Source organism: Streptomyces sp. NPDC059895 (genome assembly GCF_042731035.1).
GTDB lineage: Bacteria > Actinomycetota > Actinomycetes > Streptomycetales > Streptomycetaceae > Streptomyces.
Genome location: NZ_JBHWKO010000011.1, coordinates 114033 through 171703, shown reverse-complemented (window position 1 = coordinate 171703; position 57671 = coordinate 114033). Strand labels below are relative to the sequence as shown.

Below are 57671 nucleotides of genomic sequence, written 5' to 3'. Positions count from 1 at the left end.
GTGACCTCGGCGAAGGCGGCCGAGATCGCGGCGGCGGGGGGCCTGCCGCCGCAGACCGTCGACGTCCTGGTCCGGCTCTGGCAGGTTCTGGTGCGCGAGGACGCCCTCCTCGTCGAGGTCAACCCGCTCGTGCGCACCCCGCAGGGGCGGCTCGTCGCCCTGGACGGCAAGGTCACCCTCGACGACAACGCGGCCTTCCGGCACGCCCGCCGGGGCGGCGACAGCACCGGGCCCACCGATCCGCTGGAGGCGGCGGCCGCCGCCAAGGGGCTCCACTACGTCAGGCTCGACGGCGAGGTCGGCGTCATCGGCAACGGCGCCGGCCTCGTGATGTCGACCCTCGACGTGGTCGCCGGCTGCGGCGCCCGCCCCGCGAACTTCCTCGACATCGGCGGCGGGGCGTCCGCCCGGACCATGGCCGACGGACTCTCGGTCATCCTGTCGGACCCGGCCGTGAAGTCGGTCCTCGTCAACGTCTTCGGCGGCATCACCGCCTGCGACGCCGTCGCCGAGGGCATCGTGCGCGCCCTGGACACCGTACGGCCGACCCGGCCGCTCGTCGTGCGGCTCGACGGCAACAACGCGGCCCGGGGGCGGGCGATCCTCGACGCCCACCGGCACCCGCTCGTCGAGCAGGCCACCACCATGGACGGCGCCGCCCGCCGTGCCGCCCACCTCGCCACCGCAGCCTGAGGAGACCGCACACCATGGCCATCTACCTCACCAAGGAGAGCAAGGTCCTCGTCCAGGGCATGACCGGCGGCGAGGGCATGAAGCACACCCGGCGCATGCTCGCGGCCGGCACCGACGTGGTCGGCGGGGTCAACCCGCGCAAGGCGGGCCGCACCGTCGGCTTCGACGAGCGGACGGTCCCCGTCTTCGGATCGGTCGCCGAGGGCATCGAGGCGACCAGCGCGGACGTGAGCGTCGTCTTCGTCCCGCCCGCCTTCGTCCGGCCGGCGGTCACCGAGGCCGCCGACGCCGGGATCGGGCTCGCCGTCGTCATCACCGAGGGCGTCCCGGTCCACGACTCCGTCGCCTTCACGGCGTACGCCACGGCACGCGGCACCCGGGTCATCGGCCCCAACTGCCCCGGCCTGATCAGCCCGGGCCAGTCCGGCGCGGGCATCATCCCGGCCGACATCGCCAAGCCCGGTCGGATCGGACTGGTTTCCAAGTCCGGCACGCTCACCTACCAGCTCATGTACGAGCTGCGGGACGTCGGCTTCTCCACGTGCGTCGGCATCGGCGGCGACCCGGTCGTCGGCACCAGCCACATCGACTGCCTGGCCGCCTTCCAGGACGACCCCGACACCGAGCTGATCGTGCTCATCGGCGAGATCGGCGGCGACGCCGAGGAACGGGCCGCCGCGTACGTCCGCGACCACGTCACCAAGCCGGTCGTCGGCTACATCGCGGGCTTCACCGCGCCCGAGGGCCGGACGATGGGCCACGCCGGCGCGATCGTCTCCGGGTCCTCGGGGACGGCGCGGGCGAAGAAGGAGGCACTGGAGGCGGCCGGCGTGCGCGTGGGCGGCACACCGACCGAGACCGCCCGGCTCGTGCTCGCCGCACTGCCGGCGGAGACGCCTTCGCCCGCGTGACACGGGGCCGCGCTCACCGCCGGCGCCTACCGGCCGGCCGAGTCCTTGCCCTCCCACCGGCCCCTCACCGGCCGGCCCGGTCCTTGTCCTCTCGACCGTGCACCGAGAGCGGAGCATCCCCATGGCCACCACCCCCACCCTCAAATCCGGCACGTCCTGGGCCGACGCCTGGCGCCGCTGCCTCGCCGCGGCGCCTGAGGCCTTCCGCGACGACCGGGTCCTCAACCTCTGGAACGGCACCTGGCAGGCGGACGGCAGGGTGCTGCCCGCCACCAGCCCGGTCGACGCGAGCCCCATAGCCGGCCCGCCCCGCCTGGACGCGGCCACCGCCCACCGGGCGGTCCGGGCCTGCCTGGACCAGCACCGCGCCTGGCGGCACCTTCCCCTCGCGGAACGCCGCGCCCGCATCGCGGCCACCCTGGACGCCCTCGCCGCCCACCGCGAACTCCTCGCGCTGCTGCTCGTCTGGGAGATCGGCAAGCCCTGGCGGCTCGCGCGGGCCGACGTCGACCGGGCCGTCGACGGGGTGCGCTGGTACCTCGACGGCATCGAGGAGATGCTCGCCGGGCGGGCCCCGCTGGACGGCCCGGTGTCCAACATCGCCAGCTGGAACTACCCGATGAGCGTGCTCGTGCACGCGGTACTGGTCCAGGCGCTCGCGGGCAACGCGGCCATCGCCAAGACCCCGACCGACGGCGGTGTCGCCTGTCTGACCCTGGCCTGTGCCCTCGCCGCCCGCGAGGGAGTCCCGGTCAGCCTGGTCAGCGGCGGCGGGGGCGAGTTGTCGGAGGCGCTGGTGCGGGCGCCCGAGATCGGCTGCGTGTCCTTCGTCGGCGGCCGCGACACCGGCGCCGCGGTGGCCACGGCCGTGGCCGACCTGGGCAAGCGCCACATCCTCGAACAGGAGGGACTCAACACCTGGGGCGTGTGGAACTTCTCGGACTTCGACGCCCTCGCCGCGGTCGTCCCCAAGCTCTTCGACTACGGCAAGCAGCGCTGCACGGCGTACCCGCGCTTCGTCGTCCAGCGGGAGCTGTTCGACGCCTTCCTCGCCGCGTACCTCCCGGCGGTGCGCACGCTGACGGTCGGACACCCGCTGGCGGTCGAGCGGCCGGACGACCCCTGCCCACGACTCGACTTCGGGCCGCTCATCAACGCGGCCAAGGCGAAGGAGCTGCGCGACCAGGTGGCCGAGGCCGTCGACCGCGGCGCCGTCCCGCTGTACCGCGGGAGACCCGACGAAGCCCGCTTCCTGCCCGGCCAGGACACCTCGGCCTACGTCCAGCCCGTCACGCTCCTCGATCCGCCGCCGTCCTCCCCGCTGCACCACGCGGAACCCTTCGGCCCGGTCGACACGATCGTCCTGGTCGACACCGAGGCGGAACTGCTGGCCGCCATGAACGCGTCCAACGGCGCCCTCGTCGCCACCCTCTCCACCGACGACCGCGCCACCTACGACCGGCTGGCCCCGCAGATCCGCGCCTTCAAGGTCGGCCACGGCACCCCCCGCTCCCGCGGCGACCGCGACGAGCTCTTCGGCGGCCTCGGCGCGTCCTGGCGCGGTGCCTTCGTCGGCGGCGAGCTGCTGGTGCGGGCGGTCACCCGGGGGCGGCGGATACGCAGGTGAAAGGCACTCCCAAAGCTTGGTATTGTTGTCCATGTCGCCGCGGGGAACACCCGAACGGCGGTAGACACCTGGTCCGGGTGGCGGAATGGCAGACGCGCTAGCTTGAGGTGCTAGTGCCCTTTATCGGGCGTGGGGGTTCAAGTCCCCCCTCGGACACTCATCACTCACCGTGTCGAGTGGATTCCGCTCGGTGAGTACGATGTCGACTGATGGACACGACCCGTATCCGGGATTACCGGATGCGGGTTCTGCCGTTTCTTTCCTCTGCATTTCCTGAGACGAGTCCGTACGTCTCGGTTGCCCCCCGGATGTCGCGGACGCGCGTTTATCGGTTGCCCCGCCGACGGTCGTCGTGACGCCTGTCGACACGGCCGCTGACAGGCCGTCAATGTTCATCTCCCACCCCTATGTTGGCGATCGGTTGCGTCATCGTGTGGTGATACGATCACCGCGCTTGTAGAGCGGGCGGATGGGTGCAGGACATCCCCGACTACGGGGACGGTCCGGGCGGTGACCCCAGTGCGGGCGGTCCGCCGGTCCACCCGCATTGACGGGAATTCAGCAACTGGCCGTCAGTCGCCTGAAGAGAGTCTTATGACTGATTACATACAGAACCCGGTACTCTGGGCTCTCCTCGTCGCCGTACTCGTCGCAGTCGCCATCATTGTTCGTCAACGCAGGGCGACGCGGACGTTAAGGCAGGAGTTCGCAGATCTCCGGAATCGGCACACCGAGCTGGAGAACGGGTACGCGAAATCCGTCGAGGCAGCGCAGGAAAGAGCCGACGAGGCAACGAAAACAGTCCTGAAATCCGCCATGCGGACGCTTCAGGGTCTTGCCGCGGAGCAGCAGTTGATTGTCTCCCGACTGCAGAACAAATACGGCGAGTCGGTCATTCTCCAGGACCTTCTGGAGATCGACCACACGAACTCCCAGTTCGGTCGCCGTGCCCAGTCCATCGCCGTGCTCTGCGACGGCTGGCTGGGCCGCCAGCGCGATGTGGCCTCCGTCTACGACGTGGTCCGCAGCGCACAGGGCAGAATCCGCCATTACCGGCGGGTGGAGATTCTTTCGCAGGTGGACTTCGGCATCACGAGCCGGGCCGTCGAACCGGTGGCCCTGGCCCTGGCCGAACTGCTCGACAACGCCACCAGCTATTCCAGCCCGGACACCGTCGTGGAGATCAACATCCGCACCGTGCCCAAGGGCATCTGCATCGTCGTCGACGACGCCGGTGTCGGAATGAACGACGAGGAGCGGGCCCGCGCCGAGAAACTCCTCTCCAGCGAACGCGTCTCCGGCGTCTCCGGACTCGGCAACCCGCCGCAGTTCGGTTTCGCGGTGATCGGCGTGCTGGCCGAACGCTTCGGCTTCGAGGTGTCCGTGGACTCCTCCTCGCCCTACGGCGGTGTGCGGTCGGTCCTCCTGCTCCCGCACGACCTGCTCACCAACGCGCCCGAGCAGAAGGAACCCGCCGCCCCGGTCGTCACCCACGCGACCCCGGTCCACGGCGGCCCCGAGCCCGCGCCGATGGCGACCACCACCACCGCCGACGGCCTGCCCAGGCGGCGCCGCAAGCGGCCGATGGCCATCGTGCCCGGCAGCGCGTCGAACGCCCCCGCCCCCGCCCGCACCGGCGCGGAGACGGCGGCGATCATGGGTGCCTTCCAGCGCGGCACCCGGTCGGGCCGGGCCACGCATGCGGACCCCGCGGAACAGTCGAGCAGCACACGTGGTGCAAGCAGCGAAGGGCATGAGATCTCGTGAACGACGATCTGTCATGGATGCTGGACAGCGCCCTGGAGATTCCCGGGGCCCTGCACGCCGTCCTGATCTCCGCGGACGGCCTGCTGATGGCCCGCACGCAGGACTTCGAGAAGGACGACGCGGACCGCGTGGCCGCCGCGATGAGCGGTGTGCAGTCACTCAGCCGCTCCCTCGCCTTCTTCTGCGAGGACGCCAGTCAGCGGTGGCGGCAGACGGTCGTCGAGTTCGACGGGGGCTGGGTCTTCCTGATCTCCGCCGGTGACGGCGCCTACCTCGGCGTCTCCGCCGCGCCCGAGGTCGACATGCAGGACATCACCTTCCGGATGCAGCAGCTCGTCGGCCAGCTCGGCAAGGCCCTGACGACCCCGCCGCGCGAGAACCTCGGCGTACGGTCATGACCGGCTACGACGAGCTGGAGCCGCAGACACCGGAGTTAGTGCGTCCGTATGTCATCACCAAGGGCCGCGGACTCCCCGACGAGCAGCAGCTCTCCCTCATCACGCTGGTCACGGCGTCCGCCGACACCCAGCAGCGGCCCACCCGGCTGTCCCCGGAGGAACAGAGCCTGCTCGACCTGTGCTCGGCCGGCTACCTGTCGGTCGCCGAGATCGCGGGGCACACCCAGCTGCCCCTCGGTGTGGTGAAGATCCTTCTCGCCGCGCTCACCGAGGGCGGCTACCTCATCACCCGCCCGCCCGTACAGCGGGCACCCCTCGCCGACCGGGAGATCCTGGAGGAGGTGCTGAATGGTCTCAGGGCCAAGTTTGGATGAGCAGGACTACGTCCGCGGCGGTGCGACGCAGACGGCCGTGAAGATCCTCGTCGTCGGTCACTTCGCCGTGGGCAAAACCACGTTCATCGGGGCGATCTCCGAGATCGAACCGCTGTCCACCGAGGAGACGATGACCCGCGCCGCGGAGTCCGTCGACGACCTCAAGGGCGTCCAGGGCAAGACCACCACCACGGTCGCCATGGACTTCGGCCGCCTCACCATCAGCGACCGCGTCGTGCTGTACCTGTTCGGCACCCCCGGCCAGCAGCGCTTCGTGCAGATGTGGGAGGACATGGCCCGCGGCGCGCTCGGCGCCCTGGTCCTCGTCGACCCCGAGCGGCTCGCGGACTCCTTCGCCGTGATCGACCTGATCGAGCAGTACGGGCTCGACTACGCCATCGCCGTCAACCACTTCGACGGCACCCCCCTGCGGGACGAGAGGGCCCTGCGCGAGGCACTCGACCTGCTCGACGACACCCCCGTCGTCACCTGCGACGCGCGGGACGAGCAGTCGTCGGCCGCAGCGCTCATCACCCTCGTCCGCCACTTGCAGGACCGTGCCCACTAGGAGCTAGACATGGAACGACCCACGGCTCCCGTGCCCCCGCCCGGGTGCCCGGCGCACCACACCGGCGGTCGCGTGCCGCTGTACGGGCCGGAGTTCGCGGCCGACCCGCAGGCCTACTACAGCTACCTGCGCCACTACGGGCCGACGGCGCCCGTCGAACTCTCCCCCGGAGTCGAGGCGACCCTCGTCACCGACTACGCCACCGCGCTGCAACTCCTCCAGGACTCCGCCTCGTTCCGCAAGGACGCCCGCCGCTGGCGGGACTTCAACGAGGGCCGGGTGCCCGCCGACAGCCCGATCGCGCCCGTCCTCGCCTACCGGCCCAACTGCATGTTCAGCGACGGCGCCGAGCACCTGCGCCTGCGTCAGGCGGTCACCGACAGCATGGCCCGCGTCGACTCGCGCAAGCTGAGCCAGAGCACCGAGCAGGTCTCCGACTACCTCATCGCCCAGTTCGGCGGGCGCGGCTCGGCCGACCTCCTCGGCGACTACGCCAAGCAGCTGCCGCTGTTCGTTTTCAACGAGCTCTTCGGCTGCCCCGCCGACATCGGCGACCGTGTCGTCTACGGCATCACCGGCATGTTCGACGGCGTCAACGCCGAGCGGGCGGTCGAGGTGCTGTTCGGGGCGGTCGGCGAACTGGTGGCGCTCAAGCGGGCCAAGCCCGGCGACGACGTCACCAGCTGGCTGATGCAGCACCAGGCGGCGCTGACCGACGAGGAGATGGTGCACCAGCTGGCCCTGCTGCTGGTGGCCGGCAACGAACCGCTGCGCAACCTCATCGGCAACACCCTGCACCGGCTCCTCACCCACGACGCGTACGCCCACCAGGGCGGTCTGATCGACGAGGCGATCGACGACACGCTGTGGGAGAACCCGCCCATGCAGAACCTCGCCCCGCACTACCCGGCGTCCGACATGGACTTCGCCGGCCAGAAGCTCCACGCGGGCGACCTGGTGCTGGTCAGCTTCGCGGCTGCCAACACCGGCCCGGCCCTCACGGCCGCGCGCCAGGCGGGCAGCAACCGCGCCCACCTCGCGTGGAGCGCCGGCCCGCACGCGTGCCCCTCCAAGGATCCGGCACGGCAGATCACGGTGACCGCCATCGAGAACCTGCTCAACAAGCTGCCCGACGTCGAACTCGCCGTGCCCGAGGACAGCCTGACCTGGCGGCCCGGCCCCTTCAACCGGGGGCTCGTCGCGCTGCCCGCCCGCTTCACGCCCGTACAGACCGTGCGCCGGCCCGCCGCCCCGGCCCCCGCCGAGGCTGCCGCGCGCCCCGACAACGCCCAGCAGGAGGGCCGCAAGCCCGAACGCGGTATGTGGAGCCAGTTCCTCAACTGGCTGACGAGGTGATCATCACAACACCTGCCAACCCCGTACACCTGTATGAGTGTTCGACCTCAGGGGTAGTGAGCCATGCGGTAACCCGTGTTGCTCACGAGCTTAAGGAGGTGCCGTGGACCTCATGTCCACCGACGCCGTCTTCATACAACACCCCACCGTGTTGAGCCTCCCGATACCCGCCCTCGCCGGCGGGTATCTTCTTGCCCGCTCCGCGCCGCGGCGGGAGGGCCGGTGACCGCCCGCCGGACCGGCTCCCCGGACGGCCTCGGTACCGACACGGTGGGCGGCCTCACGGCGCGCCAGCTGCTCAGGCTCTGCGACGTCGCGGGACTGGACGGCGCGGACGCCGACCTCTACGCGCGTACGCTGACCGACATGCTGGGCGGCGTGGCCGCGCGGCCGCTGGACCTGCCGCCCGTGACACCGACGTTCCTGTCCGACGACCACACCCCGGTGGAGTTCTCGCTCGCCTTCGTACCGGGCGCGGCGCCGACCCTGCGGGTCCTGCTGGAGCCGGGGTGCGGCGCCGGCGGCCTGGCGCGGAGCGGGCGCGCCGGACTGCGGATCGTCCGGGAGGCGGCGGGACGCTGGGGCGTCCCGACGGACCGCCTGGACGACCTGGAGGACCTCTTCTTCCCGGCCGAGCCCGAGGGCCCGCTGGCGCTGTGGTGCGCGCTGGAACTGCTCCCCGGCGGCGTCCCCCGGGTCAAGGTGTACCTGAACCCGGCGGCCTCCGGGCAGGAACGTGCCGCCGACACCGTACGGGAGGCACTGCGCCGGCTCGGGCACCGGCAGGCGTTCGACGCGCTGCCGCCCAGCGACCGCCACCTGTTCTTCGCCCTGGACCTGGGCGACTGGGAGGAACCCAGGGTGAAGGTCTACCTGGCGCACGACGACCTCACGGCGGCGCAGTCTGGGGCGCTGTCCCGGACGGACGACGACGGTCTCCGTGCCGCGCAGACCGAGGCGTTCCTCCGCGTCGCGGCCGGCCACGACGACGAGGCCGGCCCCGCGGACGGTCCGAGGCCGGTCCGCCGGCCCGTCCAGTCCTGCCACGCCTTCACCGAGACCGCGACCGGCCTGCCCAGCGGCTTCACCCTCTACGTCCCGGTCCGCGACCACGTCCGGCACGACGGCGAGGCCCTGGCCCGTGCCGTGGCCCTGCTCGACCGCCACGGACTGGACTCCACCCCCCTCGAGCGCGCCCTGGCCGCCGTGACCTCGCGGCGGCCGGAGGACGGCGTGGGACTCATCGCCTACCTGGCGCTCGCCCACCAGCGGGGGCGCCCGCCCCGTGTGACCACGTACATCTCCTCGGAGGCGTACGAGGTACGTCCTCCCGCGGGCCTGCTGCCCGCCGTGGCCGCGAACGCCGGATAGGGGCGCGGGGCCAGGACGGGCCCGGGGAGCCGTACGCCGACGTCGCCGGACTGCTCCCCCCGATCCGCACCGACGCCGGATCGGGGGTGACGCCCGCCGCGCGCCCGCCGGCGCCCCGGCCCGCTCACGCGAGGGCACGGCGGGGCGGCGACCGGCCGGCCGGGGGGCGGGACCCCGCGCGCCGGACCGCCCGCGTCCGCCGGATCGCCCGCGTCCGCCCGGTCGCCCGCGTCCGCCGGATCGCCCGCGTCCGCCCGGTCGCTCGCGTCCGCCGGATCGCCCGTGCCCGCCCGGTCGCTCGCGTCCGCCGGATCGCCCGCGTCCGCCCGGCCGCCTGAGTCGGCGCCAGCCGCGCGAGACCTCAGGCCCCGTCGAGCTCCTCCAGGTAGGGCGCCACGTTCACCTGGATCGACGCGCTCTCCGCCTGCCCGTACTGGCCCGCGATGCCGCTCAGGTACGCGGCGATCTCCTTGCGCATGACCTCGGGCTCCGGCAGGACCGCCGCACCCGTGACGATCCGGGCGATCCAGCGCGCCTGCGCCTCCACGAGACGGGTGATGGAACCGTGCGGGCGGACCAGACCGACGAAGTACAGGCCGGGATGATCCGCCGCGACGACCCGCTTGTACAGCTCGACCGAACCCCGCGGCCCGATCGGGCAGCCGGGGGGCAGGAACGGGAAGGCCATGCGGTACCCGGTGCAGTACACGATCGTGTCGGCGGGCACGGAGGTGCCGTCGGTGAAGGCCACCCGGCCGCCGTCGACGAAGTCGATCGCGGGCTTGGGCGTGACCCCGCCGTGGCGGATACGGCTGAGGATCTCGTCCGAGATGGTCACGGCCGAGGAGAAGACCCGGTGGTCCGGTTCGGGCAGGCCGTAGTCCGAGAGCCTGCCCCGGGCGACGAGCAGGGACTGCTCGATCAGACGGCGCTGCTCCTCCAGGGACATGCTCGTCCACCACGGCGCCTCGGCGACCTCGTCGAGCGGCATGCCGAAGAGCTGCTTGGGCAGGACGTGCAGCCCCCGGCGCACGGACAGGTAGGTCCGCGCGGCGTACCGGGAGACGTCCACGGCGATGTCCACGGCGGAGGCGCCGAGCCCGACGACGATGACGTTCCGCCCGGCGTGGTCGCTGCCGTCGCGGTAGTCGATGGCGTGCAGGGCCGTCCCGGTGAACGTCTCGGAACCGGCCGGCGGCGCCGGCAGGGACGGCTCCGTGTTGTGCCCCGAGGCCACGATCACGTGCGCGAAGGCTCGGGAGGCGCGCCGGCCGCCGGAGTCCACGCTGACGACCGTCCAGGAGCCGTCGGCCTCCCGCCGCACGGACTCGACGGCCGTCCGCAGCTCGACGTGGTCGAGGACCCCGGCCCACTCGGCGAACTCGCGGAGGTAGGCCGCCATCTGGCTGTGCCGGGGGTAGACCGGGTACGAGGCCGGCATCGGGTGGTCGGCGTAACCGGTCAGCTGCTTGGTGGTGTTGAGGTGGAGGGAGAGGTAGCCCGGGCCGCGCTCCCCGGCCTGCGGCCGGCGCCAGATGCCGCCGACGTCCGGTGCCTGCTCCAGGCAGACGAAGTCGATGCCCGCGGCCTTGAGGGCGTGTGCCGTGGCCAAACCCGACAGGCCCGCACCGATGAGACACACACTCACGGTTTCCCCCACAGGAAAGACATCATCTTTACCGGACACGCGCAGTGCCTGCCCAACCGGAACTTCGTCCAACCAGCGACAAAGATCACAGGCGGCGGGTGTGCGCGTGCGGGGGGCCGTGAGCGGACGCGTTCAGGGCGGTGCTCGGTTCAGTTGACCCCGCTCGGGGTGGCCTTCGGGGTCCGCCCGGCCAGTACGTCCTCCAGCCGGGGGGTGCCCTGCTCCACGGCCGCCTTGGTGCTGTCGTGGTCGGCGCCCGCGAGTCCGCCGTTGGTCACCGTGATCGCGTCCGTGCCGACGCGTACGGCGGCGACGTCCAGGGTGAGCGTCACCGGATCGCCGCCCGTGGTGCCCTTCACCGTCACCGTCAGGCCCTGCCGGGCGTCGCCCGACTCGGGCAGCGAGGCCTTCACGACCTGGACGGTCCGTTCGCCGCTCTCGCCGCCGGTCACGGTGAACTGGTCGCACGTCTCGGGCAGCGACTCCATCCAGTCCCACGACGTGTCCAGATCGGTCTTCTGGTAGGCGGCGACCTGGTAGAGCAGCCGGGACTCGCCCTCCTGGAACCCGGTGAGCGCCGACGCCCCGGACGGCTCGCCCAGCAGGGTGTCGTCGTAGAGCGCGTCGAGGAGGCGCTGGCAGTCCGCCGCCTGCGCCTTGCCCGTGAGGAAGTCGGCCGTGTCCACCTGCCCGATGAGCAGCGAGTCCCGCCAGCTCGCCGCGTCGTCCACCTGGTTCCAGTCGTCCTCCAGGTCCGCCTCGGTGATCAGCGCGGTCTTCGCGCCGGCCTCGGTCAGGCTCGGGGACGCCGCCGGGGTGGTGGTCTGCCGCGCGAGCGGCCGTTCGGCGACGGGCCGTTCGGCGACGGTCGTGGCGGCGTCCGTCGAGGCCGTCGCGGGATCGTTCCCGCCGGCGCAGGCCGCGGTGGCGAGCAGCGTCCCGGTGGCCACGGCGGCGGCCAGGACACGGGCGGGGCGTGCCGCACGGGCGGCCGTACGCGCCGTGCCGGACGTACGCGGCCCGTGCGCCGTACGGGGCGTGCGTGCCGTACGGGGCGTGCGTGCCGTACGAGTCATGCGTGCCGTACGTGTCGTGCGGGTCGTGGACGTCGCGGGGTCCTGGTGGGACGGGCGGGCGGTGGTCACGAGTGCCTCCTGAAGGCGGGGCGAATGGGGTGAATGGGACGGACGGGTCCGAGGGGTCCGACGGGACGGACGGGGCGGACGGGTCCGACGGGACGGACAAGACGGACGGGGCGAACGGGACGGATCCCCGGCGCGTGCGTGCCCCGGGCTGCTGCCCCCTGCCCCTCCACCGCACCACCGGCCCGCTCGCGCGACCAGCGCAAGGAGCCGGACGGGTGACGCGGGCGGCCGGGCCGCAGGCGGGGCCCGAGGTGCCCCGAGGGGGCCGAAAATGCGAGGTGACCGGTCCGGTGGCCGGGGCATCATGACGGTTCCGCCGCCCGCCCGCGGCGGCGGCCGACCACCACCGGGGGGCTCCTGTGACCGTCCAGAACATCCTGCTGTCCGGGATCGTCGGATCAACCGCCTACGGGCTCGCGCACGCACACTCCGACATCGACCGCCTCGGCCTGTTCGCGGCTCCCACCGAGTCGCTGCACGGTCTGCACCCGCCGAAGGAGTCCCACGTCAGCACGGCGCCGGACCGCACCCTGCACGAAGCCGCGAAGTGGTGCCGGCTCGCCCTCGGCGGCAACCCCACCGTGACGGAACTCGTCTGGCTCCCCGACGACCTGTACGAGGTGCGCACCCCGCTCGGCGACGAACTCCTCGGCATCCGCACCACGTTCCTGAGCGCCCCCCGGGTCCGCGACGCCTACCTCGGCTACGCCACCCAGCAGTTCAGGAAGCTGCGCAGCCGCGGCGACGGCGCCTTCTCCGCCGATGTACGGAAGCGCACCGCCAAACACGCCCGTCACCTCAAACGACTGTGCGACCAGGGCTACCAGCTGTACGCGACGGGGAGACTGACCGTCCGGCTCGACGACCCGGAGAGCTACCACCGGTTCGGCGAGGAGGTGGCCGCGGACTCCGAGGCCGCGCTGCCGCTGCTGCGCCGCGTGGAGGAGGCGTTCGCGCGGACCCGCAGTGTGCTGCCGGAGCGGCCCGACGAGACGGCCGCCGACGCGTGGCTGCGGCGGGTGCGGCGGCACTTCTACGGCGCGGAGGGAAAATCCCGTGCCGTTCCCCACCCGGCCTCCCTACACTCATGACACGACCTGCGCCGCCCACGACACGGGGGCAGCGCGGCACCGCGACGAACGACGAGGGGAGCCCGCCATGCGTGACCACACCGCTGCCGCCGCTCCCCGTTCCCGCTACGAGGTGATCCTCGTGTCCTCGTCCGTCCGGTGTCCGCTGCGCGGCCGGCACCGGATGATCTGACGAGCCGTCAGTGAGCAGCTCCCGGAACCACGGTCCAGCACCGCAGTCGTCCTGGACCGCATCCCGCTGACCCGGCACCGCGGCCGGCATCCCACGACCTCGACCCGTCGTCGAGCGCGGGACGCCGCCGCCGGGCCGGCTGCCGCTCGCCATCCATCGCGCCGCCCGTTCACGGAGAGACACCCCGAAAGGCCAAGGGCCGTGCGCAACGACCTCCACACCCCCGACCGTCCCCTCGCCGCCGTGCGCAACCTGGGCATCCTCGCCCACGTCGACGCCGGCAAGACCACCGTCACCGAGCGGATCCTGTACGCCACCGGGACCACGCACAAGCGCGGTGAGGTCCACGACGGCACCACCGTCACCGACTTCGACCCCCAGGAGCGCGACCGTGGCATCACCATCTTCGCCGCGGCCGTCAGCTGTGCCTGGAACGGCCATCGCGTCAACCTGATCGACACCCCCGGCCACGTCGACTTCGCCGACGAGGTCGAGCGTGCGCTGCGGGTGCTCGACGGGGCGGTCGCCGTCTTCGACGCCGTCGCGGGCGTGGAACCGCAGAGCGAGTCGGTGTGGCGGCAGGCCGACCGGCACGGCGTGCCGAGGATCGCGTTCGTCAACAAGATGGACCGGGCGGGCGCCGACCTCGACACGGCCGTGGCGTCGATCCGGGACCGGCTCCACCCGGTTCCGCTGGTCGTGCAGCTGCCGATCGGCGCGGAGGACACCTTCACCGGCGTCGTCGACCTGGTCCGTATGAGGGCGCTGACCTGGGAGGAGGGTGCCGAGACCGCCGTCGAGGGGCCGGTCGTGGGGGAGCTGCGGGAGGAGGCGCTGCGTCGGCGCCGGCTGCTGGAGGAGGCCGTGGCGGAGCGTCACCCGGCGGCGCTGGAGGAGTTCTGCGACGGGGAGGCACTGTCCGCCGACACCCTCACCACCGCCCTGCGCGACCTGACGCTCAGCGGCGACGGCGTGGTCGTGCTGTGCGGCTCCGCCTACCGCAACCGGGGCATCGAGCCGCTCCTCGACGCGGTGGTGGACTGCCTGCCGTCACCCCTGGACGTCCCGGCCGTACGCGGCACGCGCGGCGCCCACGGGACGCGGGAGGCGGCCGACGAGCGGCGTCCCGCCGACCCGGCCGCCCCCTTCGCCGCCCTCGCGTTCAAGGTCAGCGCCACCGCCACCGGCCGGCTCACCTACCTGCGGGTGTACTCCGGAACGGTCGAGAAGGGAGAGACGGTGTGGGACGCGACCGCGCGGCGCACGGAGCGGATCGGCCGCATCCTGCGGGTGCGGGCCGACCGGCACGCCCCGCTGGACCGCGCGGTCGCCGGGGACATCGTCGCCGTGGTGGGCCTGAAGGCGGCCCGCGCCGGGTCGACCCTGTGCGCGCCCGACGCCCCGATCGTGCTCGAACCGCCCGGTGTCGCCGACCCGGTCGTGTCCGTCGCGGTCGAGCCGCGCCGCGCCGCCGACGCCGAACGGCTGGTGTCCGCACTCGCCCGGCTGGCCGAGGAGGACCCGTCACTGACCGTCCGGACCGACCCCGAGACCGGCCAGACGGTGCTGTCCGGCATGGGCGAACTGCACCTGGAGGTCGCGGTGGAGAAGATCTGCCGCACCCTCGGGCTGGAGATCAACGTCGGCCGGCCGCGCGTCACCTACCGCGAGACGGTGGCGCGCGGAGTGTCCGGGCTGGTCTTCCGGCACGTCAAACAGGATGGCGGGGCCGGTCAGTTCGCCCACGTCGTCCTGGATGTGGAACCGTCGGAGGAGGACGGGTTCGCGTTCCGGTCCGCCGTGGTCGGCGGGCGGGTGCCGCAGGAGTACGTACGGGCCGTCGAGGCCGGCTGCCGGGACGCCCTCGCCGAGGGACCCCTCGGCGGGCACGCGGTCACCGGACTGCGCGTCACCCTGACCGACGGGGCGACCCATGTGAAGGACTCCTCGGAGACGGCCTTCCGCACGGCGGGCCGGCTGGGACTGCGGGAGGCCCTGCGGGCCTGCGCGATGACCCTGCTGGAACCGGTCGCCGAGGTCACGGTGACCGTGCCCGAGGACGCCGTCGGCACGGTCCTCGGCGACCTCGCGGCCCGCCGCGGACGGGTCACCGGCTCGGCGGTGCGCGGCGGCGCGGCGGTCGTGACCGCCACCGTGCCACTGGCCGAACTGTTCGGCTACGCGACCCGCCTGCGCAGCCGCACCCAGGGCCGGGGCACCTTCACGGCCCGGCCGACGGGGTACGCGCCGGCACCGGTGACGGTGGCGTCGGCACCGGCGGCGGTCGGGACGCCGTAGGCGGCTGCGGCGCCGTAGACGGCCGCGCGAGGCCGTGGACGGTCGTAACGCCGTAGACGGTCGGGACGCCGTGGACGAGGCGCAGTGACCGGTGGGGAGGCCCGACCTCCCCACCGGTCCTGCTCGCGTCCGGTCACCGGACCAGGACGAGGACGAGGATCACGAGGGCGACGACGGCCGCCGCGATCAGCGAGACCTTCCACCTGCCCTCGTCCGACAGCCGCCGCACGGTTCTCAGACGTCCGTCGGTGCCCCGGAAGACGTAGAACTCCAGGTGGGGAGAGCCGGGAGAGCCGGCCTTGACGACCGTCAGACGCCGGAGGACGACCTGCCGTTCCTTCTCGTCCTTGCGGCGCCGCAGGTACGGCTCGACGGCCGTGCGGTGGTCGGGGGAGAGATCGCCGGGAAGAGGGTCGTCCAGGCCGAGGAGATCCTCCCGCCAGCCGCCCGCGTCCAGGTCCGACCCGACCCGCCGGGGCCGTGGGACGGGCGGAGGCACGACGTCGGACCGCCGAGTCCACTCGATCCGCCCCGCCGTCCAGGACGTCAGACTCCCGTGCCCCTTGCAGGTGGTGCACTCGGTGGTGCCGGTGCGCCCGCACGGGGCGCAGGGGATGCGCCCGGTCGCTTCGCACTCCGGGCACCTGACCTTCCCCCAGCCCCGGCAGCCGGGGCACGCGCTGTCGGGCGTGTGGCACCCCTCGCAGGTCACCCGTTCGTCGGGGCGGTCGCCGCTGCCCTGCTTCGGGAGGCCGGGTCTGGGCGGGCTGCCGGGCAGGCCGCCGTGCTTGAAGGACTGCGTGCACGCGGTGACGCCCTGGCAGACGGCGCACACCTGCGCGGGCTCACAGGGGCGGTACGTCATGCTCGCGCAGTCGGCGCACTGCCGCCGGCCGTTGCCGCAGTCGCAGGACCGGAGGTGCACCGAGCCGCGTCTGACCAGGTCGAGCGGCCGGTCGAGGGGTGACTCGCGGGAGCTGAGCTGGTAGTCCCGCAGCACGTCGTAGGTCGGCCGCTCCGAGAGGGAGACGGCGCCGGGCCGGTGCCGAGTCTCCTCGGTGCGGTACTCGATGTGACGGGTGACCGTGCCTTCGAGCAGGTGCGAACGGGTGAGGAGGAGGTCCTCCAGGTCCGGGGCGGGGCGCTTCCCCCGGCCGGAGCGCGCCAGGTACGCGCCGATCGCGGCACGCACCTCCTCGTCGGACGGATCCTCTGCTGCCACGACGGAACCCACTCCCCCCAGTCGCCCCCTCCCACCCGGGTACGGGCGGGAACCGGTGCCGAGCGGCACCAGTGTGGCGGGAGCGGGCCCGTGGCAAAAGGGCGCGGGGGTGGTGCGGGGACGCGCGGGGTTACTGGGAGGCGGAGCGTCCGGGCCGACGCCTTCGGCGGGCGGGCCGCGACACCGCGTACCGGCCGGGGGCCCGTCACACCGAGCCGACGGCGTCCACCAGCTCCGCGAGCGCACCGGCGAGCGAGTCCAGCCCGGGTCCGTCGGCCGGGCCGCCCGGCTCGGTCATGTAGACGTCGCGCCGGATCTCGATCATCAGGGCGCTGACCCGGGGATCCTTGCCGTAGTACTCCAGCGGTACGTACGCACCGGCGAACGGGCTGTCGACGCCCGTGCCGCCGAAGCCGGCGAACGCCCGCTCGGCGTGGGACAGCAGCTCCGGCGGGGTGTGGAAGCCGTCGCTGCCCAGGCAGATCGGCGGGCGGGGACCGTCACCGTGGAGTTCGTACGGCAGGCGCTCGGTCGGATACGAGTGCACGTCGACGACCACCGCCCGCCCCACGGCCGCCAGCCGCTCGGCGACCGCGTCGGTCATGGCGGCGGCGTACGGCTCGAAGTACTCCCCGACGAGCGCCCGCCCGTCGAAACCGGCCGGACGCAACGGCTCCTCGTGCGTGGTCCGCGTGTACACCGCGCCCATGCCGACCGACAGCATCTCCTCCCGCTCGTCCGGGAACCGCTCGGGATCGACGACCAGCCGGGACAACTGGTTGACGAACCGCCAGGGCGCGACGGAGCAACGGGCGGCGGCGACCGCCGCGATCTCCGCGGTGTGCGAGTCGGTGATGTGGTCCAACTCCCGCTCCAGCGCCGCGTCGTCGAGCACGATGCCCTGCCGCACCTTCGCCGGTATCGCCCGCGAGGAATGCGGGACGTGGAGGATCACGGAGGAGTCGGGGGCCCCGGGGAGGATCTGGAAGGAGACTGACGTGTCGTTCATCTGCGGTGACCTCGCTGCGCGTTGCCGTGGATCGTACGTCGGGAGGCAAGCGCGCCTCCCGCCTGGTCGGTCGGACAGGGTGGCTGCGCCGCCCGACCGCGCCCCGTGAGTGTATACGACTCCTCTCCTGCGTAAAGGAATTAACCAACGCTTTCATTGCCTTCTGGGTGGTGGTTGCCTCTTGCGTCTGACCGGTGAACGCCGTCGTCCCGACATCGCCGTTGCGGCAGAGGCGCGGGAGGCGGATGTGTGAAGGGCGGGCGCGCCCCGTTCGCCCCATGACTATCGTGTGTGCGGTAGATCACTCGCACGCTGGGGGCGGCATGGGGCTGGCAAACGAAAAGATCATTTCTCAGGTCGAGGACCTGCTGCAGGGCAGGGTCGTCATTCCTTCCATCCAACGCGATTTCGTCTGGATGAGGCCCGATGTCCGTGATCTCTTCGACTCCCTCTACCGGGGTTACCCGGTCGGCGCCCTCCTGCTGTGGAAGACCGGTCTCACCGTCCCCTTCAAGACGGCTGCCGTCGTCCAAGCCGCGAAGTCGGTGCACCAACCCCTTTATCTGCTGGACGGGCAGCAGCGGTTGACCTCCCTCGCCTGGGTGTACCGTCCGGAGTCGAAGGCCGACGGCCGGCTCATCGACCTGCGCTTCGACGTGCGCACCGAGGAGTTCGTCAACCCGAGCGCCGTGCAGCGGAAGGACCTGCTGCTGATCCCGGTGTCGACGCTGCTGCAGGAGAACGTGCAGTTCTACCAGGTTCTGCGCAAGGCAGGAGTGTCGATCGACGACCCGAACTTCGACTCGTGGATTCAGCGGTTGCAGAAGGTGAACAACATCCGGCAGCACCAGATCGCCGTGATCACCTACGAGTCCGATGACTACGAGGAGGTCGCCGAGCTCTTCGCCCGGCTGAACAAGGGCGGTCGACGGCTGTCGAAGGGCGATCTCGTGTACAGCGCCATCGCGGCCCGCTGGTCCGACGGCCTGGACACCATGGACTCCTTCCACCAGGAACTGCAGGACAGCAACTTCGCTCTGAACAGGGAAGCCGTCCTGCGCCTCATGAGCCTCCTCGCGGGAACCGGCGCCCATCACATCAAGCTCATCGGGGCGGACGTGGACGAGGCCGCACTGAAGGAGGCCTGGCAGGCCACCGAGAGGGCTCTGCGCTTCGCCATCGACTTCCTGAAGGGCGAGTGCTCCATCCCCCGGTCCGAGATCCTCTCGTCGCCGAACGTCACCATCGTGCCCGCTCTGCTGCTCCACCACCGGGACGGCAAGCTGCGGCCGGGAGAGACCCAGCTACTGCGCCGCTGGGTGTACACGGCGATGGCCTTCAGCCACTACTCCTTGCAGGTCGAGGGCAAGCTCGACGCGGAGGCCAGACTGATCAAGTCCCGTGCGGGACAAGATCTGTTCGCGGAACTCATCCGCAGGGCCTCCGGTACCCGATCCCTGGACAGTGCTCTCCACCCGAGGGACCTGGAGCAGAAGTACTCCACACATCCCTTCTTCAAACTGCTCTACATCGCTGCGCTGCGGGGCACGGCGCGGGACTGGGCGACCAACATCGCCATCAGCGACCAGCCGATGAACAGCGGCGCCAAGATCGAATTCCACCACGTGTTCCCCCGCGCCCGGGTCCAGGGGACGTACGCGAAGGAGGAGTGGAACAGCCTCGCCAACCTTGCCTTCGTCACCGGCCAGACCAACAAGATGATCTCGTCGAGGCTGCCCGTCGACTACATGTCGGGCATCGCTCCGGAGCGCCTGGCCGAGCAGTGGATTCCAGATGACCCGGAGCTGCGGTCCATGGACCGCTTCCCCGACTTCCTGGCCGCACGCAGGCGCCTGCTGGCCAACGTCCTCAATGATCTGCTGGGACTCCCGGCCTACGACGGTCGGACGGGCCACCGCGACACCGAGGAGCTGCCCGCTGACGAGGAACTGCTCGCGGAGGGTCCGGCCGCGCCCACGCTGGTCGGCGACGGCGTGCGAGAACTGCGCACGGAACTGGGCGTCGAGATTCACGCGGTCTACGAAGGCCGTCGCATCACCGCCTACTACGACCCTTCGTCCCGCACCGTGACGATCCCCTCCGGTTCCGGCCGCGGTGAGTACGAGACTCCGAGCGGGGCGGCAGTGGGCGTGGTGCACGCCCTCAATCCGCACGTCAATCCGAACCGCAACGGATGGTCGTTCTGGACGGTCACCGCCACCGGCAATCTCTTGCAGAGCATCCGGTAGCGGGACAGCGTGCCAGGCACTCCGCGCACCGACACATGCGGGGGCCGACGGAAGGAAGTGAACGTGTAGCAGTTCGCCGCCGCTACGGTGCTGCGCAGCGGATACGGGCTGGATTGGATCCTCGGTAGGGGGGCCGATGGGGCAGGTCTGGCAGGGGACGGACGTCTGTCTGGAGCAACCCGTCGCGGTCGAAACGGTCGCCGCGGATCTTCTGGCCCTGCCCGACTGCCGCCGCACCGCCCTGGCGCGCTCTAACGGGGTCTGTGCCGGAGAGTCGAGGCGTCGAACGTCTGCCTCGACGGCACGGAAGTGTCGGACGTCAGCCGTAGGCTGTCGTCGGAGAACAAGGGGAGACGATGACTGACGACCGCAAGGCAATCGTTCCGGTGTGGACGCTGGCGACCGGCGACGTCCGGGTGCCCGCACTGGCCGGAGACGAGCCGATGACGGCTGAGCGCCTGGCTGAATTGCGCAGTGTGCTGGCGGCCCTGGCCGACGAGCCCATCGCCACACTTGAAGTACATCCGTTGCCCGACGAGTTCGACCGCAGCCGAGGTATCCCGCTCGACGCCGTGAGCCCCCTGGCTCAGCACCTGTCGCAGCTCATCACGCAATCGGCGCGAAGTTCCTCTGCGGCGGCCACGGCGACCGCCGCAGGCGAAGGCCTGTACCGCATGGTGGTTCCGGCGAAGGTCGCCGCCCAGTTCGCGCAGGGCGTCGTTCGCCCGATGGCGGCGAAGGGGGTGGCCGGTGGCATCCGCGGTGCATTCGTGCAACCGACGGGCCGCATCGCCGCCGGCGCGGCGTTCGTGCCGGTCGGTAGAGCGGCAACAGCGGGCGCGGTCGGTGGAGCCGGTGCGACAGCCGGCGTCGCGGCCGCCGGCAGCGCGGCGCTCACCGTGGCCGCGCCGCTCGTGCTCATGGCCGTGGCGGTGGGGGTGAGCGCGCATGCCGACCACAAGCGCCAGCAGGCCATCGAACACATCACGGAACTGCTGGAGCAACTGCACGACGAGAAGCTCGACGACGAGCGCAGTGAACTCGACGGCTGCCGCGACGCCATCGACAAAGCCACCGCCATCCTGCTCGATCAGGGCAAGATCGGTGTCTCACTGGGGCTGGACTCGGCAGTGCATGCCATCAGCAAGGCGCTGGCCGCCGCCGACCGCCGCCTCGCCCAATGGCAGAGCGCACTCGACAAGCTGCCCGACGGCAAGGCCGTCGAGATCGGCACGCTGACCAAGGCGTTCCCCGGCGTCGACGAGGACGGCGGCACGTTCCGCACCCACCTCGAACTCGCCGCCTTGGCGATCGCGCTGAAGCGGCGGGTCATCGTTCTGCAAGCGGTCGAGCACGCCCAGGCCGACCCCGGCAACCTGTTCGAGAACTTCGTCCGCGCGCTCAAGGCCGACCAGCAGCGCCTCGACAAACTGGAGTCGGACGTCGCCACTGTCCTGGGACGCCTGTCGGCGCTGGAGCTGGCACGCCCGCAAGGTTTGCGGCCCGTCTTCACGACCGGTGAGGTCGATCGCCTGATGCGCGCGGCGAACCGGATCCACAGGCTTGGCGACGGCGTCATGGCCGACAGCCGCGCGACGGACGTGGCGATCGAGATCGCCCGCGACAAGGACGGCTCGGTGGTCGTGTTCCCTGCGCTGCCCGCGTAGGCGTAGGCGCGCTCGCATTCGCTTGGTGAGTGGCGCGGGGTGTGCCCGATACCTCGACGCGTTGGTGGCTCTTTGCATCGTTCCGCACCGCGACCGAGGACAGGGCGATCCGCCGGGTGCTCACCGAGGTGCGCCCGGCGGATCACTCGACGCGGTGCCCACCACCGCCCACACGGACTTGCGGGACCGGAGCGGCGGTCAGTGACGCCCCGATCGTCGGCGAGGGCGAGTGACGAGGAGAAGGCCGCGACCGGACGCGTGTCGATCCGCATCGCAACGGATGGTCGTACAACCTTGTACTGCGCCTCCGGCTACTTGCCGCCACGCTGGTGGGGCCTGACGTAGGTGTGGCCTTCCGGGAGTCTGTGGGACCCGGCCAGGCCGGCCCTGCGGTGTGCCTCCGAGTATGCGGTCTGCGCCGTGTCACTGGCCTGCTTGCCCAAGTGGTCGATCCTCATCAGGTGCCCGGCCACTCCATGCCGCGAGGAGGCGCTGGGCAGATGCACCACCCGCTCTGGCCCGTTCTCGTGCTTGGGCAGCACGAAGGGCCTGTAGCAGACGAGTCTGATTTTCTTCTCGCCCGGCCGAGCTGGGAAGTTGAGGATGCCGCTCGACCCGTAGCTGCCTGTCTCCCAGGTGAGCCGCTTACTGCCCATGAGTCTGTTCACGGCTGCCCGGACGGCATCGCTCGTGTGCTGTCCGGAGCCGTGAAGCCCGCGGACGTTGCTGATCAGGTTGTCCAACGGCAGGAGCGCGCGGCCGTGCTCGTCGAGGTAGCCGAGCTTGCGGACCGTCTCCTGCACCAACCCGTCGAGCGAGGCGACGTCACCGGTCCGGGACCGCGCCTGACTCGCGGGGAGGTCACGGACGACGACTCGAGGGTCGTACTCGAAAAGGAACCTTCTCCTCGCGATCAGGACCGGACGTGGCAACGGGTGCAGACAGAGCCTCAGTTGTCCGTTGCACAACGTGGCCGTGACCCGTGTGCCCGGCATGATCTGCGTCCGCGGCCATCGGATACCGCGGACGTGCTCCTTGGTGGTTTTCTTGTGCAGAGAGGCCAGCAGCACCGTCGGGAACGCGCGGCCGTCGTGGAGTTGCACCACCTTCGCTCTTCGGACGCGCCCCGCGGCTCGCGAAGGCAGCGGACACAGGCCGTTGTCGAGATGGCGGGTGCGGAGCACGAACGTCCACTGCACTTCGGACTTCGTCTCGATCACGTCGTGCGGCTCACCAGGGTCCGGCTGCCGGATCACCACCGTCTGGCCGGGGTCGGTGGCAGGCTCCTCCTTGCCGGGGGTGTCCCGAGGCACGGACACGACGACTGGCGCGGTGGCGCGCGCTTCGGAGGTGCCTGTATCGCCTGCCGTGTGCCGACGGCGGCAATCCGAGCAGTACACCAGGGTGGTGCCCATGTCCACGGTCCCGACGGCAACCTCGGCGGCCACCGTCGGCCGGTGACAGTTCCCGCAGGTGAAGGAGATGGGTACGGCGAGGCGCAGCAGCGTCCAGCCGAAGCGGTCCGGGGCGCTTTCGAGTATCCTCGCCCCTTGCAGCGCTGACCCCTGAGCCTTCATGAGCTGCCCTCCTGCCGACATCACACACCGATGACCACTGCCTGTCACTCGTCACGGACGGCCACGGCCGTCTGCCCGTGGCCGTGCACGCGGTGCTCTGACCTCACACACCCGCCTCCACGAGGAACGGGCTGGGCTTGCCGGACCAGGAGACGTACAGTCCGTCGCGGGCCCTCGTGCAGGCGACGAACAGCAGGCAGCGTTCGGACATCACGTCCGTCTCGTGCTGCTGCGCGTCCACGTCGGCGGGCGTGACGGCCTTCGCGAACGGCAGTGCGTCCTCGTTGACGCCGACCACGGCGACGCAGCGGAACTCCAGCCCCTTGAAGGAGTGCATGGTTCCGACCCGGACGGCTTCAGCGTCCTTCGCGGGATCGGCTGTCCGCAGCGGTACGGCGGGGAGGCCGGCGGCCTTGAGGTGCGCCACCGTCTTCGTGCACGTCTTGTTGAAGCGGGTGCTGACCCCTATCTCCCCGGCGCCGACGCCTGCCTCCAGCCACGCCCGTATCCGAGCGACGAGCGCGTCGAGTTCGGCTTCCTCGGTCGCCGCCGTGTGCACGGCGGGCCCGTCACCGTGCAGCGCGGAGCGGTACCCGAGCAGCGTGTCGTCGCGGCCCTCGTCCTCGAGCTGGGCGATGGGGCGGCCGACGAGCAGGGCCGTGGACCAGCGCAGGATCTCCTGGGTGCTGCGGTAGTTCTTGCGCAGCTTCACCGACCGCCCGGTCACCTTGATGCCGAGCGACTTCAGCGACACCTTCGCGTCGTAGATGCGCTGGTGCGGGTCGCCCGCGATGAACAGGTCGTCCGGGCGGGCGGGTACGGCCGCGCGCAGCAGCCGCCACTGCGCCGGGTGCAGGTCCTGCGCCTCGTCCACCACGACGTGCCGGTACGGCGGGCCTTTCTCCTCCAGCAGCCGGGCCGCCTCCGCGCACGTCTGCAGCCAGGTGCGGGCCCCGTCCGCGGCCAGGCCGGACGTGAACCGCTCCACCGTCTCCCACACCAGGGGCCGTTGTGCCGCCGTCAACCGGCTTCCGCGGCCGCGCCGGTCCGCCGCCTCGTACGCGGCCAGGTTCCTGATGTCCTGCGCCAGGATGACGTGCCGGTACTCCTGGGCGAGGAACTGCGGGCTGCCGGTGAAGCCCGTGGCCTTCGCGGCCTTGCCCCAGCGGCTCGCCTCCTCGTTGTTCATCAGCGGCCGCAGGGCCACCGCCCCCGGTGTTTCGGCGACGACACGGCTGGCGAAGCCGTCCACCGTGGAGATGTCCACCCGCGCGCGCAGTTCCGGGTCCTCCACCAGGGACTCCAGACCGGAGCGGAGCGCGTTGACGAGCGCGTTCGTGTACGTCGTGAGGAGGATGCGGTCCCCGTCGCGCAGGTGCCCGAGCAGGTGCTTGACCCGGTGCAGCGCGACGACGGTCTTGCCGGTGCCCGGCCCGCCGGTGACCTGGGCGGGTCCCGAGTAGGACGCCCGGTAGGCCACCTTCCGCTGCGAGGGGTGCAGGAAGACGCGCCAGGCCGCGAAGGGCTTCTCGAGGATCTCCCGCAACTCCGCGGAGGCGGTGACCAGCGCGATGCGGGCCCGGCTGTGCCGGATCGCGGTGTCGTAGTCCTGGGCGTCCACCGGCTGCGACGACGCCTGCAGGGCCGGCGCGACGATGTCCTGCCAGACCTCCTCGACCGTGCAGCCCTCCGCGAGGTACTGCAGCACCTCCCGCTGGTCCTGCGGCAGCAGCGGCGCGAACACCTCCAACTGCTCCTTGTCGACCAGCGACCGGGCCTGCCGCAGCGTCTCGGCGTCGATGCCGAGGGCGGTCAGGTCGCCGTCCGAGAACTTCGCGAACAACCGCTCCTTCGGCGAGGTGCGCGCCACCTGCTCGTACCCCGGCGTGATCTCCTCCAGGGTCGCCGCGTCCCGGATCTCGACGGCCCGGGTCACCTCGTTGATGCTGGCCTTCTGCTTCTTCGCCCAGGCGATGGCCTTGTCGTGCGGCATGACCCGCAGCAGCAGGAAGGTGTCCCCGGAGGGCGGAGCGAGGACGACACCACGCCAGAACTGGTCGATGCGGATCGTCCGGATCTGCTTGTCCTGCGCGTTCGTCAGGCTCTCCAGCTTCAGCCCCGGGTCCTTGAAGAGCTGATCGAGGGTGAGCCGGTCGAACTTCTCCCAGGCCTCCAGGACGCCCTTCCTGACCGGAGGCTGGAGCTTGGGGAGTTCGGCGAAGAAACCGATGTCGAAGGCGAGCTGCGGCATGGAGGGATCCTAAGGGCCGGGCGGTGAGCGGCGGAGAGGGAGGGCCAGGTCAGGTGCGCGAACCGGCGGGTCCGCCGTCGAGATCCAGACGGATCACCGCCAGCGTCTCGGCCACCTCGGCCGTGAGTTCGTCGTCGGGCCCCCACACCACGCACAGGTCGGTGTGCAGCGGGTCCAGGACCGCGAACGCGTCGGCCGCCCGTCCCTGCGCGAGCAGCAGCATGCCGATGTCGCGGCGCAGTTCGACGGCCTCCTCGCTCACGTCGCCGTCGACGGAGCTGACGACCGCGAGGACGCTGTGCAGGCCGGCGAGCGCCTCGGTGACCTGGCCGAGTTCACCGCGGCAGCGGGCCGCCTGGGCGCGGCTCTCCCGGGCGTCCTCGCTGCTCGGGCCGCTGACGCGTCCGTACGCGTCGGCGAGCGCCTCGAATTCGGGCAGTGCGGCACGGTGGTCACCGGCCAGCTGACGGCTGACCGCCCGGAACATGCGCAGTCGGAGGACCGCCTTGTTCTCCGAACCCAGGGCGCGTGCGGCCGGCTCGATCACCTCGTCCACCACCTCGGCCGCCTGCGCGTACCGTTCCTCCTCCATCAACGCCCGGTAGTGCTCGTGGACCTCGCGGATCTGTTCCCGCAGCGCCTCCCGTTCGGCCTCGGGAACGGCGGGCGGCGCGGCGGCCCCGGTGGTGGGTGCGGCGGGCCGTGCGCCCGCGGCACCGGCACGCGAGCGCGGCGCGTACGGACGGCGGAACACGCCGGTCGGATCGGGTGCCCCGGCGGGCCCCTCCTCCGGTACGGCCTCCTCACCGGGCGCCGGCAGGAAGGGCCGCAGCCGCTCGTACACCTCCTGCACGTCCGCCGGACGTGCCTCGGGCGCCTTGCGGAGCAGGTGCAGGACCAGCTCCTCCAACCCCTCCGGTATGTCGGCCCGCAGCTGACGCAGGGGCGTCGGCGCCGCGTTGACGTGCTGCATCATCAGATGGAACTCGCCGTCGCCGCTGAACAGCAGCCGCCCGCACAGCAACTCGTGCAGGACGCACCCCAGCGCGTACAGGTCGGTGCGTGGCGTGACCCGCCCGCCGCGCACCTGCTCCGGCGCCATGTACTGGTGCGTCCCGATGGGGCTGCCTGTCGCGGTCAGCCGGGTGACGTCCGTCTGCAGGATGGCCGCGATGCCGAAGTCGAGCACCTTCACGGTGCCGTCCCGCGCGACGAGGATGTTGCCCGGTTTCAGGTCGCGGTGCACCACGGGCACGTCGTGCGCGTACGACAGCACGGTCGCGACCTGCGCCGCCACGGCCACCGCCCAGCTGACGGGGAGCGGCCGGTCCGGGTGCACGTACGCGCTCAGCGGCACGCCGTCGACCAGCTCCATCACCAGGTACAGCTGCTCGTACGACTCGTCGAGCACCGCGTCGTACACCTGCGGCACGCCGGGGTGCTGGATCCGCGCGGTGATCCGCGCCTCGCGCCGGAACCGCTTCGCGAACTCCTCCGCCAGGTGAGGCGACGTCACCGCCTGGGGCCGGATCAGCTTCACGGCGACCGGCCTGTCCAGGACGGCGTCGTAACCCCGCCACACGTCACCCATGCCACCGTGGCCGAACTGCTCCAGCAGTTCGTAGCGTCCCGCGATCCGCCGTACGTCCGGCACCTGGCCCCCGCCCCCGTCGAGTATCCGAAGTGGTCTTCGATGTGCTCGGGGATCAGTGTCGCTGGTGGGAGTTCGGCGCGTCCAGACAGCTCGCGGGAGGCCCGTGGCGTCAGGTCAGGCCGGGAGCGGCGTACTCCGCCCAGACGGTCTTGCCCGGACCGCCCTCGGCGCGTGCGGTGCACCCCCAGCGGTCGGCGAGCGCCTCGACGAGCAGCAGCCCGCGGCCGCTGTCTCCTGGAGTGCCGGCCTCCGGTGCGGCGGAGGGGACGCGGGGGAGGCGTTCACCGCGGGTGTCGCCGACTTCGATCCGTACGGTGCCGGTGGCCGGGTCGGCGGTGAGGAGGACGTGGAAGTCCCGACCGGCCACGTGCCCGTGCCGTACGGCGTTCGCGCACAGCTCCGCCGCGATGAGGGTGACGGCGTCGTGCGCGTCGCTGCCGTACCGGACGCCCCAGGCGTCGAGCCGGTGCCCGCACAGCCGTCGGGCCAGGCGGGCGCCGCGTGAGGTGGAGCTGAAGCGCATCGTGAACCGGTGGGTGGTGGGGGGTGGTTGTGTTGCGGTCATGCACTCACGGTGGCGTCTCGTGGCGTAGCGTGACCAGTGGTGACGCGCTGACGTTGATCCTTCGTACGGCGCGTGCGCGGGCGCTGTACCTGGCGGTACGCAGGGGAGAGGCGGCAAGACGGTGACCGTACGGGACGAAGAAGCGGGGCAGCGGCAGCAGCGGCGGCCGGAGGACGATCCGGGTTCGGGTGTCGTGACCGCGTTCGGGCGGCAGTTGAAGCTGCTGCGGACGCGGGCGGGGCTGGAGCGGGCGGAGTTCGGGAAGCGGGTGGGGTACTCGGCGGACACGGTGGCGTCCATTGAGCAGGGGAGGCGGATTCCGCAGCCTCAGTTCATCGAGCAGGCGGATGAGGTGTTGGGGGCCGGTGGGGTGCTCACGGCGCTGAAGGAGGAGGTGGCGAAGGCCCAGTACCCGGCCTTCTTCAGGGACGCGGCGCGGCTTGAGTCGGAGGCTCACGAGCTCTTTCTCTACGCGGTCCAGGCAGTCCCGGGGCTTCTGCAGACCGAGGAATACACACGGGCCCTGCTCGCCATGCGGCGACCGTTGCTGGATGAGGACACGATTGAACAGCGTGTCTCAGCACGACTGTCGCGGCAGGAGACCTTCGCTCGTTGGCCGGCACCACTGGTGAGCTTCGTCATCGAAGAGGCCGTGTTACGCAAGCCGTTCGGCGGCAGGGCCGTACTGCGCGGAGTGCTTGAGAACATCCTCTTGATCGGACACCGACGCAACGTCGAGATCCAGGTCATGGCGAACGACCAAGAGGACAACGCCGGTGTTGATGGCCCGTTCACGCTGATCACCCCGAAGAAGGGCGAACAGATCGCGTACCTGGAGGTACAAGGTCGCAGCATCCTGGTCACTGACCGGAACGAAGTACGGTCCATCTCAGCGCGTTATGGGATCATCCGAAGCCAGGCTCTCACTCCGCGAGAGTCCCTGGGATTCGTAGAGAAGGTGCTGGGAGAGCTATGAACACGGGTGAGTCGTGGCGCAAGAGCAGCTACAGCACAGGCAATGGCGGCGAGTGCGTCGAAGTCGCTTGGATCAAGAGCAGCTACAGCGGCGCGGAGGGCGGCGAGTGCGTCGAGGTCGCCGGGACCGGCGAAGCCGTCTGGGTACGTGATTCCAAGCGGCCTGTAGAAGCCAGGCTGTCCTTCAGCGTCGAAGCATGGGGCGGCTTCGTGCGGATGGCCGCCGAGCACTGAACGGGCGGACGTGAGGCGAGCGGGCCCGGTACGCACGTCGTACCGGGCCCGCTCGCCTCAGAAGTCGTCCAGCCCTTCCTCCCGGCGGATCATCCGCCAAGCGGCCCGGCGGGCGCTGCGGTCGAGGTTGGACTTGAAGTCCCGGTCGGCGCCGAAGTACCGCTTGCCGAGGGTGTCGATGGTGGATACGTGATCCATCATGTTCTCCTCGAACTTCTTGTCCCAGACGATGCCGAAGTTCTCCTCGTCGTTGACGAGGGCGGCGGCCCGGACCTTCGGGTCCTCCTTGGTGGCGTTGAAGGCCGGGAGGACGTCCTCCTCGCTGAACTCCGTGCCGAACTTGGCGTTGAACCTCTCGATCAGCTCGGACAGCAGTGACTTCTCGGCGTCCTTGGCACCGCCGACGCCGTCCCCGAAGCCCTTGAGCTCGGCCGCGCCCTCGGGGTTGAGGGAGACGTCGTGCTCGCCGGTCTTCTCCACCCGCAGGTGACTGAGATCCACCTCGCCTATGTCGACTCCGCCGTCCGCGAGCCGGGGAAGCCGGTTGAGCAGGTAGCGCCCGTAGAGGTACAGGCGTTCCAGCTCGGCGTCCTGGTACGGGACGATCTGCGCGAGGAAACCGTACTTGCGGACGTAGTCGTTGAGGTTGGCGCGGAAGTCCTCGGCGGTCTCGACGTCGTCCTCCTCCTCGCTCTCCAGGAGGGCGGTGAAGCGGATGACGGCGGGGGAGAGGAGCCGGTACAGCTCGGCGTGCAGCTTCTCCCACTTGGACTGTGAGCCGGCGGCCTTCTCCTGCGCCGCCAGGTACGCGGCGACGAACTCGTCCATGTCCTGCTCGGAGATGACCGGGGCGGACATGACGCGGCTCTGCGCCGTGTAGAGCAGGTTCGGGTCGGAGGGCAGGGTGTGCGCCTCCTCGAAGTACGGGCGGAAGGCATCCTGGATGTCCTCGGCCTCGTTGACGAAGTCCAGGACGGCCAGGTCGGCCTGGGACTTGCGTTCCGCGGTGCGGTTGAGGCGGGACAGGGTCTGCACGGCGGCGATGCCGGTCAGCGTCTTGTTGACGTACATCGTCGTCAGCAACGGCTGGTCGAAGCCGGTCTGGTACTTCTCGGCGACGACCAGGATCCGGTACTCCTGCTGCCCCTTGCCGCCGGCCTTCGCTGCCTTGTCGTCGGCGCGGGTGTAGCCGAACGCCTTCGGCAGCGCGCTCTCCGAGAGACCACCGTTCTCCTTGCTCTCGGTGGTCTCCTCGCCGTCGATGGTGAGGGACCCGGAGAAGGCGACCAGGACACCGAGGTCCGGGTACTTGGTGTCGTAGTCGCGGTCAGCGATGTAACTACGGATGGCACGGGCCATCTGCACGGCGGAATGGCGGGACGCCGTGACCACCATGGCCTTGGCCCGGCCACCGAGCCGGCCGCGGGTGTGGGCGACGAAGTGCTCGACGATCACTTGGGCGTGCTGGGACACGGTGTGCTCGTGCATGAGCGCGAACCGGGCGAGCAGGCTGTTCGCCTTGGAGGGGTCGACCTCCTTCTCGTCGTGGTTGAGGTTCGCCAGCTTCCAGTACGTGTTGTACGTGACGTAGTTGCGCAGGGGGTCGAGGATGAAGCCCTCCTCGATGGCCTGGCGCATGGAGTACGTGTGGAAGGGGCGGTAGACGGGCTTGCCGTTCTCCACGCCCTCCGTGCCGAAGAGTTCGAGCGTCTTGGACTTGGGCGTGGCGGTGAAGGCGAAGTAGGAGAGGTTGGCGGCGCGGGAGCGTTCCACCGCCTTCGCCTTCAGCTTGTCGTCCACGGTGACCGTGGTCGCGCCCTCGTCGTCCGAGTCCGCGTCCAGGCCGAGGTCGCGTAGGGCCGACTTCACGGCGGTCGCGGCGTCGCCGGACTGGGAGGAGTGCGCCTCGTCCACGATGATCGCGAAGCGGGTGCCCTTGATCTCGGTGGGGTTGCGCTTGATGTAGTCGAGCAGTGCCGGGAACGAGTGCAGGGTGACGGTGACGATCTTCCCGGTGTCCCGGGAGAGGGCCCGGGCGAGCTGCTCGCTCTTCGCCCCGTGCTTCTCGTCGACCTTCACGACCAGGCCGTCGGTCTGCGAGAAGCTGCCGACCGTCGCCGAGAGCTGTGCGTCCAGCGCGCGGCGGTCGGTGATGACGATGACCTTGTCGAAGACCGGCTCACCGGGCTTGATGCGGCCGTCGGCGAGGGCATCGGGGTTGAGAACGTGCGGATCGCGGCGGGCGTGCAGGTCGCTGAGGCGGTGGGCCAGCCAGCCGATGGTGTTCGACTTGCCGGAGCCGGCGGAGGCCATGACCAGGTAGTTCTGGCCGGCGCCGTGTACGGAGGCGTGCGCGGTGAGCTTGCGGACCACGTCCCACTGGTGGAAGCGGGGGAAGATCGTCGACTTGGTGGTGCCGCCGCCGGGCGTCTTGTGCTTCTGCTGGTGCACGAAACGCTGGAGGAGGTCGAGCCAGTTGTCCCGCTGCCAGACCTGTTCCCAGAGGTACGAGGTGGCGTACGTGCCGTGGGCGGTCGGTTCCGGGTTGCCGGCCCCGCCGGGCTGGCCGGGGCCGTTCGAGCCGGTGTTGAAGGGGAGGAACCGGGTTGCCTTACCGCGCAGTTGGGTGGCGACGAAGACCAGGTCCGGGTCGACCGCGAAGTTGGCGATCACGCGACGCGTGAAGATCAGCTCGGTCGGGTCGCGGTCCGTCCGGTACTGCTCCTTGGCCTGCTCGACGCCCTGCCCGGTGAGCGGGTTCTTCAGCTCGGCGGTGGCGACGGGGATGCCATTGAGGAACAGGGTCAGGTCGAGTTCGTGGCCCCAGTCGGCCTGCTTGGTGGCGTACCGCAGTTCCCGGACGACGGTCAGGCGGTTGGCCCGGTAGCCGTCGAGGACCGAGTCGGCGGAGACGAGGTTGGGCTTGAAGTAGGCGACGCGGAGGCGGACACCTCGGTCCTTGACGCCGTTGCGGAGGACGTGGAGGAGGCCGTCATCTGCGATGGCCCGGTCGAGACGCTGGGCAAAGCCTCGCTCGGCCTCGTCGGAGTTGCCGCCGTAGACGGTGAGGAGTTCGCTCCACTCGTCGGGCTGGGTTTCGCGGACGAACTCGTACAGCTCGTCGGTGTCGAGCCCGAGGTCGGCCTTGTAGTCCTTGGGATCGGCCTCCCGCCAGCCCCGCTCGCACAGAGCGGCGACGATGGCGGACCCGAAGGAGGACTCGTCATGCACGGGGCTCATGCGGGTACTCCTTCGGTTACGTTGCGACCGCTGGCGGTGGATACGTCGAACTGGCCGGTTACGGCGGCGGTGATGAGGGCTTGGCGGCGCTCCTGGAGGATGGCCACCTGATTGTGGAACGCATTCTCCAGATGGCTGGTTTGCCGAGTAGCGGCCTCCAACCGTGCGACTCGCTCCTTCTGCTCGTTGAGCTCTGGTACCGGCAGAACGAAGGATCCCACCTGGCCGGCGCTGATCACCTCTTGTGCGGCCCCGTACTGCGAGAAGGAGACCTGCCCCTTACCCGATGCGGAATTGAAGAAAGTTTCGAGGTATTTCGGATATACCCCTTCGCTTCTTCTGAGGATGAGAACCGAAGCGCAGTTCGACTTATTGAACTCGTCCCCGACCATAGCGGCGCGGCCCGCCGTGGCGCCTGCGCGGACAACGAGTACATCTCCAGCGAACACCTTGGAGCGCCGGTGAGCCTCGTTGTCCTCTTCCGTCATGAATTTCATCCCGTTGGATGAAATGAAGCCTTCTCTGACGTTGAATCCGTGAATGAAGGGGACTCCCGACTCGGAGAAGAAGTGTGACGGGTTGATCACGACACCGACATTGATCGCCGGAATCGCTCGCCGTAGGGGTAGAATTTTCCAAAATGGATTTATTCTGCCCAGAACGGGATGTTCTAGTCGGTCTGCTCCGTCGTACGTCACGCACCTCGCTTTCAAAGCCGCCTGACGGTCTCGCAGAAGTTCGATCTGTGCTTTGCGAGACTGGATCAGTCCGTCTATGTGGGCGGTTTCGGCGTCGAGGAAGTCGGCGATACGGCGCTGTCTCTCGAGTGGAAGCAGCGGCATGGGGAGGTTGCCGATTTCGCTCGGATTGATGGCGGGGTAACTGACTCCGGTGGACCGGGCTACAACGTCGTCGATAAAGGGTTGTGAGCGGCAGTAGTAGGCGAGGAATCGACCATCGGCCAGCGGTCCTGCTTCCAGCACGGCGAATCCGGTCGAAAACACCAGCGGGTCGCGCGTCTCCGGTACGGTGCCGATAGCGCGTAGGTACGTCCGGACGGTGGAAATCGCCACCGAACCCGCTGAGGCGAGACGCCTGGCGCGGGATGGTGCCTTGGCGAAGGTGATATCGTCCTCTGGTACCGTGACATTCCCCAGGGAATCCACTGCGGAGATGTCGACGTAGCGGAACCTGAAATCCGGATCTGTGTCTTCCGGAAGTGTCTGGCGGTTTATCCTAGCAATGTCCTTGATGCGGTAGGAAGTCATTCCGTGACCTCCCCAAGGAGCTCCTGAATGCTTGCCTCCAACGCCTTCAGCTCCGCGTCGATCTCCGTCAACGGCCTGGGCGGCTTGTACACGTAGAAGTGCCGCGTGAACGGAATCTCGTACCCGACCTTCGTCTTGCTGTGGTCGATCCAGGCGTCTGGCGCGTGCGGGTAGACCTCCCGTTTCATGTGTTCCTCGACGTCCTCGACCAACGGCACATTCTCGTAGTCCCGCAGCTCTGTGTCCGGTTCGGGCTGTGCCTTGACGAGTTGAACCTCCCCCTCCGGGGCCCGCACCCCGATCACGTCCCGCAGCGCCTTGTTGAACGGCGCTCCCGTCGGCCACGTCCCGCCGGCCTGCACCACCGCGTCCTTCAACGCGAGCCAGGCCTCCTGCTTCGTACCCCAGCCCGTGCCCACCAGGGACTTGCAAGCGTCCGCCAGCGCCGAAGCCTGCGGCAGCTTCTGGATGACCTTGGACGCTTCCAGCGCCGCCAGCGTCTCCTCCGTCACCTCGAACCGCAGCTTCAGCGGACGCTCGACCGTGATCCGCTGGTAGCCGAAGTCCTCGTTCCAGAAGACCTTCACCTTGCCGTGCAGCGGGTGTTCCGCATCGCCCGCTACGGCCAGCGCCTCGCCGTACAGCTTGACCACCGTCGCGATGTGGTCCTTGCCCAGCTCTTTGCGCTTGTCGCCCAGCGACTTCCGCATCTTCTGCCACTGGTCGCGCGCGTCCAGCAGCACGACCTTGCCCTTGTGGTCCGGGTTCTTCCGGTTGGTCAGGATCCAAAAGTACGTCGAGATGCCGGTGTTGTAGAACAGCTGGTCCGGCAGGGCGACGATGCCCTCCAGCCAGTCGTTCTCCAGGATCCAGCGGCGGATCTCCGACTCGCCCGAGCCGGCCGCGCCCGTGAAGAGCGGCGAGCCGTTGAAGACGATCGCGATGCGCGAGCCGCCCCCGCCGTTCACGTCGACCGGCTTCATCTTGTCGATCATGTGCTGGAGGAACAGCAGCGAACCGTCGTTGATGCGCGGCAGCCCCGCCCCGAAGCGGCCGGCCTCGCCCAGTGCCTTGTGCTCGTGCTCGACCTCGTCCTTGACCTTCTTCCACTCCACGCCGAACGGCGGGTTGGCCAGCATGTAGTCGAAGGTCTTGCGGGTGTGGCCGTCGTCGGAGAAGGAGTTGCCGAAGGCGATGTTCTCCGGGTTCTGGCCCTTGATCATGAGGTCGGAACGGCAGATCGCCCACGACTCGGGGTTGAGCTCCTGTCCGTACACCTCCACCGTGGCGTCCTCGTTGAACTCGGTGATGAGGTCGTCCATCGCGGAGAGCATGCCGCCCGTGCCGCAGGCCGGGTCGAGGACCGTGCGCACCGTACCGGGGAGCTGGAGCGCGTCACCGTCCGGGGCGACGAGCAGCCGCACCATCAGCTGGATGACCTCGCGCGGGGTGAAGTGCTCACCGGCCGTCTCGTTGGACTGCTCCGCGAAGCGGCGGATCAGTTCCTCGAAGATGTAGCCCATGTTGTGGTTGGGCACGACCTCGGGGCGCAGGTCCAGGTCCGTGAACTTGCCGATGACCTTGTAGAGGAGCCCCGCGCTGTCCAGCCGCTTGATCTGCTGGGCGAACTCGAAGCGTTCCAGCACGCCCCGCGCGTTGTCGGAGAACGCGCCCACGTACACCTGAAGGTTCTGCGCCGCGTTCTGCGGGTCGTCCGCGATCTTCTTAAGGGTCAGGCCGGACTTGTTGTAGAAGGAGTGGCCCGCGGCTCGCCGCAGGAAGCGGTCCGGGTCGATCCCGCTGTCCTTGTGCTGCTCCGCGATCTCCGCAACCTTCTCGCGCGTCGGCTCCAGCACGCACTCCAGGCGCCGCAGCACCGTGAACGGCAGGATGACCTTGCCGTAGTCGGACTGCTTGTAGTCCCCCCGCAGGAGGTCGGCGACGGACCACGCGTGGTTCGCCAACTCCGTGTGCTTACTGCTGTTCAACTGGATCCCCGGATTCCTTCCGAAATGTCCCAACCCCACCGCCCGAGCCGATTCAGCAGGCCGGGACGGTCCGACAAGTGTGGTCTATGTGTGAGGGCCTGCGTGCCTAATGGGGCGAGTCGTCACCCCGGCCACGCGCCTCCGCTGTCTCCCGTGAGGGCAGTAGCTGGCCCCCGGTCAGCCCGCCCGCCAGCAGCCGTGCCGTCTCCTCCGCCAGCCGCGTTGCCCGCCGCGCCTCCGCCCGCAGCTCGTGCACGTGCCGGAACGCCTCTCCGTACCGCCGCTGCTCCTCCAGCGGCAGCAGGGGTACGCGCAGCCGGCCCGGATTCACCGTCAGGACCGTGCTGCCCGTCGACGCGCCCGCGATGTTGTCCTCCGCGCCCATGAACCCGGCCAGGAACCAGGCGTCCAGGCGCTTCGGGTCCGGCCGGAAGAGGTGGACGTGGGGGCCGAGCAGCGCGCCGGCGTCCTCTTCGCCCGCGACCCGGGCCATGGGGCCGGCCCCGCTCGCGACCGCTCGGACGAGGACGTCCCCGGCGGCGATCAGAGGGGTCACGACGCTGCGCAGCTCCGCCGGGTCGCCCGTGGGACCCGAGCCGCGCGCGATGTCCGCGCCGGTGAGGACCGGGCGACCCCCGGTCTCCTCTGCCTCGCCCTCCGCGCGGGCCCGCGCACCTTCCGGCACCGTTCGCAGCAGGGTGAGCGCCCCACCGCGCGCGAGGTCGGCCACCGTCGCCGTCCGCCACTCGCGTGCCGTGGCTCCAGCGGCGTTCCAGTCCTCGTGGCCGGCCGTCCGCGCGAGGGACTCCGCGGCCTCGACGAGGTCGCGGCGGGCGGCGTCGACCTCCTCCGCCAGTTCCGCCGGATCGACCTCGGCCCGTGACGCCCGTACCAGCCGGGCCGGGGTCAGGTCCACCACGTCGTCCAGCAGGTCCACCACACCGACCGCGTGCGCGACACCGGGCTCGCCCTCGAACGTGTCCGGATTCTCCGTGAACGCCTGCCACGCGCCGAGGACCCGCGCCGTGAGCCCGGCCCAGTCCAGGGAGGCGGACCGCCCGGCGCCCCGGGTGTGCGCGGTGCCGCCGCGTCCGGCGGTCGCCGTCGGCGTCTCCGCCGTGTCCACGAACAGCACCGACTTGCGCTCCGGACCACCCGGCTCGGGCCGTTGCAACACCCAGATCTGGAGACCGACGTGCAACGGCACCGACGCGCCGACCGGCAGTGCGATCACCGCGCGCAGGGCCCCGCTGCGGACGAGCTCCGCCCGTACCCGGCGCCCCGACGCGCGGCCCGCCGTGGCCGGCGGCAGGATCAGGGCCGTGTGGCCGCCGGAGGTCAGGTGGGCGAGCGCGTGCTGCACCCACGCCAGTTCCGACTCGGCGCGGGGCGGGACCCCGTACGCCCAGCGAGGGTCGTACGCGAGCTCGTCGTGCCCCCAGTCGCGGACGCCGAACGGCGGGTTGCACAGCACCGCGTCGGCGAGCAGGTCGGGGAAGGCGTCCGCGCGGAGGCTGTCGGCGGCGCGGACGGTGACCGTGGCCCCCGGAATGGTCAGCATCAGGCTCACGGCGCTGCGCCGGGCCTGCACCGGAAGCGTGTCCTGGCCGTACAGCTCGCGGGCACCCCGGCGGGCGGCGGCCGCCAGGAGGGTGCCGCTGCCGCAGGCCGGGTCGAGGACGCGGGCGGGGGAGCCGGGGATCAGGAGCGCGAGCAGGTCCGCGAGCTGTGGGGGCGTCCGGTACGCGCCGGACGCGGCACTGTCCTCCAGCTCCCGCTCCGCCAGCACACCCAGCGCCGCCTGCCCGCCCTCGTCCCGTACACACGTGTACAGCGCGCGCAGCACCGCCGTGTCACCCGCCCCGAAACGGACGACGTCCGCGCCCGGCACGACGTCGGCCGCGGCGGACGCCTCACGCTGTGCGCGGGCGACGAGGTCCGCGTCCGGCAGCCGGGTGGCGGCCGTCAGCTCCTCCGGCGCGCAGGCCGCCGCCGCGAGGACGAGGAGCAGGAGATCCGACGTGCCGCCGCCCTGCGCGTGCAGGCGCAGGGTCGTGCGCAGTTCTTCCGACGGGCTCGACGCCGAGGTGTGGCCGCGCGAGGCGAGCCAGGCGCGGACGGACTCCAGGTCGTACAGCGGACTGCTGTCCGTGCCACCGGACGGCGAGGGGAAGTCCTCGTGCCGGCGGCGCCAGTTGCTGACCGTGGCGCGCGTGACCCCCGCGATACGGGAGATCTCTGCGGCGGTCACCTGAGCGGATGACGGTGGCATGGGCGGGATCCTGAGCCTCTCGGTAGCGGACGTCAACAACCTACAGCAGGCGTCAAATCTGTCAAGCCGTTTGACGGTGCTTTCGGTCTCGTGCTTACCTGTAGGTGCTTCCGGCGGGAAGCGGCCGTCCCGTAGGTCTGTGGCCGGGTGCGCCGTCGAGCCGTGCCGTTCCGCCGCGCCTTCCCGGCCTTCGGTCAACCGCCGCGAGCGCCGTCCGTGATCGTCCAGAACACACTCCGGGGGGAGTTCCATGCGCCTCACCATGCCGACCGGCGTCATCGAGGGGACCCGGCTCACCGTCATGCCGTTCCGCGACGACGCCGTCGTCGGAACGATGTCCGTGCCCACGCTCGTCCAGCTCGTGCCGTCGCCGCGCGCCGAGGAGGACCCGAGGAAGCTGAAGGCCGCCTCCGGTCTCGTGCGCCGTCACGCCGAGCTGCGGGCGACCGTGCAGCGGACGCTGAAGTCGTCGCAGAAGGGCAGGAACGTCGGGCCGTACGCCGAGTACATCGCCGCCGGCCTCAAGGGCGAGCTGGGCGCCGCCTGGTCCACCCCGCCGATCACCCTGTGGCACGCCGGACCGCTCGCCGCCGTCAGCGACGAACTCGTCCCCGGCAGCGGCCTGCGCACCCTCACCGTCGCGCCGGGCACGATGGTCGTCGCCATCGACGGCGAGACCCAGACCACCGCCTGGCACGACCTGTACGACGACCCCGAGACGTATGGTCTGACGTACCCCGAACTGGCCCGTGTGCGCGTCCCCTTCGAGCTGTACGTCGGTCTCGCGCCGGCGGACGCGCGGCAGATCTTCTACGACCGCAACGTCCAGGGCGTGGCCGTCGCCAAGAACCTGGCCATGTCCATGGACCAGCGTGACTTCGGCACCCGGCTCGCGCACCTGGTCGCCGACTCCGTGAAGGTCGACGTCGACGGGCAGCGGGTGCCGTTCGGCAGGCTGGTGAACTCCAGCAAGCGGCAGGTCGCGGCCGGTGACCGCGAGGTCGTCACCCTTTCCGCGCTGCGCGCCCTCGTCGTCACCACCCTCTACGGCAGGGCCGGCCTCGCCCGCTCCGCCGAGTCGGTGCACGAGGACGAACTGCCCGCCGGGGTGCCGGCCGAGGAGGCCGAGGCCGTGGTCGTGCCGCTGCTGGCGCGGCTGATCTCCGAGCGGTTCCCCGCCTTCGCCGCCCGCAGCGCCCTCACCGCGCCCGCCGTGCTCGCGGGCGTGGGCATCGCCGTCCACCACACCCTGCCGTGGAGCGAAGCGGCCTCCCGCATCGACGCCGACGACCTGGACCGGCTGCTCGACGGCATCCGTTGGGAGCGCGAGGCGGCCTACTGGGACGGCGTCGCCGCCAAGGCAGGCACCTCCGGCCGCCTCAACTTCAGCGGCGGCGTCAAGGACTCCGGCGGCCGCGTCGCCGACGCGATCCTCTACCCGGCCACCGAGGCCGGACGACGGATCCGGGGACTGAGGGCCTGACAGGGCCTCGCCTGACCGGGACGTGCCCGACGGACCGCGCCCCGACCGGGCGGCTCGCCTCCTCCGGTGCCCGCGCGCCCGCAGACCGGGCACGGAACGGCCGGCCCGCGGGCCGCCGGCCCGGCCCGGCCCCGCGGAATACCGACAGTCCGCGGAGCATGCCGACCGCGAGCAACCTGCTGAACTCACCGAACGAATCCCGAACCGACCCTCGCAGAACGGAGCTCCACCATGACCGCTCAGCCCCCGAACCCCGGCAGTTTCGGTCCCTCTCCGGCTTCCGGCGGCCAGGGCACCCCGCCGGGCCACGGCCCGCACCACCAGAACCCCTGGGGCGCGCCGCCCCCGGCGTTCCCGCCGGGCCGGCCCGCCGCCTCGGCTCGCCGCAGAGGCCGGCTCGTCCACGGCGTCATTCCCTTCGTGGCCCTCCTCGTCGGAGTCGGCATCGGTTCGAGCGGCGAGGACGGCGAGACGGACGGCGGCACGTCCGGGACCAAGGCCGCCCCGGGACCGACGGTGACCGTCACCCAGGCGGCGAAGGGTGGGGCCGAGCCCGGTCCCACCGTCACCGAGACCGTCACCGCCCAGCCGAAGAAGACCGAGAAGCCCGGCCCGGCGATCAGCTTCTCGGGCGAGGGCGAGTACCTCGTCGGCGAGGACGTCAAGCCCGGTACCTACAAGACGGCCGGCGCCGAGGGCGACTTCGGCTGCTACTGGGAGCGCGCCAAGGACGCCAGCGGCGAATTCGACTCCATCATCGCCAACAACAACCTGGAGGGCCCGGGCCGCGTGACCCTCAACGACGGCGAGTACTTCAAGACCAACCGGTGCCAGGAATGGACGAAGGTCGGCTGAGCCGCCGTCGGACCGCCGGATACCGGCCGCCGCGTGAGGGCGGGCTGCGGGCGTGTCAGGTCCGTCGGCCGGTGACGGACCGGGCCCCGGTCGCATCCGGGGCGACCTCACACCCGTCGGTCTCCTCGGCGTTCCGCACGCTTCGAACAGCTCCACGGTGAGGACGAGGCCGCCGATGCGGAGCCCCGCGATGCTTCCCGAGGCGATGGATCAAATATCCGACGCAATCAAGGTTTTCATGCTGTTGGAGGTAGATATCATCACCGATGCCACAGACGTGTTCCCTGATTTTCCTGGGGAGGGTGTGGGCCGCCGAAGCGGCGCGGTCACAAGGGCGCCGGACCCGGATCCGGCCCCCGAGGCCCCCGCTTCCCCAGCGCAGGCCCCGCCTGCCCGCGCACCCGCACGCCTTCGTCGGGAACAGGGCCTGACGCGCTCGCACCCGTGAGCACGCCAACGATCGACAGAAAGCGAACTCCCTTGTCCGTACACTCCCGCCGACCCGACGTGGACGCGGCAGCAGCCGCGATCAAGGGCATCTGGTTCCCGGTCAAGGGCTCGGTGAAGAGCCTTCCCGAGGTGCTGACCCCCGATGAGACCGTGCAGGCCCTCGCCGTCGCCCATCACGACGGCGTCCTGGGCGTGCTGGTCCTCACCGACCGCCGCGTCCTGTTCCGGGCGCAGGGCTGGGCCGGCCAGCGGCTCGTGTCGCACGCCCTCGGCGAGATCACCGACCTGCGCTGGGCGGGCGGGCTGGGCCAGGGAAACCTCACCCTGTTCGTCGCCGGGTGGTCTGCGGAGTTCAAGAACATGGACAAGCGGGACGGCCAAGCCCTCACCGACCGCTTGCAGCAATGGCGCCAGTGGTACGCGCAGCAGACGGGCCAGGCCGCTCACCCCGTGTCAGGGCAGCCGATCGCCGGGCCCGCACCTGCCACGGGACAGCCGTTCCCCGGGCCCGCACCTGCCACGGGACAGCCGTTCCCCGGGCCCGCACGCGTCCCCGCGCAGCCGTTCACCGGCCACACCCCCGTCCCCGCGCAGCCGTTCACGGCCCCCGCGCCTGCGCCGTACGCGCCGGCCGCCCCCGCCGCCACCCCCGCACCACAGCCCTCGTCCCCGCCCTCCTCCGGCGGCGGACTCTTCGGCCGTCGGCGCCGGGAAGCGGAGGCCGAAGCCGCCCGCCTGAGCGAGGAACTGCACGCCAGGGCCGCGGACGCCGAGGCCCTGCGGGCGGAGAACCAGCGCCTGCTCGCGGAACTGACCGCCCTCGCCGGCGCAGACGCGGTCCGCCTGGTACAGGAGACCGAACGCCTGCGCCGCACCCACGCCGAGCACCTGGCCGAGGTGCGGCGCATCGACACCGTCCTCGACGCGAAGGTGGAGGCGGCCGCCGAACGCGCCGAGACCGAACTCGGCGGCACCCGACAGCGACTGCACGACATGGAGGTGCAGGCGCAGGAGGCCGAGCGCCGGCTGGCCTCCGCCAGAAGCGGTCTGGTCGTCACCGACGACCTGGCGCTGTTGCAGGAGGCCGGCATCTACGAGTACCGCCACCCGCTGGCGGACGCGGTGGCCTACAAGGCCGAACTCGACCGCCTGAAGGACCAGTACAAGACGCTCACCAAGAACGGGCGGGCGGTCGTCGGGGTCACTGATTGGATGGTCAACGGCTCCGCCGCCGAGGGACGCCGCATGGTGCGCGACTTCTCCAAGCTGATGCTGCGCGCCTACAACGCCGAGGCCGACGCCGCCGTGCGGGGCATGAAGCCGCACCGCCTGGCCTCCCTCGTCGACCGGTTGGCGACATCGCGGGAGACCATCGCACGGCTCGGCAAGACCATGCAGATCCACGTCACCGACGAGTACCACCGGCTGCGGGTGCGCGAACTGGAGTTGACCGCCGACCACCTGGCCAAGATCGAGGAGGAGAAGGAGCGGCGCCGCGAGGAACGGGCGCGGCAGCGCGAGGAGGAGCGCCTGGAACGGGAGATCGCCCGCGAACGCGCCCGCCTCGACAAGGAGCGCAACCGCCTCGTCCTGGCCCTGGACCGGGCACGCTCCGCGGGGCAGGCGGACCCGGCCCAGATCGCCGAACTGGAGCGCAAGCTCGGCGAGATCGACGCGGAGGAGCAGGCCATCGACCAGCGCGAGGCCAACCGCCGCGCGGGATACGTGTACGTCATCTCCAACATCGGAGCCTTCGGCGAGTCCATGGTCAAGATCGGCCTCACCCGCCGCCTCGACCCCATGGACCGCGTCAACGAACTCGGGGACGCCTCCGTGCCGTTCCGCTTCGACGTGCACGCGCTGATCTACAGCGACGACGCCGTCGGTCTGGAACGCGCCCTGCACCAGGAGTTCGAGGACCGGCGGGTCAACCGGGTCAATGCCCGGCGCGAGTTCTTCCACGTCACCCCGGTCCAGGTCCGTGACGCCCTCGCCCGCCACGCCGGGCAGCACCTTCTGGAGTTCCACGAGGAGCCGGACGCCCCGGAGTGGCGGGCCGGCCTCGCCGCCGCAGTCCCCCAAGGCCGACAGCACCGCTGATCACGTACCCTCCGGTTACCTCCGGACCACTTCGAGGAGTTCACCGTGCCACCCCGTTTCGAGACCGCCCGCTTCCACGTCGAGTCGGGCCCGGCCTCCCTCTTCACCCGGGTCCGCCACATCCTGCGCGAACCCGTGCGGCTGAAGGCGCACGGCAAGCACGTGACCGAGCGGCTGCGGGAACGGGGCGCGTCACTGGACGAGTTGACCCGCTTCGACCCGGCGGGCTGGGAGCTGGTGTCGGCCGAGGTGCGCACCGACACCGGCAAGTGGGTGAAGTCGACCTGGCGGGTGCGGGCGGACGAGCGGGACTGGTGGGTGGTGGTCGGGCTGGGCAACGCGCTCGTGACCGTCATCGGGGTGGATGCGGGGCGCCGGGGAACGGGTGAGGGCATCGTCACCGAAGGACCCCTGTACACAAGGGTGGACGCGGTCAACGCGGAACTGATGCGCGGCGTGTGACGGCTGCCCGGGGGCGGCCCGTGGGTGCCGGCCGCCGGCCTCATCACGAGCGACCCCGGTCGGCCGGCTCCGGATACGCTTGCACAGAACCTGTTCCAGTTTCTCCAGTGCTTACCTCTGGCAAGTCGCGACGAGAGAGGCGGTTGCCTTGCCCTCCGAAAAGGATCACCGAAGGGAGTTCCTCACGCGGCAGTCCCGGGTGCGCGGGATGCTGCTCGGGCTGGCGATCGGGGACACCCTGGGAGCGGCTGGGGGCAAGGTGCCCGTCGACGGCCCGCTGAGGGCCGGGGTCAGCACCCAATTGGCCTGCTTCACCGTCGAGGGCAGCATCCGCGCGATCGTCCGCGGAAGTCACAAGGGAATCTGCCATCCGCCCTCGGTGATCCTGCACGCCTACTGCCGTTGGGCGGCACTGCAGGGCATCGAGACGGAGAGGATGCGCCGCCGCTGGACCGTCGGCGCCGCCGACACGGTGTGGCCGGACGGCTGGCTGACGGGGGTGCCCGCGTTGGCCGAGCGGCGAGGCAGCGCACCGGCGACGGTCGCGGCCCTGTCCCGCATCGAGGAAGGTCAGGAGCGCATGGCCACCGGGAGCAGGGGCTGCCACGCGCTGACCCGGTCCCTGCCGCTTGCCGCGGTCGGGCCGGGAGCGATCGCGCAGGCCGGCGAGATCGCCGCCCTCACGCACGGCGACCCTGCCGCGCGGTCCGCCACCGTTCACGCGACGGCGCTGCTCCACCACTGCCTCACCCACACACTCGGGGAGGGGGACCACCCGAGCGCTCTCGCGCCGTCCACGACGGCGGTACTGCAAGAGGGCATCGCCAGGCTGTCGTCCGTTGGCGGGACGGACGACGGTGACGAGCTCGCCCGTCTGTCGGCGGCGCTCCGGGACGCTGTCGAGCAGCCCGCGGACCTGACCCGGCTCGCACGGCTCGCACCGGACCCCACCGCGCCCTCGGCGCTGTTCGGCGGCCTCTACACCGCCGCTTCCTTCCCCGCCCGCGCGGACATCGGTGCCGCGCTGCACTTCGCGGCGGCCGCTCCGGACGGCGACTCCGTCGCCTGTGTGACCGGCGCGCTGCTGGGCGCCGTACACGGGGCCGACGCACTGCCCGTCGGCCTGGTGAGCCGCCACGAACTGGCGTGGGTGCTGGACACCCTGGCCCGCGACCTGCTGACCGAGCTGACCGATTCGCCCAGCGGCAGCGAGTACGTCCCGGGCTGGGATCCGCACTGGTGGAGTCGCTACCCCGGTTGGTGAGTCGGCCGCCACGGGCGCCGGCATCCGCTGCGCACCCCGCCGGTGGCTGTGCGGTCGGAAACCTGCCCGGTCACTGATCGCACATCACATCAGTTCCTCGGTGTGGCCACGTGGTGATGGCCGTCCGCAGCACCCCCGTCTCCTCAGCCACCCCCCGCAGCAGATCCGAGAAATACCGCCGCGGCACCCTGGTGCCGGCGCGCGCCGTGAAGAGAGGGCCGCCGCGGGCGGTGTCGCGAGGCGGGTGGCGGCGTGTCAGGTAGGCGCCGACGGCGTCGCGTACGACGGGTGGGAGGGGGACCAGTCGGTGGCCGCCTCCCGGTTCCGGCAGGCGCAGGGTGTCCGGGCCGCGGGCGACGTCCCTGTCGGAGACGAGGTCGTCCAGGGTGAGCGCGACGAGCACACCGGAACGCAGCCCCAGACCGAGTTGCAGATAGCCGCAGGCGCGGTCCTGGCTCGTCCGCCGGTCCACCGCGGCCAGGAGGACCGCCGTCTGCCAGGGGTCGAGGGCGCTCGGGGTGAGCTGGGCGGCGTTGGTGAGGCGGGGACGGCGGGCGGCGGGGTTGTAGACGACCGCGCCGTGGGCGAGGGCGTAGGAGTAGAAGGAGCGTGTGGCGGAGACGCGGCGCGCGGTGGCGCTGTGCGGTGCCCCCGGGCGGTGGGCCCACAGGGCGATGTGCTGGGCGGCGACCTTGTCCCATTCGAGAGACGTGTGACGGCAGGTCCGCAGCCAGTCGGACGTGCTCGCGCGGTACGCGCCGCGCACGCGCTCGGGGTATGTGACCGACGCGAGCCACCCCGCTGCCAGTTCCTGCGGATCCCAGCCCACGTGCGTGCCTCCTGGCGTGTACTCGGCGTCTGGAACGGGACCACGCTAGCCAGGCCGGGGCCGGCGGCGAAGGGCGTCGTCACTCGATCGGGTGGCCGCCCGGCCGGCCGCTTCCGCGGGTGAGGTGTGGCCACCGTCATATCCGTGAGCGCAGCGGAGGTGATCAAGACGTTCCACTTAATGCATATGATGTGCAAGTGCATGAGTATCGCGAGTACCGGGTAAGGCCCGCCCGCCCCCACGACCTCGACGCCGCCCGCGCCGTCATGCTGGACACCGTCTACCACGACTTCGGCAGCGGATACGTGCCCCGCTGGCACGGGGACATCATCGATCCGGCCGCCGCGTACCTGGTGCCGGAGCGGCACACGCTGCTGGTCGCGGTCGACGGGAACGGTGAGGTCGTCGGGACCGGGGCGCTGGACTCGCGCGGTCCCCTCCACCCGCCGAACCCGCGGCATGTGGCCGAGCGCTACCCCTGCGGTGCGACCGCGCAACTGCGCCGGATCTACGTCCGCCCCGGGCACCGCCGGCGCGGCATCGCCCGGCGGCTGGTCGCCGAGCTGCTCGCGTTCGCCGTCGCGGACGGCGGATACCGGGCCGTGTACCTGCACACCGACCCTGCCGTGGAGGGCGCCGAGGGGTTCTGGCGGTCGGTCGGCACCGTCGTGCACGACGAGCGCGAGGATCCCGGCGGCGGACAGGGGATCGTGCACTTCGACGTCCCCCTCGACGCCCTCCTCCCCTCCGCCGTCTCCCCCCACCTCATAGGCCGGTAAGCCCCCATGCCCTTCCTCCGCCGTCCGCGGCTCCTTCCCGCCCTCCTGCTCACCCCGCTGCTCGCCGGCTGCTTCGCCTCCGGCGGCGACGGCGGCGGGACGGCCGACGCCGAGAACGGCTCCCGGCTGCGGGTCGCCCTCGCCTTCCCGCCCGCCGAGAACTTCTCCCCGTACGGCGCCGACGCCACCCTCCTCAGCCGTCTCGGTGTCACCGAGGGCCTGACCGCCCTGGACGCCAACGGCGCCGCCGCCCCCGCGCTCGCCTCCTCCTGGCGCCGCGAGGACGACCGCACCTGGCTGTTCACCCTGCGGGAGGCCGTCTTCCAGGACGGTACGGAGGTCACCCCGGCGGCGGTCGCCGCCGCCCTCACCCACGCCACCGAGGCCGAGCCCGCCCCGGCCGCCCTGTCCGGCGTGACCCTCACCGCGAAGGCGGACGGCAGCACCGGCGTCCGCGTCACCACCGGCGCACCCGACCCCGTCCTGCCGCTGCGCCTGTCCAGCCCGAGCCTCGCCGTCCTCTCCCCGAAGGCGTACGAGGAGAAGGACGCCGTCGATCCGGTCGGCACCGCCACCGGACCCTTCCAGCTCACCGGGGTCGACGGCAGCACCAGCGCCGGCCTGGACCGCTTCGACGACTACTGGGGCGGCCGCGCCCAGGCCTCCGGCGTCGACGCCCGCTTCATCTCCGACGGCACCGCCCGCGCCAACGCCCTGCGCACCGGCGAGGTCGACATCGCCGAGGCGATCCCGGTCTCCCAGGCCGCCGCCCTCGACGCGGACACCCGCGAGGAGACCGCCACCACCCGCACCACGAGCCTGCTCCTCAACAGCGAGTCCAAGGTCTTCGAGGACGCCTCCCTGCGCGCCGCCGCCCGCGCCGCCGTCGACACCCCCGCCCTCGCCAAGGGGGTCTACGAGGGACACGCCGACGCCGGCACCGGCGTCTACGGACCGGCCGTCACCTGGGCCGAGGGCAAGCGCGTCAAGCCCACCGGGCGCGCCACGGCCGGTGAGCCCGACGGCGCCTCCATCACCCTCGCCACCTACGACAACCGGCCCGAACTCCCCGAGGTCGCCCAGGTGGTGAAGCAGCAGCTGGAGAAGGCCGGGTTCAAGGTGACGCTGGAGGTGCGCGAGTACTCGCGGCTGGAGAGCGACGCGCTGGCCGGAGAGTTCGACGCCTTCGTCGGCGCCCGCAACAGCCTCCTTGACACCGGTGACCCCGTCTCCCTCCTCGCGAGCGACTTCACCTGCGACGGCGGCTACAACCTCGCCCTGCTCTGCGACAAGCGAGTCGACCAGGCCGTCAGCAAGGCCCAGGCGGTGGCCGACACAGACGAGCGGCAGGACGCCGCCATGGCCGCCGAGGCCGCGATCCTCGCCACCGACACCGTCGTGCCCCTGGTCCACCAGCGGGTCATCACCGGCGTCGGCACCTCCGTCAGCGGTGTGCTGCTCGACCCCTACGAGCGCACCCTCGTCGGCACCGGGACGCGGCGCTGATCCATGGGGCACAGGGTGGGCGCGCTGCTGTGGCGTGCCGGACTGGCCGCGCTGCTGGTGTGCGGGATCGGGCTGCTGCCGTGGCTCTCCCACACCGACCCGGCGCTCACCGTCCTCAAGTCCCGGTCCGCCGACCGTGATCCGACGCCGGAGGTGCTCGCCGACATCAGGGCCGGGCTCGGCCTGGACGACGGCCCCCTGCACCTGCTCGGACAGTGGCTCGCCGGGCTGCCGCGCGGGGACGCCGGACGGTCCTGGCTCTCCGGCAGCGAGGTCGCGCCCGCCGTCCTCGAGGCCCTCGGCGTCTCCCTGCTGCTGATGGCGGTGGCGCTCGTCGTCGCCGCCGGCACGGCCGCCGCCGTGTGCGCCCGCACCCTGTACCTCGGCGCGCGCCGGCGGCTGGGCGACCGGCCCGCCGGCGGTTCGGGCCCGGCCGTGCTCGCCGCGCTGCCCGAGTTCCTCACCGCCTCCGTCCTCGCCACCGTCGTCGGTGTGCACCTGGGCTGGCTGCCCGCGCTCGGCTGGTACGGCCCGCAGTGGACCGTGCTGCCCGCGCTCGCCCTCGGGCTGCCCGCGGGCGCGGTGCTCGGGCGGCTCCTCGACGACCAGTTGCCCGGCGCGTTCGCCGAACCGTGGGCGACGGCCGCCGCCGCCCGCGGACTGACCGGCCGCCGCATCGCCCGCCAGGCGCTGCGCCGCTGCCTGCCCGGACTGCTGCCCAACCTGGGGCTGTTCGTCGTCGGACTCACCGGCGGCTCCGTCGCCGTCGAGCAGATCCACGACATCCCCGGCCTGGGCCGCACCACCCTCCAGGCCGCGATCGCCCAGGACCTGCCCGTCCTCCAGGCCGGCACCCTCCTCCTCGTCGCGCTCGCCGCCGCCGCCACGGCCGCCGCCCGCCTCACGGCCCGCCGCCTCATCGGCCCCGCCCTGCGCGACGGCGCCCTGCACACGCCGCACCGGCCGGCGCCGCCCGCCCGCGGGATCACCCCCTACGTCCACGCCTTCCCGCTGTGCGCGGTGATCGCCCTCGGCCTGCCCCGCGACCCGCTCGCCCTCGACACCGGCGCCCGCCTGCGCCCGCCGTCCACCGCGCACCCCTTCGGGACCGACGCGCTCGGCCGGGACGTGCTCGCCCGCGTCGCGCACGGCGCCCTCGACACCCTTCTGCTCGCCCTCGCCGTCAGCGCGATCGCCCTGGCCGCCGGTGTGCTGCTCGGCTGCCTGCCCCGGCTGTCCGGGCCGCTCGTGGACACCGTCAACGCCGTTCCGCCCGTCCTCGCCGCCCTCCTCGTCACCGCCGTCCTCGGCAGCGGCACCGCCACGCCCGTCCTCGCCGTCGCCGTCGTGGCCTGGGCGCCGCTCGCCGCGCACACCTCCGCGCTGCTGCGGCAGGAACGCGCCACCGTCCACCTCACCGCGACCCGCGCCCTGGGCGCCGGCCCCTGGTACCTGCTCAGGAACGAACTGCTGCCCGCAGTCCTCCCGCCCGTCGCCCGCCACGCCCTCGTACGGCTGCCCGGCGTCGCCCTCGCCCTGGCCTCCTTCGGCTTCCTGGGGCTCGGCGCCCAGCCGCCCTCCCCCGAGTGGGGCCTGCTGCTCGCCGAGAACCAGCCCTACGCCGAACGAGCCCCCTGGGCCGTCCTGGCCCCGGCCGCCGTCCTCGCCCTGCTCGGCGCCCTCGCCGTCTCCGCGGCGGGCGCCGGGAGGCGGGGGTCCCCGCGGCCGACCGCCGCCCGGAAGGGCCCGGGGCGGCCACGGGACCGTACGGCGCGACCGGCGGACGGGTCGATGGGCGGGCCGGTGGGCGGGTCGGCGGAGGGGCCGGTGGACCGGCCGGTAGGCAGACCGGCGGAGGGGCTGGTGGACGGACCGGCGGAGGGGCCGGTGGGCAGACCGGCGGACGGGCCCGCGGACGGGGGCTCCCGGCCGGCGGTCGAGCCGGCCGCCGGACCCTGAACCCGCCCGTCCCACACCGGAGTTCGGGTCAACGGCCCGCCAGCTCCAGCACCGGTGCCACCGACGCCGGCCGCGCCTTGGCCGCCCGCTCGGTCCGCCACAGCCACAGGACGTCCCGGCCGAAGGACCACACCAGCGAGGCCAGGGCCAGCAGTACGACGCCGATGTTCGCCGGGTACGGCAGCAGGTCCGCGCCCGCGACGAGCAGACAGACGCCCTGGAGCGCGGCGACCGTCTTGCGGGCGGTGCTCGGCCGCAGCGGCGCGTTCAGCCAGGGGGCGACGCGGGCCGCCGCGACGAACGCGTACCGCATGGAGCCGATCAGCAGGACCCACGGGCCCAGCGCCGTCGACACGTACACGCTCAGCACCAGGATCAGGAACGCGTCGACCTCCATGTCGAAGCGCGCGCCCAGCGCCGTCGACGTGCCCGTGCGGCGGGCGACCTTGCCGTCGACACCGTCGAGCAGCAGCGCCACCGCCGTCAGGCCGACCAGCGGCGAGACCGGCGGCGCGCTCGCGAAGGAGTCCGCGACCAGCGCCGTCACCCCGCCGACCAGGGTGGCACGGCCGAGGGTGACCCGGTTGGCCGGACCGAAGGACCGCAGCCCGGAGCGGTGCAGCGCCCGCGCGAGCACCGCCCACAGGGCGACGGCGAAGACGAGCCCGGTCACCCAGCCCGCCGGCCCCATGCCGATCGCCGTGCCGAGCAGGGCCAGCACCAGGATTTGCACGCCCGCTCCCACCGCGGTCTCCTGCTGGACCGGCCTCGCGTCGTGAGCGTCGTGAAAGTCGTTCAGGGCCACCGCACATCCTCCGGCCTGGTGACAGAGTCGATCAGCGCCGCGTACTGTGCGCGGCCTGTGCACCTCGGTACGTGAGCAGTTCCCCGATCGTTCAGGAGGAGGCCGATGAACAGCTCCGCACGTGCGTTCTGGACCGGTGCGCCCGGTCACGGCGAGATCCGCGACGTCGCCCTGCCGGACCCCGCCGGCGACGAGGTCGTCGTCCGGTCGCTGTACTCCGGCATCAGCCGCGGCACGGAGACCCTCGTCTTCCGCGGCCAAGTACCCGCCAGCCAGCACACGGCGATGCGCGCGCCGTTCCAGGAGGGCGACTTCCCGGCGCCGGTGAAGTACGGCTACCTCAACGTCGGCGTGGTGGAGGAGGGCCCGGACGCGCTGGCCGGCCGCACCGTGTTCTGCCTCTTCCCGCACCAGACCCGCTTCGTCGTACCGGCGTCCGCCGTGACGGTCGTCCCGGACGCCGTGCCCGCCGGACGGGCCGTCCTGGCCGGCACGGTGGAGACCGCCGTCAACGCCCTGTGGGACGCGGCACCGCTGGTCGGCGACCGGATCGCGGTGGTCGGCGGCGGTATGGTCGGCTGCTCGGTCGCCGCGCTGCTCGCCCGCTTCCCCGGCGTACGGGTGGAGCTGGTCGACGCCGATCCGGCGCGGGCGGACGTCGCCGCGGCGCTCGGCGTCGGATTCGCCACCCCGGAGGAGGCGTCGGGCGGCTGCGACCTCGTCGTGCACGCCAGCGCCACCGAGCAGGGACTCGCCCGCTCCCTGGAACTCCTCACCGCCGAGGGCACGGTCGTCGAACTGAGCTGGTACGGCGACCGGCGGGTCTCCCTCCCGCTGGGCGAGGCCTTCCACTCCCGGCGCCTGGTCATCCGCGGCAGCCAGGTCGGCACCGTCTCCCCGGCCCGCGCCCACCGCACGTACGCCGACCGGCTCGCCCTCGCCCTCGGCCTGCTCGCCGATCCGGCGTTCGACGCCCTGGTCACCGGGGAGAGCGCGTTCGAGGAACTGCCGGAGGTGATGCCGAGGCTGGCCTCCGGGGAGCTGCCCGCGCTGTGCCACCGCGTCCGGTACGCGCCCGCGGCCCACTGACCGGTCACCGTCCCCGTGGACCACTGACCGGTCACCGTCCCCGTGGCCGCGAACCGGTCACCCTCCCCGCGGTGGAGCGCCTGACCTGAGAAAAGAGTGCGAGTCGGCTGAACACGGGGAAGCGAAGAGCCGTACTACACGGCATCCTCCGGCGGCAGACGGCCGGGGGACCAGACGCGCCGCACCTGGAGGGTCGTCCGTTGTTCAGTGTCACCGTCCGCGATCACATCATGGTCGCCCACAGCTTCCGCGGCGAGGTCTTCGGACCCGCGCAGCGCCTGCACGGAGCGACGTTCCTGGTGGACGCCACCTTCCGTCGCGAGCAGCTGGACGACGACAACATCGTCGTCGACATCGGACTGGCCACCCAGGAACTCGGCGCCGTGACCGGCGAGCTGAACTACCGGAACCTGGACAACGAGCCCGACTTCGCCGGGATCAACACCTCCACCGAGTTCCTCGCCCAGGTGATCGCCGACCGGCTCGCCGAGCGGATCCACCAGGGCGCTCTCGGCGAGGGCGCCCGGGGCATCGCCTCCCTCTCCGTCACCCTGCACGAGTCGCACGTCGCCTGGGCGAGTTACGAGCGTGCCCTGTGACCGACGTGACCCTGGAGAAGGCCGTGCAGACCGTGCCGCAGACCCCGCTCGCGTACGTGCCCGCGCAGGCCGTGCCCGCGCAGGCCGCGCCCACACAGACCGCGCCCGCGCCGACCGCGCCCGCGCCGACCGCGCCCGCACGGGCGGCGGTCCCTCAGATCGGCGGGATCGTCCCCATGTCCCTGCGTTCCGTGCACTTCGTCATGCCGGGCGGCGTCGACGACCCGGCGAACCCCAGCGGCGGCAACGCCTACGACCGGCGGGTCTGCCTGGACCTGCCCGGCTTCGGCTGGCAGGTCCACAAGCACCTCGTGCCCGGTGAGTGGCCCCGCCCCCGGGCCGCCGCCCGCGCCGAACTCGCCCGCACCCTGGCCGGGTTGCCCGACGGCACGGTGGTCCTCATGGACGGGCTCGTCGCCTGCGGCGTCCCCGAGGTCGTCGTGCCCGAGGCGCAGCGCCTGCGGCTCGCCGTCCTCGTCCACCTCCCGCTGGGCGACGAGCGGGGCCTCGCCCCCGAGGTGGCGGCCGAACTCGACGCCGGGGAACGCGAGGTGCTGCGCGCCGTCGCCGCCGTGATCGCCACCAGCGACTGGGCGGTCCGCCGCCTCGTCTCCCACCACGGCCTCGCCCCGCGGACGGTCCACGTCGCCGCTCCCGGCGCCGACATCGCCCCGCTCGCCTCCGGCACCGACGGCGTCTCCCGCCTGCTGTGCGTGGCCTCCGTCACCCCGCGCAAGGGCCAGCACCGGCTGGTGGAGGCGCTGGCCGCGGTGACCGACCTGCCGTGGAGCTGCGTGTGCGTCGGCGGTCTCGGCCAGGACCCCGCGTACGTCGCCCGTCTGCGCGCCCTCATCGAACGGTACGGCCTCCAGGACCGGCTGGAGCTGGCGGGCCCCAGGACCGGCGCCGCACTCGACGCCGCCTACGCCGGCGCCGACCTGATGGTCCTCACCTCCTACGCCGAGACCTACGGCATGGCGGTGACCGAGGCCCTCGCGCGCGGCATCCCCGTCCTCGCGACGGACGTCGGCGGACTGCCCGAGGCGGTCGGCCGCGCCCCCGACGGCGGTGTCCCCGGCATCCTCGTCCCGCCGGAGGACCCGGCCGCCCTCGCGGCCGAACTGCGCGGCTGGTTCGGCGAGGCCGACGTACGGCGCCGGCTGAAGGCCGCCGCCCGCGGCCGCCGCGCGGCCCTGAACGGCTGGGCGTCCACCGCCCAGAGCCTGGCCGGCGTCCTGGGCCGGCTTCCCGGCGAACCCCGGAGGGCGGCATGAGGAAGACGACGGCGACCCCGGCGGACGTGGCACGCGTGGTGGGACACATCCCGGCCCAGCCCGGCCCGGGGAACGGCACCCCGGACGCGGCACCGCCGGCCGTCGTCGAGGGCGCCGGCCCGCCGGCCGTCATCGGGGGCGCCGGGCCCGTGGCCCGCCCCGGCGAACGGCCCACCGTACGGCTGCGCGAGGACGCCGACGCCGACGAGCCGCCCCGCTACGCCCCCGAGTGGCTGCAGTTGCGCGAGCCCGCCGACGCGGCCGCGCGGTCGGTGGACCTGCTGGACCCGCTGCGGATCCGGCTCGCCAACCTGCCCGGCCGCGGCGACGGACTGGCCGTGCACGACCTGGGCTGCGGCACCGGCTCCATGGGGCGCTGGCTGGCACCCCGTCTCGACGGCGCCCAGCACTGGATCCTCCACGACCGCGACCCCTACCTGCTGCACTTCGCGGCCGTCGCCTCCCCGCGCGCCGCCGCCGACGGCAGCCGCGTCACCGTCGAGACGCGCCGCGGCGACGTCGCCCGGCTCACCCCGGACGCCCTGGTCGGCGCCTCGCTGGTCACCGCCTCGGCGCTGCTCGACGTCCTCACCCGCGAGGAGGTCGAGACCCTCGCCGCGGCCTGCGCGGGCGCCGGCTGCCCGGCCCTGCTGACCCTGTCGGTCGCGGGCCGCGTCGAACTGACCCCGCACGACCCCCTGGACGAGGAGATCGCCGCCGCCTTCAACGACCACCAGCGGCGCGGCGGCCTCCTCGGCCCCGACGCGGTCACCGCCGCCTGCGAGGCGTTCGCCGAGCACGGCGCCACCGTCAAGGTGCACCCCAGCGCCTGGCGGCTCGGCCCCGGCGAGGCCGCCCTCACCGAGCAGTGGCTGCGCGGCTGGGTCGGCGCGGCCGTCGAACAGCGCCCCGGCCTCGCCTCCCGCGCCCGGACCTACCTCACCGCCCGGCTCGCCGCCTGCGCGGCCGGCGAACTGCGCGTCACCGTCCACCACGGCGACCTGCTCGCCCTCGCGCGGCCGACGGGCGGCGCGTGATGAGCGCGGACACCGCGGGCGCCCTGGCGCGCACGGCGCCGCCCACGTCACGCGCCGAGGGCGCGGCGCCGCCAGTGGCACGCCCCGAGGGCGCGGCGCCGCCCGCCCGCCGCCGGCGGGCCGCGCCACCCCGGCGGGGCACGAGCCCGGCGGTCACCGGCACCACCTCGTGCCCGTCCCGGGCCGGGGCGGCGGCGGACGGCGTCCAGGCGGACGGCGTCCAGGCGGACGTGGTCCCGGGGGACGGGGCTTCGGCGGGCATGGCTGCGACGGCCACGGCCACGGCCACGGCCGCGGCTTCGGCGGCTTCGGCTTCGGCTTCGGTTGGGACGGCTACGGCTCGGACGACTGGGGCTCGGACGGCTACGGCTCGGACGACTGGGGCTCGGACGGCTACGGCTCGGACGACTTCGAGGGGAACGGCTTCGGGAGGAACGGTTTCTGGTGACGCCCCGGGCGCCGCGAGGCGGTCGCGGGTCGTGCGGGTCGTGCGGGGTGTGCGTGCGCACTTCGGGACGCTCGCCGGAGTCGCCATCCTCGCCGTCCTGGTGTGGCGGATGGGCACCGGCGTCCTCCTGGAGGGGGTGCGCCGGATCGACCTGGCCGCGCTGCTGGCGGCCCTGGGCATCGGGGCGGTCACCACCGTGTTCAGCGCGTGGCGGTGGGCGCTGGTGGCGCGCGGTCTGCGCATCCGGCTGCCGCTCGGGCCGGCCGTCGCCGACTACTACCGTTCACTCTTCCTGAACGCGGCCCTGCCCGGCGGCATCCTCGGCGACGTGCACCGCGCGGTGCGGCACGGGCGGAGCGCCGGTGACGTGGGCCGCGGGGTGCGGGCCGTGGTGCTGGAGCGCACGGCGGGCCAGTTCGTGCTGGCCGCCGGGGGACTGACGGTCCTGCTGGTGCTGCCGTCCCCGGTCAGGGCCGACGTACGGCACGTCGCGCCGCTCGCCGCGCTCGGCGCGGTGGGCGCGCTCGCCGTCGTCCTGGCCGTGCGGATGAACTCCCCGGCGGGGCGCCGCGGCGGGCGGGCGCGGGCGGCGCTCGCGGAGGCGCGCGAGGGGCTGCTGTCCCGGCGCAACGGGCCCGGTGTCGCCCTGTCGTCCGTGGTCGTCCTCGCCGGGCACGTCGCGACGTTCGTCGTGGCCGCCCGGATCGCCGGCACCACCGCCCCCGTCCTGACGGTGCTGCCGCTCGCGGTCCTTGCCCTGCTCGCGATGGGCCTGCCGCTGAACGTCGGCGGCTTCGGCCCCCGGGAGGGCGTCACCGCCTGGGCGTTCGGCGCGGCCGGCCTCGGCGCGCACACCGGACTGGCGGTCGCCGTCGTGTACGGGGTGCTGAGCCTCGCTGCCGCGCTGCCGGGCGCCGTCGTCCTCGTCGTGCGCTGGTACGAGGGCCTGCGGAGCGGGACGGCGGCGGCCGGTTCGACGGCGGGCGCGGGCGCGGCCGGGAGCGCCGTGGCGGACGCCGGTCCCGGCCACGCGCCCGACGGGCGCTACCCGCGCTCGCCCCCCGCGGCCCCGAGTCCCGCATCGGCCGCGGTGCCGACTTCCACTTCGGCTTCGGCTCCGGCTTTCACTTCGGCTTCGGCTCCGGCTTCCACTCCGGCTTCGGCTCAGGCTTCCACTCCAGCCTTGGCTCCGCCTCCGACTCCCGTTTCGATTTCGGCCGAATCGGCGGTCCCGGCCGGTTCCGTCAGTATCGAGAAATACGCGCCGAAGGAATCCGCCAGGCTCGCCAGCAGTTCCTTCCCCTTTTCCGCGGACCCCAGGGAAGGACGGCCGATGACGCCTGAATCGGTATAGGCGGACATTCCCAGCGTGAGCAGATGGCGACGGTCGTCCGCGGTGAGATCGGCGGACTCGTAACCGGGCCGGACGAGTTCCGGATGGGCGTGCAGCAGGATCGAGGTCTCGATCTCCCCGGCGTGCATGTCGGTGAGCAAGGAGGTCGACACCCCGGACCGCTCCCGCGCCGCCTCCCAGTCCTCCGGGGCCGGGAAGAGCGCCATCCGCTCGCCGCGGGCGGACGACTCCTGGACCGCGTTGCCCAGGACGTAGTTCCCGCCGTGCGCGTTGACCAGTACCAGGGCCTCGACGCCCGAGCGGCGCAGCGACGCCGCGATGTCCCGTACCACCGAGTGAAGGGTCACGGAGGAGATGCTGACGGTTCCCGGCCAGGCCGCGTGCTCGTGCGAGCAGGCGATGGTCACCGGTGGCAGCAGGTGCACCGGGTACGCGGCGGCGATCTCCCGGGCGATGGCGCACGCGACGAGCGTGTCCGTGGCCAACGGCAGGTACGGGCCGTGCTGTTCGAAGCTGCCGACGGGCAGGACCGCCACCTGCGTCGTGAGGCCCGCGCCGCGGGTGCGTACGTCCTCCGTGGTGTCCGCCGGCAGCGGCCCGTACACGTCCGTCCGTATTCCCGAACCACTCAGCATTTCCCGGCCTTTCGTCTCCGCTCAGAAACCAGGAACCAGATCATGACAGAAAAAATCGGCGTCCTCGGCAAGAAGTCCCCGCAGCGCACCGGTGTGGAGCGTGTGGTGAATGCGCCGCTGCCCACCGTGTACGGGAATTTCCAGGCGGTCGGCTACCTCGACCACGACCGCGGTGACGAGCAGGTGGCCCTGGTGTACGGCCAGGTCGGCACCGAGGACGTGCTGACGCGGCTGCACTCGGAGTGCCTCACCGGTGACGCGTTCGGCTCCCAGCACTGCGAGTGCGGCGACCAACTGGACGCCGCGCTGCGGGCCGTCGTCGCCGAGGGGCGCGGCATAGTGGTCTACCTGCGCGGGCACGAGGGGCGCGGCATCGGACTGCTCGCGAAGCTGCGGGCGATGGCCCTTCAGGCGGAGGGCCTGGACACCGTCGAGGCGAACCTCGCCCTCGGACTGCCCGTGGACGCCCGCGACTACGGGGTGGCCGCCGGGATCCTGAAGGACCTCGGCGTGCGCTCGGTCCGCCTGATGTCGAACAACCCGCGCAAGCGCGAGGCGCTGGCGGACAACGGCGTCGAGGTCGCCGAACAGGTGCCGCTGCTGATCCCGCCGTGCGAGAACAACATCACGTACCTGCGCACCAAACGGGAGCGGCTGGACCACCACCTGCCCCACCTGGACGCGGTGGCCCACTGGTCCTGAGACCCCGGCCCCCCGTCAGTCCGTGACCGCTTCGTGGACCAGGCGCTTGAGGTCGGGGTACAGCTTCAGCGACCTCCTCGGCCTCACCTGTGTCAGGAACTGCACGGTCAGGTCGCGGCTCGGGTCGACCCAGAACGTCGTCGTGGCCACCCCGCTCCAGCCGTAGGTGCCGAGCCCGGACGGCGCCTGGGTGCGCTCCGGATCGATCACCACGGAGACGCCGAGGCCGAAGCCGACTCCGTCGTTGCCGGGCTCGTCGTGCGCCGGGCGGCTGCCGACGGTGCGCAGGTCGGCGCCGCCGGGCAGGTGGTTGCGGGTCATCAGGTCCACCGTGTCCGGCCTGAGCAGACGGGTGCCGTCGAGTTCGCCGCGCCGGCGCAGCAGTTCGGTGAACCGGTGGATGTCGTACGCGGTCGCGACCATCCCGCCGCTGCCGGACAGGAACCGGGGC

At 71.9% G+C, this 57671-nt stretch carries 45 protein-coding genes, 1 tRNA gene and 1 pseudogene (2 of these 47 cut by a window edge); 31 read left to right on the top strand and 16 right to left on the bottom strand.

Annotated features, from left to right (window positions below):
* The 10 genes from sucC to ACFV9M_RS15900 form a co-directional block, all read left to right on the top strand.
* Positions 1-693 carry the 3' portion of an ADP-forming succinate--CoA ligase subunit beta gene (gene sucC, locus ACFV9M_RS15945; protein ID WP_385069107.1) on the top strand. The gene continues 438 nt to the left of window position 1, outside the view, so the window shows 693 of its 1131 coding nt (coding positions 439-1131); its start codon lies beyond the left edge, outside the window; its stop codon occupies positions 691-693.
* A gap of 14 nt (positions 694-707) precedes the next feature.
* On the top strand, positions 708-1604 hold the full coding sequence (gene sucD, locus ACFV9M_RS15940) for a succinate--CoA ligase subunit alpha (protein WP_385069108.1): 897 nt from the start codon (positions 708-710) through the stop codon (positions 1602-1604).
* Between the two features lie 121 nt (positions 1605-1725).
* Positions 1726-3231: an aldehyde dehydrogenase family protein gene (locus ACFV9M_RS15935; protein WP_385069109.1), complete on the top strand. Its 1506-nt coding sequence runs from the start codon at positions 1726-1728 to the stop codon at positions 3229-3231.
* Positions 3232-3302: 71 nt separating this feature from the next.
* Positions 3303-3387: transfer RNA gene (locus ACFV9M_RS15930), tRNA-Leu, on the top strand.
* A 438-nt stretch (positions 3388-3825) separates the two neighbouring features.
* Positions 3826-4998 (top strand): ATP-binding protein, encoded by a 1173-nt coding sequence (locus ACFV9M_RS15925; protein ID WP_385069111.1) that lies wholly within the window; start codon positions 3826-3828, stop codon positions 4996-4998.
* Complete coding sequence (locus ACFV9M_RS15920; protein ID WP_385069112.1) at positions 4995-5396, top strand: roadblock/LC7 domain-containing protein; 402 nt, start codon at positions 4995-4997, stop codon at positions 5394-5396. Before ACFV9M_RS15925 ends, ACFV9M_RS15920 begins: the two co-directional genes overlap by 4 nt.
* Positions 5393-5770, top strand: a complete 378-nt coding sequence (locus ACFV9M_RS15915) for a DUF742 domain-containing protein (RefSeq protein WP_385069113.1) — start codon at positions 5393-5395, stop codon at positions 5768-5770. Before ACFV9M_RS15920 ends, ACFV9M_RS15915 begins: the two co-directional genes overlap by 4 nt.
* A complete protein-coding gene (locus tag ACFV9M_RS15910; protein WP_385069114.1) occupies positions 5745-6338 on the top strand; it encodes an ATP/GTP-binding protein in 594 nt (197 codons plus the stop codon). The genes ACFV9M_RS15915 and ACFV9M_RS15910 overlap by 26 nt, the downstream gene beginning before the upstream one ends.
* Before the next feature lie 9 nt (positions 6339-6347).
* Positions 6348-7694 carry a cytochrome P450 gene (locus ACFV9M_RS15905; RefSeq protein ID WP_385069116.1) on the top strand — a complete coding sequence of 449 codons (1347 nt, stop codon included), beginning with the start codon at positions 6348-6350 and terminating at the stop codon, positions 7692-7694.
* Positions 7695-7916: 222 nt separating this feature from the next.
* Positions 7917-9065, top strand: coding sequence for a tryptophan dimethylallyltransferase family protein (locus ACFV9M_RS15900; RefSeq protein WP_385069117.1), 1149 nt, complete (start codon positions 7917-7919; stop codon positions 9063-9065).
* A 361-nt stretch (positions 9066-9426) separates the two neighbouring features.
* On the opposite strand, the gene ACFV9M_RS15895 is transcribed toward ACFV9M_RS15900, so the two are convergent.
* The gene (locus ACFV9M_RS15895) at positions 9427-10713 is read right to left on the bottom strand and encodes a flavin-containing monooxygenase (protein ID WP_385074146.1); all 1287 of its coding nucleotides are present in this window, start codon (positions 10711-10713) and stop codon (positions 9427-9429) included.
* Positions 10714-10862: 149 nt separating this feature from the next.
* Positions 10863-11858, bottom strand: coding sequence for a hypothetical protein (locus ACFV9M_RS15890; RefSeq protein WP_385074149.1), 996 nt, complete (start codon positions 11856-11858; stop codon positions 10863-10865).
* A 359-nt stretch (positions 11859-12217) separates the two neighbouring features.
* On the opposite strand from ACFV9M_RS15890, the gene ACFV9M_RS15885 reads away from it, so the two are divergent.
* Positions 12218-12949, top strand: coding sequence for a DNA polymerase beta superfamily protein (locus tag ACFV9M_RS15885; RefSeq protein ID WP_385074151.1), 732 nt, complete (start codon positions 12218-12220; stop codon positions 12947-12949).
* Between the two features lie 373 nt (positions 12950-13322).
* Positions 13323-15419, top strand: coding sequence for an elongation factor G (gene fusA, locus ACFV9M_RS15880; protein WP_385074154.1), 2097 nt, complete (start codon positions 13323-13325; stop codon positions 15417-15419).
* A gap of 133 nt (positions 15420-15552) precedes the next feature.
* Here fusA and ACFV9M_RS15875 read toward each other — a convergent pair whose 3' ends face one another.
* Both ACFV9M_RS15875 and ACFV9M_RS15870 read right to left on the bottom strand, forming a co-directional pair.
* Positions 15553-16641, bottom strand: coding sequence for a hypothetical protein (locus ACFV9M_RS15875; protein WP_385074157.1), 1089 nt, complete (start codon positions 16639-16641; stop codon positions 15553-15555).
* 205 nt (positions 16642-16846) lie between these two features.
* On the bottom strand, positions 16847-17650 hold the full coding sequence (locus tag ACFV9M_RS15870) for an N-formylglutamate amidohydrolase (protein ID WP_385074160.1): 804 nt from the start codon (positions 17648-17650) through the stop codon (positions 16847-16849).
* 278 nt (positions 17651-17928) lie between these two features.
* Between ACFV9M_RS15870 and ACFV9M_RS15865 the strand changes: the two genes are divergently transcribed.
* Both ACFV9M_RS15865 and ACFV9M_RS15860 read left to right on the top strand, forming a co-directional pair.
* Positions 17929-19899, top strand: a complete 1971-nt coding sequence (locus tag ACFV9M_RS15865) for a DUF262 domain-containing protein (RefSeq protein ID WP_385102463.1) — start codon at positions 17929-17931, stop codon at positions 19897-19899.
* 356 nt (positions 19900-20255) lie between these two features.
* Positions 20256-21566, top strand: coding sequence for a hypothetical protein (locus tag ACFV9M_RS15860; RefSeq protein ID WP_385074166.1), 1311 nt, complete (start codon positions 20256-20258; stop codon positions 21564-21566).
* A gap of 311 nt (positions 21567-21877) precedes the next feature.
* On the opposite strand, the gene ACFV9M_RS15855 is transcribed toward ACFV9M_RS15860, so the two are convergent.
* From ACFV9M_RS15855 to ACFV9M_RS15840, 4 genes are all read right to left on the bottom strand, one after another.
* The gene (locus ACFV9M_RS15855; RefSeq protein ID WP_385074169.1) at positions 21878-23143 is read right to left on the bottom strand and encodes a hypothetical protein; all 1266 of its coding nucleotides are present in this window, start codon (positions 23141-23143) and stop codon (positions 21878-21880) included.
* 103 nt (positions 23144-23246) lie between these two features.
* Positions 23247-25394 carry a UvrD-helicase domain-containing protein gene (locus ACFV9M_RS15850; protein ID WP_385074171.1) on the bottom strand — a complete coding sequence of 716 codons (2148 nt, stop codon included), beginning with the start codon at positions 25392-25394 and terminating at the stop codon, positions 23247-23249.
* A 49-nt stretch (positions 25395-25443) separates the two neighbouring features.
* Complete coding sequence (locus tag ACFV9M_RS15845) at positions 25444-26985, bottom strand: protein kinase (RefSeq protein ID WP_385074224.1); 1542 nt, start codon at positions 26983-26985, stop codon at positions 25444-25446.
* Between the two features lie 172 nt (positions 26986-27157).
* Positions 27158-27613, bottom strand: a complete 456-nt coding sequence (locus ACFV9M_RS15840; protein ID WP_385074173.1) for an ATP-binding protein — start codon at positions 27611-27613, stop codon at positions 27158-27160.
* Between the two features lie 121 nt (positions 27614-27734).
* Here ACFV9M_RS15840 and ACFV9M_RS15835 point away from each other — a divergent pair, with 121 nt between their 5' ends.
* Complete coding sequence (locus ACFV9M_RS15835) at positions 27735-28589, top strand: helix-turn-helix domain-containing protein (protein WP_385074175.1); 855 nt, start codon at positions 27735-27737, stop codon at positions 28587-28589.
* A complete protein-coding gene (locus tag ACFV9M_RS15830; RefSeq protein WP_385074177.1) occupies positions 28586-28822 on the top strand; it encodes a DUF397 domain-containing protein in 237 nt (78 codons plus the stop codon). The genes ACFV9M_RS15835 and ACFV9M_RS15830 overlap by 4 nt, the downstream gene beginning before the upstream one ends.
* 57 nt (positions 28823-28879) lie before the next feature.
* On the opposite strand, the gene ACFV9M_RS15825 is transcribed toward ACFV9M_RS15830, so the two are convergent.
* The 4 genes from ACFV9M_RS15825 to ACFV9M_RS15810 form a co-directional block, all read right to left on the bottom strand.
* Positions 28880-32062, bottom strand: a complete 3183-nt coding sequence (locus tag ACFV9M_RS15825) for a type I restriction endonuclease subunit R (RefSeq protein ID WP_385074180.1) — start codon at positions 32060-32062, stop codon at positions 28880-28882.
* Positions 32059-33330 carry a restriction endonuclease subunit S gene (locus ACFV9M_RS15820; RefSeq protein WP_385074182.1) on the bottom strand — a complete coding sequence of 424 codons (1272 nt, stop codon included), beginning with the start codon at positions 33328-33330 and terminating at the stop codon, positions 32059-32061. The genes ACFV9M_RS15825 and ACFV9M_RS15820 overlap by 4 nt, the downstream gene beginning before the upstream one ends.
* A complete protein-coding gene (locus ACFV9M_RS15815; RefSeq protein ID WP_385074185.1) occupies positions 33327-35318 on the bottom strand; it encodes an N-6 DNA methylase in 1992 nt (663 codons plus the stop codon). Before ACFV9M_RS15815 ends, ACFV9M_RS15820 begins: the two co-directional genes overlap by 4 nt.
* A gap of 106 nt (positions 35319-35424) precedes the next feature.
* A complete protein-coding gene (locus tag ACFV9M_RS15810; RefSeq protein ID WP_385074188.1) occupies positions 35425-37590 on the bottom strand; it encodes an N-6 DNA methylase in 2166 nt (721 codons plus the stop codon).
* 250 nt (positions 37591-37840) lie between these two features.
* Here ACFV9M_RS15810 and ACFV9M_RS15805 point away from each other — a divergent pair, with 250 nt between their 5' ends.
* From ACFV9M_RS15805 to ACFV9M_RS15785, 5 genes are all read left to right on the top strand, one after another.
* A complete protein-coding gene (locus tag ACFV9M_RS15805) occupies positions 37841-39073 on the top strand; it encodes a hypothetical protein (protein WP_385074190.1) in 1233 nt (410 codons plus the stop codon).
* A gap of 231 nt (positions 39074-39304) precedes the next feature.
* Positions 39305-39928: a hypothetical protein gene (locus ACFV9M_RS15800; protein WP_385074193.1), complete on the top strand. Its 624-nt coding sequence runs from the start codon at positions 39305-39307 to the stop codon at positions 39926-39928.
* A gap of 480 nt (positions 39929-40408) precedes the next feature.
* Positions 40409-42478, top strand: coding sequence for a DUF4041 domain-containing protein (locus ACFV9M_RS15795; RefSeq protein ID WP_385102460.1), 2070 nt, complete (start codon positions 40409-40411; stop codon positions 42476-42478).
* A gap of 45 nt (positions 42479-42523) precedes the next feature.
* A complete protein-coding gene (locus tag ACFV9M_RS15790) occupies positions 42524-42940 on the top strand; it encodes a hypothetical protein (protein ID WP_385074198.1) in 417 nt (138 codons plus the stop codon).
* A 148-nt stretch (positions 42941-43088) separates the two neighbouring features.
* On the top strand, positions 43089-44204 hold the full coding sequence (locus ACFV9M_RS15785; protein ID WP_385074201.1) for an ADP-ribosylglycohydrolase family protein: 1116 nt from the start codon (positions 43089-43091) through the stop codon (positions 44202-44204).
* A 70-nt stretch (positions 44205-44274) separates the two neighbouring features.
* Here the strand turns inward: ACFV9M_RS15785 and ACFV9M_RS15780 are convergent, their stop codons facing one another.
* Positions 44275-45033 carry a tyrosine-type recombinase/integrase gene (locus ACFV9M_RS15780; RefSeq protein ID WP_385074204.1) on the bottom strand — a complete coding sequence of 253 codons (759 nt, stop codon included), beginning with the start codon at positions 45031-45033 and terminating at the stop codon, positions 44275-44277.
* Between the two features lie 266 nt (positions 45034-45299).
* Between ACFV9M_RS15780 and ACFV9M_RS15775 the strand changes: the two genes are divergently transcribed.
* Genes ACFV9M_RS15775 through ACFV9M_RS15765 form a run of 3 tightly spaced genes read left to right on the top strand, consistent with a single transcriptional unit; the run spans position 45300 to position 49277 of the window.
* Positions 45300-45812: a GNAT family N-acetyltransferase gene (locus ACFV9M_RS15775; protein WP_385074226.1), complete on the top strand. Its 513-nt coding sequence runs from the start codon at positions 45300-45302 to the stop codon at positions 45810-45812.
* Between the two features lie 6 nt (positions 45813-45818).
* Positions 45819-47318 (top strand): ABC transporter substrate-binding protein, encoded by a 1500-nt coding sequence (locus ACFV9M_RS15770; protein WP_385074207.1) that lies wholly within the window; start codon positions 45819-45821, stop codon positions 47316-47318.
* A gap of 3 nt (positions 47319-47321) precedes the next feature.
* Positions 47322-49277, top strand: coding sequence for an ABC transporter permease subunit (locus ACFV9M_RS15765; RefSeq protein ID WP_385074209.1), 1956 nt, complete (start codon positions 47322-47324; stop codon positions 49275-49277).
* 28 nt (positions 49278-49305) lie between these two features.
* On the opposite strand, the gene ACFV9M_RS15760 is transcribed toward ACFV9M_RS15765, so the two are convergent.
* Positions 49306-50082 carry a CDP-alcohol phosphatidyltransferase family protein gene (locus ACFV9M_RS15760; RefSeq protein WP_385074211.1) on the bottom strand — a complete coding sequence of 259 codons (777 nt, stop codon included), beginning with the start codon at positions 50080-50082 and terminating at the stop codon, positions 49306-49308.
* Between the two features lie 105 nt (positions 50083-50187).
* Here ACFV9M_RS15760 and ACFV9M_RS15755 point away from each other — a divergent pair, with 105 nt between their 5' ends.
* From ACFV9M_RS15755 to ACFV9M_RS15730, 6 genes are all read left to right on the top strand, one after another.
* Complete coding sequence (locus ACFV9M_RS15755) at positions 50188-51171, top strand: zinc-binding alcohol dehydrogenase (RefSeq protein WP_385074213.1); 984 nt, start codon at positions 50188-50190, stop codon at positions 51169-51171.
* A gap of 200 nt (positions 51172-51371) precedes the next feature.
* Positions 51372-51770: a 6-pyruvoyl tetrahydropterin synthase family protein gene (locus ACFV9M_RS15750; RefSeq protein WP_385074216.1), complete on the top strand. Its 399-nt coding sequence runs from the start codon at positions 51372-51374 to the stop codon at positions 51768-51770.
* The gene (locus tag ACFV9M_RS15745) at positions 51767-53044 is read left to right on the top strand and encodes a glycosyltransferase family 4 protein (protein ID WP_385074219.1); all 1278 of its coding nucleotides are present in this window, start codon (positions 51767-51769) and stop codon (positions 53042-53044) included. Before ACFV9M_RS15750 ends, ACFV9M_RS15745 begins: the two co-directional genes overlap by 4 nt.
* Positions 53041-54081 carry a hypothetical protein gene (locus tag ACFV9M_RS15740; protein WP_385074222.1) on the top strand — a complete coding sequence of 347 codons (1041 nt, stop codon included), beginning with the start codon at positions 53041-53043 and terminating at the stop codon, positions 54079-54081. Before ACFV9M_RS15745 ends, ACFV9M_RS15740 begins: the two co-directional genes overlap by 4 nt.
* 169 nt (positions 54082-54250) lie before the next feature.
* On the top strand, positions 54251-54529 hold the full coding sequence (locus ACFV9M_RS15735) for a hypothetical protein (protein WP_385102457.1): 279 nt from the start codon (positions 54251-54253) through the stop codon (positions 54527-54529).
* Between the two features lie 31 nt (positions 54530-54560).
* Positions 54561-55883, top strand: coding sequence for a lysylphosphatidylglycerol synthase domain-containing protein (locus ACFV9M_RS15730; protein WP_385075547.1), 1323 nt, complete (start codon positions 54561-54563; stop codon positions 55881-55883).
* On the opposite strand, the pseudogene ACFV9M_RS15725 reads toward ACFV9M_RS15730, so the two are convergent.
* Positions 55856-56518 (bottom strand): annotated as a pseudogene (locus ACFV9M_RS15725) (creatininase family protein); the annotation flags it as partial. The gene ACFV9M_RS15730 and the pseudogene ACFV9M_RS15725 sit on opposite strands and share 28 nt — an antisense overlap.
* 42 nt (positions 56519-56560) lie before the next feature.
* Here ACFV9M_RS15725 and ribA point away from each other — a divergent pair.
* Positions 56561-57220, top strand: coding sequence for a GTP cyclohydrolase II (gene ribA, locus ACFV9M_RS15720; protein ID WP_385075544.1), 660 nt, complete (start codon positions 56561-56563; stop codon positions 57218-57220).
* Between the two features lie 15 nt (positions 57221-57235).
* Here ribA and ACFV9M_RS15715 read toward each other — a convergent pair whose 3' ends face one another.
* Positions 57236-57671 carry the 3' portion of a serine hydrolase domain-containing protein gene (locus tag ACFV9M_RS15715; RefSeq protein WP_385075541.1) on the bottom strand. Its footprint extends 794 nt past the window's final position, so the window shows 436 of its 1230 coding nt (coding positions 795-1230); its start codon lies beyond the right edge, outside the window — the gene reads right to left on this strand; its stop codon occupies positions 57236-57238.

Coding starts and splice junctions, on each gene's coding strand:
- sucD (WP_385069108.1), top strand. CDS start 708: ATGGCCATCTACCTCACCAAGGAGAGCAAGGTCCTCGTCCAGGGCATG.
- ACFV9M_RS15935 (WP_385069109.1), top strand. CDS start 1,726: ATGGCCACCACCCCCACCCTCAAATCCGGCACGTCCTGGGCCGACGCC.
- ACFV9M_RS15925 (WP_385069111.1), top strand. CDS start 3,826: ATGACTGATTACATACAGAACCCGGTACTCTGGGCTCTCCTCGTCGCC.
- ACFV9M_RS15915 (WP_385069113.1), top strand. CDS start 5,393: ATGACCGGCTACGACGAGCTGGAGCCGCAGACACCGGAGTTAGTGCGT.
- ACFV9M_RS15910 (WP_385069114.1), top strand. CDS start 5,745: ATGGTCTCAGGGCCAAGTTTGGATGAGCAGGACTACGTCCGCGGCGGT.
- ACFV9M_RS15905 (WP_385069116.1), top strand. CDS start 6,348: ATGGAACGACCCACGGCTCCCGTGCCCCCGCCCGGGTGCCCGGCGCAC.
- ACFV9M_RS15870 (WP_385074160.1), bottom strand. CDS start 17,650: ATGAACGACACGTCAGTCTCCTTCCAGATCCTCCCCGGGGCCCCCGAC.
- ACFV9M_RS15865 (WP_385102463.1), top strand. CDS start 17,929: ATGACTATCGTGTGTGCGGTAGATCACTCGCACGCTGGGGGCGGCATG.
- ACFV9M_RS15860 (WP_385074166.1), top strand. CDS start 20,256: ATGACTGACGACCGCAAGGCAATCGTTCCGGTGTGGACGCTGGCGACC.
- ACFV9M_RS15855 (WP_385074169.1), bottom strand. CDS start 23,143: ATGAAGGCTCAGGGGTCAGCGCTGCAAGGGGCGAGGATACTCGAAAGC.
- ACFV9M_RS15850 (WP_385074171.1), bottom strand. CDS start 25,394: ATGCCGCAGCTCGCCTTCGACATCGGTTTCTTCGCCGAACTCCCCAAG.
- ACFV9M_RS15845 (WP_385074224.1), bottom strand. CDS start 26,985: ATGGGTGACGTGTGGCGGGGTTACGACGCCGTCCTGGACAGGCCGGTC.
- ACFV9M_RS15840 (WP_385074173.1), bottom strand. CDS start 27,613: ATGACCGCAACACAACCACCCCCCACCACCCACCGGTTCACGATGCGC.
- ACFV9M_RS15830 (WP_385074177.1), top strand. CDS start 28,586: ATGAACACGGGTGAGTCGTGGCGCAAGAGCAGCTACAGCACAGGCAAT.
- ACFV9M_RS15825 (WP_385074180.1), bottom strand. CDS start 32,062: ATGAGCCCCGTGCATGACGAGTCCTCCTTCGGGTCCGCCATCGTCGCC.
- ACFV9M_RS15820 (WP_385074182.1), bottom strand. CDS start 33,330: ATGACTTCCTACCGCATCAAGGACATTGCTAGGATAAACCGCCAGACA.
- ACFV9M_RS15810 (WP_385074188.1), bottom strand. CDS start 37,590: ATGCCACCGTCATCCGCTCAGGTGACCGCCGCAGAGATCTCCCGTATC.
- ACFV9M_RS15805 (WP_385074190.1), top strand. CDS start 37,841: ATGCGCCTCACCATGCCGACCGGCGTCATCGAGGGGACCCGGCTCACC.
- ACFV9M_RS15800 (WP_385074193.1), top strand. CDS start 39,305: ATGACCGCTCAGCCCCCGAACCCCGGCAGTTTCGGTCCCTCTCCGGCT.
- ACFV9M_RS15775 (WP_385074226.1), top strand. CDS start 45,300: ATGCTGGACACCGTCTACCACGACTTCGGCAGCGGATACGTGCCCCGC.
- ACFV9M_RS15770 (WP_385074207.1), top strand. CDS start 45,819: ATGCCCTTCCTCCGCCGTCCGCGGCTCCTTCCCGCCCTCCTGCTCACC.
- ACFV9M_RS15765 (WP_385074209.1), top strand. CDS start 47,322: ATGGGGCACAGGGTGGGCGCGCTGCTGTGGCGTGCCGGACTGGCCGCG.
- ACFV9M_RS15755 (WP_385074213.1), top strand. CDS start 50,188: ATGAACAGCTCCGCACGTGCGTTCTGGACCGGTGCGCCCGGTCACGGC.
- ACFV9M_RS15740 (WP_385074222.1), top strand. CDS start 53,041: ATGAGGAAGACGACGGCGACCCCGGCGGACGTGGCACGCGTGGTGGGA.
- ribA (WP_385075544.1), top strand. CDS start 56,561: ATGACAGAAAAAATCGGCGTCCTCGGCAAGAAGTCCCCGCAGCGCACC.